The sequence below is a fragment of the Cohnella pontilimi genome, from assembly GCF_005049045.1.
Classification (GTDB): Bacteria; Bacillota; Bacilli; order Paenibacillales; family Paenibacillaceae; genus Cohnella; species Cohnella pontilimi.
The window spans coordinates 115,343-173,013 of record NZ_SUPK01000002.1 but is presented as its reverse complement, the minus strand read 5'-3'; the positions used below and the strand labels follow the sequence as shown (position 1 = coordinate 173,013).

Sequence of the window (57,671 nt, the reverse complement as noted above, 5' to 3'; positions counted from 1 at the left end):
GCCGCATCCGTAATGTCCGATTGCGCATAACCGGATTTCTCCCGCCGGATCGTGAAAGGAGCGATGCGGCTTCCGAGCTGCCGGAGCGCGATCAAATAATGGAGGCCGAGCGTATGGTTGGGCTGCTCCAGCGCGAAAGCCAGCTCCGCGCGTCCCCGCGCGGCCAGCAATTGTTGGGCTGCCGCCGTATAGGCCGCCGGATACGGCCGCCCTTCCTTCAGCAGCGCGGACAATCGTTCCGCGAGCTCGCCGGGCTCGTCCGTCAGCGCCTCCGCCGCGGAGTCGAGCGCCTGCAAATCGCCGCTTTCGCTGCCGAAGCAGAGGGTGTCTACCACACCTGTGGCGTCCAGTACGGCAACCGCGCCGTAGGCGAACCATTGCGCGGCCTGTGCGCTATAGGCCACCGGCAGCTCCAGCACGAGGTCGCAGCCGGCACGGAGCGCCATTTCGGCGCGGGCCCATTTGTCGGCGAGCGCCGGCTCGCCGCGCTGGAGAAAATGGCCGCTCATCACCGCGACCGCCGCGTCTGCGCCCGTTATTTTTTTGGATTGCTGTAAATGATAGAGATGACCGTTGTGGAGCGGGTTATATTCGACAATGACGCCGACCGTGCGCATGGCCAGTCCCCTTTGCATTTGTTGGGCAAAAGTATATCATGACCATGGAACGTCGGAAAATGTTTCAACCACCGGACAACTTGAAACCTATCGAACGTTGACAAATGCGGCGCCGCACCGATATAATAATCTTTGTTTGTTTGGAGTGATCCCTTTGATTCTTCATGTCCAAGAGCTTTTATCCCGGCAGCAGCCGGTGGAGTTCCAAGGTTCCATCGATTTGACGGAGCGTTTCCGCGATGTGCGGGATGTCATACCGCTCACTCCGTTGGAATACCGGTTAACCGCTCAAGCTTCACAGAAAAGAATCAGCATCACCGGCGAGCTGTCCTGCAGACTTCGTCTGCTGTGCTCCCGTTGCCTGGCTCCGATCGATGAAGCTTTCGAGATACCGTTCGAGGAACTGTTCCAAGTGATGAAAGATTCGGATCCCGAGCCGGACGAAGACACGGATTTCGTTCCGGTGACCGGAGAGCGCATTGACTTGCGCCCTTTTTTGGAAGAAGAGCTGTTGGTTCATCTGCCTCTCGCGCCGCTTTGCAGCCAAGACTGCAAAGGATTGTGCCCGGAGTGCGGAACGAACCGGAACGAACAGGCCTGCAACTGCAAGACGGATCGGATCGACCCCCGGTTTGCAGCGCTCCAGGACTTGTTCAAGCCCGAGTGATCCGCAGCCGGCCTCAAGCCTCGGCGGCATTCGTATTTTGATAAGGAGGTGGGAACATGGCAGTTCCTTTTGGAAAAACATCGAAAGCCCGCAAAAACAAGCGTCGGACGCATTTCAAATTGGTCGTTCCGGGCATGGTGAAATGCGATCAATGCGGCGAGCTGAAGCTGGCGCACCGCGTTTGCACCGTATGCGGCACATACAAATCGAAAGAAATCATCAAGCAATAAGATAACAGACGCGCTCTGCGTGAGCGACGGCTTTCCGTCGATTGCATGCGGGCGCGTTTTTCTTTATACTCATTTTGGCACCTGGTATTAATACATGCCCAAAAAGTGACTATATTTATAAAAGAAAGCGCGGTTGCGAACATGGAACGCATTCCGAAACGCCAACGGCACCAGGAGCTCAGCCGGCTGTTGGAAGAAAATCCGTTTCTCACCGACCGCGAGCTTACCCGCCTGCTGAAGGTCAGCATCCAGACGATCCGGCTGGACCGTCTCGAGCTGGCCATTCCCGAGCTGAGGGAACGGCTCAAAATGATGGCGGAACGTTCGTACGATCCGGTAAAATCTTTGCCTCTGCATGAGGTCATCGGTGACATTGTGGATTTGCAGCTCGACAAAAGCGGCATCTCCATGTTCGAAATACGGGAGGAGCACGTCTTTTCCCGCAGCGGCATCGCCCGCGGCCACCATGTTTTCGCTCAGGCGAATTCGCTGGCGGTTGCGGTTATTAATGATGAAATCGCCTTGACGGCTTCCGCGGATATCCGGTTTATCCGGCCGGCGCGTCTCGGTGAGAAATGCATCGCGAAGGCATATGTGCGATCCAGCGGAGCCTCCAAGGGTAAAGCGAAAGTTGAAGTCTTCACGTATGTCGGCGAAGAAATGGTGTTTCAAGGGAATTTCGTGATTTACCGCTCAGCAGGAGAATCCGAACACGAAGGAGGCGGAGCTCGTGAAAATCGCCATTGACGCCATGGGGGGCGATCACGCCCCGCGCGCCCAGACGCAGGCCGTGTTGCAAGCCGCCGCGGAATGGCCGGATACGCAATTCATTCTGGTCGGGCGCACCGACGCGATCCAACCGCATTTGCAAGGGAACCTGCCTTCCAATGTGACGATAGAAGAAGCGCCGGAGGTGATCGAGGCCGACGACGAGCCGGTTCGCGCTGTCCGCCGCAAAACATCCTCTTCTATGGTCACGGCGGGACGGATGGTTAAAGAGGGCACAGCGGACGCCATGATCTCGGCAGGCAACACCGGCGCTTTGATGGCAACGGGCCTGCTGGTAGTAGGCCGGCTGCCCGGCATCGAGCGTCCGGGCCTTGCGCCGATGCTGCCAACGATCGACAACGCAGGGGTACTCGCGCTTGATCTGGGCGCCAATATGGATGCAAAACCGGAGCATCTATTGCAATATGCGTTGATGGGCTCCTTGTACCGGCAAAAAACACACGGCATCGAGAAGCCTCGCGTGGGGTTGCTGAATGTGGGAACGGAAGCCGCCAAGGGCAACGAGTTGACGAAACAGACTTTCGAGCTGCTCGAAAACGCGCCGATTCATTTTGTCGGCAATGTGGAGTCGCGCGATGTGCTCGACGGCGTTTGCGACGTGCTCGTGTGCGACGGTTTCTCGGGCAACGTCATGCTCAAAGCGATCGAAGGCGCCGCCGGCGTATTGTTCAAAGTATTGAAGCAGGAACTTACGGCCGACTGGAAATCGAAGCTGGCGGCGGCGATGCTGAAGCCGAGCTTCCGCCGGGTCAAACAGAAACTGGACTACAACGAATACAACGGGGCGCCACTGCTCGGTCTCAACGGCCTCGTGGTGAAGGGTCACGGCTCGTCGGACGTGAAAGCGATGGTCACAGCGATTCGTCAGACGCGGACGTCTCTGTCGGGCGGACTGATCGAGGCGATCAAGGGCGAATTCAGCGGAAAGTGAGAGATAACGAATGCGAGACATCACCGCAGGCATTCTCGGAACCGGCAAGTATGTTCCGGAACGGCGCTTAACGAATCAAGACTTGGAACAAATGGTGGACACGAACGACGAATGGATCGTGACCCGGACGGGGATCCGGGAGCGGAGAATCGCCGATCCGGCCCAAGCGACGTCGGACCTGGCGTATGAAGCGTCCTTGAAGGCGCTGAACGCGGCGGGTATCACGGCGGATCAGCTGGACCTGATTATCGTGGCCACCATTACGCCGGATATGTTTTTTCCTTCCACCGCCTGCCTGCTGCAAGAGCGGCTGGGCGCGAAAAGGGCGGCCGCGTTCGATCTATCCGCGGCATGCTCCGGATTCATTTATGGATTATCTACCGCAGCGAATTTCGTTAAAACCGGTACGTACCGTCATGTGCTGGTCGTAGGCGCGGAATGTTTGTCGCGCATTACGGATTACACCGACCGCAACACCTGCATCCTGTTCGGCGACGGTGCCGGAGCGGTCGTCGTCGGCGAAGTGCCGGAAGGCCGCGGCTTCCGTTCGTTCGAGCTGGGAGCGGACGGATCGGGAGGCGAGCTGCTGCGCATCCGCGGCGGGGGCTCCCGAATTCCTTCGAGCCAAGAGTCGGTGGCGGCTAAACATCATTTCCTGGAAATGAACGGCCGCGACGTGTTCAAATTCGCCGTCCGCGTGATGGGCAGCTCTGCGGAAGAGGCGTTGTCCAAAGCGGGCATGAGCAAAAGCGATATCGATTTGCTCGTCCCTCATCAAGCGAACGTGCGGATTATCCAATCCGCCATGGAGCGGCTCGATTTGCCGGAGGATAAGTGTGTCGTCAACCTGGACCGGTACGGCAATGTGTCGGCCGCTTCCATTCCGCTCGCTTTGGCGGATGCGGTGGAAGACGGCCGCGCCAAGGAAGGCGACTGCCTGCTGCTGGTCGGCTTCGGCGGCGGTCTGACATGGGGCGCCACCGTCTTGATCTTGTAAGGCTGACTGTAACGGGAGGGAACTTCGTTGGGGAAAATCGCATTTGTTTTTCCGGGACAGGGCGCGCAAGCGGTCGGCATGGGCAAAGACGCCTACGAACAGTTTGAGGACGCGCGAAGCGTATTCGACCGTGCGGATGCGGTGCTCGGATTCCCGCTGACCAAGCTTGTTTTCGAAGGGCCCGAGGAGGAACTGCGGCTAACGGCTAACACGCAGCCGGCTTTGCTGGCCGCGAGCGTCGCGCTGCTCGAAGTCTATAAGAAGCAAGGCGTGAAGCCGGACTTCGTTGCAGGACACAGCTTGGGCGAGTATAGCGCGCTCGTCGCGGCGGGTGTGCTGGATTTTGAAGATGCCGTCCGGCTCGTCCGGGCCCGGGGCCAGTTCATGGAACAGGCCGTGCCCGCCGGCCAAGGCGGGATGGCGGCCGTTCTCGGCGCGGAACGCGAACCGTTGGAAGCGCTCTGCCGCGACGTTTCTTCGGCAGTGGGTCTGGTCGAATTGGCCAATGTCAACTGCCCGGGGCAAATCGTCGTGTCAGGCTCGGCCGAAGGTGTAGCAGCCGTTGTCGAGCGGGGCAAGGAAGCGGGCGCCAAGCGGGTCATTCCGCTGGAAGTGAGCGGGCCGTTCCATTCGTCCCTCATGCAGCCGGCAGCGGACCGGCTGGCCGGAGAGCTCGCGAAGGCCGAGTTCCGCAACACCTCAGTACCGGTTGTGGCCAACGTGACCGCGCAGCCTGTCACCTCCGGAGAGGAAATCCGCGGGCTGCTGGTGAAGCAGGTGGTGTCGCCCGTGCTCTGGGAAGACACCGTTCGCCGCCTGCTCGCGGAAGGAGTGGACACGTTCGTCGAGATCGGCTCCGGAACGGTGCTGGCCGGCCTGATCCGCAAGGTCGAGAAGTCGGCGAAGGTCATATCGATGAATACGGCTGCCGCCGCGCTTGAGACGGCGGTCGAGTAACATCCGGAAAGGAGGCCGTTCAACATGGCCATGTGGGATTTAACGGGTAAAACCGCGCTGGTCACCGGCGCATCCCGGGGAATCGGCCGGGCGATCGCCGTAGCGCTTGCGGAAGCGGGCGCGGACGTGGCGGTGAACTACGCGGGCAGCGAAGCCGCCGCCGCGGAGACGGTGAAGGCAATCGAAGCGCTGGGCCGCAAGGCGGTCATGATCAAGGCGAACGTCGGCAAAGCGGCGGAGTTCGAAAATATGGTCGCCGCCGTGCTGGAGACGTTCGGCAAGCTGGATATTTTGGTGAATAACGCCGGGATTACGCGAGACAATCTTATCATGCGCATGAAAGAGGAAGAATTCGACGAAGTGATCGAAACGAACCTCAAAGGCGTTTTCAACGGCATCAAAGCCGTGACGCGATCCATGATGAAGCAGCGTTCCGGCCGCATCATCAACATTTCCTCCGTTGTCGGCGCGCTCGGCAATCCCGGCCAGGCGAACTATGTCGCCGCCAAAGCCGGCGTCATCGGCTTGACGAAGTCCGCCGCACGCGAGCTGGCGTCCCGCAATATCACCGTAAACGCGGTCGCTCCCGGATTTATCGGGACGGATATGACGGACAAGCTGCCTGCGGACGTCAAGGAGAAGCTGGAGAAGGACATCCCGCTCGGCCGGATCGGCCGTCCGGAAGAAATCGCGGCTGCCGTTCTGTATTTGGCGTCGGACGCCTCGTCTTACATGACCGGCCAGACGCTCCATGTGGACGGCGGCATGTACATGTAAGCAGAGCCGCTTGCATTTCCGCGCTTCTCCGATTACGCTTACTTGTATGGCTTTTTGTCCATGATTCACGTATAATACGTTAAGGGAGGTGAACCGGATGTCCGATGTATATGATCGCGTGAAACGCATCGTCGTCGAACGCCTGGGAGTGGAAGAGGCGGAGGTAACCGCCGAAGCATCCTTCAAAGACGACTTGGGCGCTGACTCTCTCGATGTGGTGGAACTCGTCATGGAGCTTGAAGACGAATTCGACTTGGAAATTTCCGACGAAGATGCAGAGAAGATCACCACGGTGGGAGAAGTCGTAAATTACATACAATCTCATGCCTGATGATCTGCCAAGGTCCCGTTCGTAAGACGGGACTTCTCCACATTCATGCGTCTTTTACCCCCTGAAGAGGTGAACTGGTTTTGAAACACCGAGTGGTAGTTACCGGTATGGGAGTCGTTACTTCCCTCGGTTCCGATATACCGGCATTTTGGAATAACCTGCTCGCGGGCAAATCCGGCATCAGCCGAATCGAAGCGTTCGATACGTCCGATTACACGACGAAGATTGCCGCCGAGATCAAAAACTTCAACCCGGAACAATTCGGATTGGACAAGAAGATCTCGCGCAAAATGGACCGTTTCGTCCAGTTCGGTGCTGCCGCCAGCTTGATGGCCCTCCAAGATTCCGGCCTTAAGCTCGGCGAGAATGCGGATCCCGAGCGCGTCGGCGTCATCGTCGGCTCCGGCATCGGCGGCCTCGGCACTTGGGAAGAGCAGCATACGATTTTGATGGAAAAAGGTCCTCGCCGTGTCAGCCCGTTCTTCATTCCGATGATGATCGCGAACATGGCCAGCGGCCAGGTTTCCATGCTGACGGGCGCCAAGGGTCCGAACACGACCGCGGTTACCGCCTGCGCGACGGGTACGCATTCCATCGGCGATTCTTTCAAAATGATTCAGCGCGGGGACGCAGACGCAATGATTTGCGGCGGCGCGGAAGCGACGATCCGGCCGATCGGTCTGGCGGGTTTCTGTTCGATGCGGGCGATGAGCACGCGCAACGACGAGCCGGAAAAAGCGAGCCGTCCTTTCGACATCGACCGTGACGGATTCGTTATGGGCGAAGGTTCGGGCGTGTTGATCCTCGAATCGTTGGAGCATGCACAGAAGCGGGGCGCGCACATTTACGCCGAAGTGATCGGCTACGGAATGAGCGGCGACGCTTACGATATGGTGGAACCCGATCCGGACGGCGCGGCGCGCTCGATGGCACGGGCAATCAAGGATGCCGGCATTGCGCCGGAAGAAATCGAATATATTAACGCTCACGGCACTTCCACACCGGTAGGCGACAAATCCGAGACGATGGCCATCAAGACAACGTTCGGAGGCCACGCTTACAAGCTGGCGGTCAGTTCGACGAAGTCGATGACCGGACACCTGCTCGGCGCAGCCGGAGGGATCGAATCGGTCATCTTGGCGCTGTCTCTCCAGAACGGCGAAATTCCGCCGACGATCAACTTGGACAACCAGGACCCGGAGCTGGATCTGGATTACGTACCGAACAAAGCGCGCAAAGCCGGCATTCGTACCGCGTTGTCGAACTCGTTCGGCTTCGGCGGGCATAATGCCACCATCATCATGCGTAAATACGAAGCCTAATCGGCGCGGAACAGGGCGACGCAGGCGGCCGATGCCGTCTGCGTCGTTTCCGTTTCGCCGCGGCACTCGGTGAGGACGGGAGGTCAAATTCCATGAAAGATTCATTTCGCAAGCTGCAGGAACGGACAGGCGTCGAATTTCGGAACGCCGGCTTGCTTCGCCAAGCATTCACGCACACCTCTTTTGTGAATGAACAAAGAGGTGCGCGCACGTCGGATAACGAGCGATTGGAGTTTCTCGGAGACGCCGTGCTGCAGTTGACCGTATCGGAATATTTGTATCGGCGGTATCCGGAACGTCCCGAAGGCGAATTGACGCGGCTGCGCGCGAGCATCGTATGCGAGCCATCGCTTGTCCGCTTTGCCGAGGCGCTCGAATTCGGGCAAGTCGTGCTGCTCGGCAAAGGGGAGGAGCAGACGGGCGGCCGCATGCGGCCGTCCCTGCTGGCCGACGCCTTCGAGGCGTTCGTCGGCGCGCTCTATCTCGATCAAGGGCTGGAGACGGTCCGGGGCTTTTTGGAACGCCACATGTTCCCGCTCATCCCCGGAGACGGACAGGCTTCGCTCAAAGACTACAAAACCGAACTTCAGGAAAAAGTTCAGCACTTGGGTCATGGGCCGCTTGATTACCGAATTGTGGAAGAACGCGGTCCCGCCCATGACCGGGAATTCGTCGCCGTCGTCCATGTCGGTCAGCGGCCGCTCGGACGCGGCGCGGGACGCTCGAAGAAAGAGGCGGAACAGCAGGCCGCTTCGGAAGCGCTTCGTTCGCTGGTACAAGGCTTGCAGTTGTAACCCCCACGACACTGCATAAGAGGTGATTTCAGCCGATGAACTTAAAGAGGATCGAACTTGCCGGCTTCAAATCGTTCGCGGACCGTACCGAGCTGGAATTCGGAAGCGGGATCACCGCCGTCGTCGGTCCGAACGGCAGCGGCAAAAGCAACATTTCCGACGGCATTCGCTGGGTGCTTGGCGAACAAAGCGCCAAATCCTTGCGCGGCGGAAATATGCAGGACGTTATTTTCGCGGGAAGCGATACGCGTAAACCGGTCAATTTCGGCGAGGTTTCGCTCACCTTCGATAATACCGACCGAACGCTCCCGCTAGAGTTCAGCGAAGTGACCGTCACCCGTCGTGTGCACCGGAGCGGCGAGAGCGAATATTTGATCAACAAGCAGGCGTGCCGCCTGAAAGATATTACGGAACTGTTCATGGACACCGGGATCGGCCGGGAAGCCTACTCGATTATCGGACAAGGCCGAATCGAGGAAATTCTCAGCACGCGTTCCGAGGATCGCCGCGGTATTTTCGAAGAAGCTTCGGGCATTGTGAAATATAAGAGCCGGAAGAAAGAAGCGCAAAAGAAGCTTGAGGATACGGAAAACAACCTTTTGCGGATTCACGATCTAGTCAGCGAGCTGGAGAGCCAGGTCGGCCCGCTCAAGCAGCAGTCGGAAAAAGCCGAGCTGTACAAGAACCTCAAGGAACAGCTGAAACAGAAAGAAATTGCCTTATACGTTCAACAAATCGAAGGCGTTCATGCCTCCTGGAAAGAGCTGAACGAACGGCTGGCTTCCTTGCGCGAAGAAGAGAACGCGCTGTCGGTGTTTGTCAGCACGCACGACGCGGGGCTGGAGGAGGACCGTCAGACGCTTGTCCGGCTGGAAGAACAATTGGCCAAGCTGCAGGATGAACTGCTCCGTTGCAGTGAGGAGACGGAAAAAACCGAAGGCCACGGGGATCTGCTGAACGAGCGGCGGACGAACCTGGAACGCAACCGGGAAGGCCTGCTCGAGTCGCTGGCTTCCGCGGAAGCGAGATTCGCCCAGGCTGCCGCGGACATCGAGGAGCTGCAGGACAAACGTGTCCGCGCCGAAGCGGAACGCGCCGCGCTCGTCGCAAAGCTCACCGGAGAAGAAGAGAAGCTGGCTCTCGCCGACGGCAGCGAGGATGCCGAGAACAAGCTGAAGGCTGAGCTATTCGAAGTCATGAATGCGATGGCTCAGGCGCGCAACGAGATTCGATATGGCGAGGGACAGCGCGAAATGCTCGATCGCCGGATGGCACGGATCGCCGAAGAGGAAGCCAAATGGCGCCGGCAGCAGGACGAGCTGGAAGCCCGGCGCGCCAATGTCGACGAGCGGATCGCCGCTGCGGCCAAGACGCTGACGGAAGTTCGCGACCGTTATGTCGCCGAAGGGGCAAGGTCGTCGGAGCTTCAGCGCAAGCTGGAGGAAGCCCAGGCGGCTTCCCGGCGCTGGGAACAGAAACGCGAGGCGCTCGTCTCCCGCCGCGATACGATCAAAGAATTGCAAAACGACTACGACGGGTTTCAACACGGCGTCCGGGAAGTGCTGAAAGCGTCCAAACGCGGCACGATGCATGGCGTTCACGGTGCCGTGGCGGAGCTCGTCAGCGTGCCCGGCCATTTGGAAACCGCGATTGAGACCGCGCTCGGCGGCGCCTTGCAGCACATCGTCATGGAAGACGAAAAGTCGGCGCGGACGGCCATCGCGTTCCTGAAACAGCGGCAGTCCGGCCGGGCGACCTTCCTCCCGCTGGACGTCATTCGTCCGCGCACCATAGGAGACGGCGACCGCAAGGCGGTAGAACAAGCCGAAGGCTTCATCGGCGTCGCTTCCGACTTGGTCGGATCCGATCCGAAATATGCGGGCATCGTCGGCAGCCTGCTCGGCAACGTACTGATTGCCGAGACGCTGGAGAACGCAAACCGTATCGCATCCCGTTTGCAATACCGTTACCGTATCGTCACCCGGGACGGCGATGTCGTCAATGCCGGCGGCTCGATGACGGGCGGAAGCCTGCAAAAAAAATCCGCGAGCCTGCTCGGCCGTCAGCGGCAGCTGGAGGAGCTCGAGAAGGAAATCGCGGAAGCGGAAAAGGCGCGCGAAACTTGCCGTGCCGAAGTGGACGATTTGAAAAAGGAACTCGCGCAGGCCGCGCAAAATATCGAACAGCTTCGGGAATCGGGCGAGAAGGAGCGGCTCGGCGAGCAGCAGGCTGCCGACGACCGCAAGCGGCTGGAGGATGAATTCAAGCAGCTCGAGGAGCAGCGTGCCGGCTTGGACGCCGAGAAGTCGGCATTTGCCGCCGAAACCGGCGGTCTGACGACGCAGCGCGAAGAGGCGGAAGCCCGGCTTGCCGCGTTGACGGAAGAAGAGCGGCGCATCCAGCAGCGCATTGCAGAAGCGGAGGAATTGCGCCGCCGCAGCCAATCCGAGAAGGAAGAGCTGCAATCGGCGCTCACCGAACTGAAAATTGCGATCGCACGGCTGGAACAGGACCTTGCGGCCATGGAAGATCAAGGCGCACGCCAGCGGGCGGAGCTGTCCAGACTGACCGCGGAGCGCAAAGGTCTTGCCGAGGCGATCGAACAAAATGCCGCGGAAACATCCCGTACGTCCGAGGAACAAGTGTCTCAGAGGGAACGACTGAACGAGCTCAGGCTGCAAAAACAAAAGCTGACCGAGACGATCGAGTTCCAGCGCGCGGAACGCGCGGAGCGGCTGCGGGATCTGGAGCGCCGGGAAGGCGAGACCAAGGAGCAGCGCGCGAAGCTCAAAGGCGTCGAAGAGGGCTTGCGCCAGGCGGAAATCGCCGAAGGCCGTCTCGACGTCGAGCTCGAAAATCTGCTGCGCAAGCTGACCGAAGAATACGAGATCGGCTTCGAGCTGGCGAAGGAGCGTTATCCGGTGCCGGAGGATGTCGCCGGCGCGCAGAATGAAGTCCGCGAACTGAAGCGGCGCATCACGATGCTTGGTGAGGTCAATCTCGGCGCTATCGAAGAATACAAACGCGTCAGCGAGCGCTTCGAATTCCTGTCTGGCCAGAAAGCAGATCTCATCGAAGCCAAAACGAAGCTTCACGGCATTATCAAAGAGATGGACGAAGAAATGTCCAAGCGTTTCGTGACCACGTTCGCGGAAATCCGCAAACATTTCGTCGTCGTGTTTTCCCGGTTGTTCGGCGGAGGCCGGGCGGATCTCATTTTGAGCGAGCCGGATCGTCCGCTCGAAACCGGGATCGACGTCGTGGCGCAGCCTCCGGGCAAAAAGCTGCAGAACCTGCAGCTGCTGTCCGGCGGCGAACGGGCGTTAACGGCACTCGCGCTGCTGTTTGCGATTCTCAACGTCAAGCCCGTGCCTTTCTGCGTGCTCGACGAGGTCGAAGCGGCGCTGGACGAAGCCAACGTTGCGCGATACGCACAGTACATGCGGGAGTTTTCGGAGATGACGCAGTTCATCGTGGTCACGCACCGCAAAGGCACGATGGAGGAAGCGGACCGGCTGTACGGCGTTACAATGGAGGAAGGCGGCGTGTCCAAGCTCGTCTCCGTCCGGCTGGATGAAAGCGAAATGATGACGGCAACAGCTTAACCCGGTTTGGAGGTACCCGAATGAGCTTTTTTAAACGATTGAAGGAAAGCATTGCGAGCAAGACCGAGGCGGTCACGAGCAAGTTCAAGGATGGGCTTGCCAAGACTCGATCGGTATTCACGGATCGTGTGGCCGAGCTGTTCACGCGGCGTCAAAAAATCGACGAAGCCTTCTATGAAGAGTTGGAAGAGATTTTGATCGGCGCGGATGTCGGCGTGAACACGGTCATGGAATTGATGGACGACCTTCGCGCGGAAGTCAAGAAACGGAAAATCGAGCAGCCTTCGCAATTGCAGCCGATTTTGTCCGAAAAGCTGATGAACATGCTGAGAGGCGGCGGGGAAGATGCCGGATTGCGCACCAATTCGAGCGGCATCACGGTCATTTTGTTCGTGGGCGTGAACGGCGTCGGCAAAACGACGACGATCGGCAAATTGGCTTGGCGCTTTAAGCAGCAAGGAAAATCGGTGTTGTTGGCCGCCGGCGACACGTTCCGCGCAGGTGCGATCGAACAGCTGCAGGTATGGGGAGAACGGGTTGGGGTTGACGTGATCCGACAGGAAGCCGGGTCCGATCCAGCGGCGGTCATGTACGACGCGGCACAGGAAGCCAAACGCCGGAACGTCGACGTACTGCTATGCGATACCGCGGGTCGGCTGCAAAATAAAGTGAATCTAATGGAGGAGCTGGCCAAAATCCATCGGGTAATCCAGCGCGAAATCCCCGGCGCGCCGCATGAGACACTGCTCGTCCTCGACGCCGCGACCGGCCAGAACGCGCTGCAGCAAGCGAAGCTGTTCGGCGAGAAGACCGGCGTTACGGGCCTCGTGCTCACGAAGCTCGACGGCACGGCGAAGGGCGGAATCGTCATCGCGATCCGCAACGAAATGGCGCTGCCCGTCAAATTCGTCGGACTGGGCGAGCAAATGGACGATCTTCAGGAATTCGACGCCGAGCAATTCGTTCATGCGCTGTTTGCCGGCTTGGCAGGCACGGTGGAGGAAAACGAAGCAAACTAAAGTAAATGTACCGCATGTTTCCCATGTAAACGGAAACATGCGGTTTTTTTTGCTTCTGAGAGGTTTAATCATTTGTTGACTCGCATTCGGGCGGATTGTATTATATTTCGTATGCGAAATATTCGGGTACGAAGGATGGGAGGAAATGGAGGAACAAAATCCGATAGTCCGGATTTCGAATTCGCTTAGGGAGCTCAACCAGACGTTTTTCCAAACGACTCGCAGGGAAGCGGAAGCCTGCGGTACCACGCAAATCCAGCATTTGGTGCTCCGTTTGCTCAAGCAGTATCCGATGATCGGGCTGAACGAGCTCAGCGAGCTGATGCATACGGGGGCCAGTACGGCCAGCGGGGTGGTCGATCGTCTCGTCCACGCGGGCTTGATCGAGCGAGACCGGCTCGAAACAGACCGGCGTGCCGTGGTGCTGAAACTGAGTCCGGAGGGAGAACGGTTGGTGGAGGTCACAAGCGAGAGGCTGTTGGATCGACTGTCGCCGCTGCTGTCACTGCCGGAAGAGGATGTCGATCAGTTGCTCCGCATCCATGGCCAGATCGTACAAATTTTGCAAAAAGCTAGAGAGGAATCGTGATATGGAAGCTGTAAAACAACAACTCAGAAAGGGCCCGATCGTGGCGTCCTTGCTTATCGCGGCGTTTGTGGCCATTTTGAGTCAAACGCTGTTGAACGTGGCTTTGCCCAAAATGATGGAATCTCTGAACGTGAGCTCTACCACGATTCAGTGGCTTATTACAGGTTATATGCTCGTGAACGGAATTCTCGTGCCGATCAGCGCTTATTTGATCGACAAGTTTTCCACCCGGCACTTGTTTATCGCAGCTACAGGACTATTCACGGTGGGCACGTTGATCTGCGCGGTAGCGCCCGGTTTTGAAGTGCTGCTCGCCGGTCGTCTGATCCAGGCTGCCGGTGCAGGTATCTTGATGCCGCTTATGTCGATTGTGTTTCTGACGATTTTTCCGATCGAACAACGCGGGAAAGCGATGGGCATGATGGGGCTGGCGATGATTTTCGCTCCGGCCGTGGGTCCGACTTTGTCCGGTTGGGTCGTGGAACATCATTCTTGGCGCGTCCTGTTTTATATTGTGCTGCCGCTGACGGTATTCGGTCTGATCTACGGAAGCTTTGCTATGAAAAATGTCACGAAGCTTTCCTCTCCGAAACTGGATTTGCCGGGGATTATCTTCTCTACCCTTGGATTCGGGGGGCTGCTTTACGGATTCAGCGACGCGGCCAATCCTACAGAAGGATGGAACAGCGCCCGCGTCATCCTCAGTCTCTCCGCCGGCGTATTGTTTTTGCTGCTTTTCTTGTGGCGTGAGTTGAAGGTGGAAAAACCGATTCTCGAATTGCGCGTGTTTAAATACGACATGTTCTCGCTGACGACGGTCATCAACATGATCATCACGATGGCGATGTTCTCGGGTATGATTCTTCTTCCGATTTTCCTTCAAACGATACTGGGCTTTACGCCGCTCAAGTCCGGCCTTCTGCTGCTTCCGGGGGCGCTGCTCATGGGCGTCATGTCGCCAGTGGCCGGCATGCTGTTCGATAAAATCGGCGCCCGCTGGCTGGCTGTCTTCGGCTTGGCCATCACCACGTACACGACTTATGAGCTGAGTCATCTGACGGTCGATACGAGCTACAACCACATGCTTCTGCTGTATACCGTGCGGATGTTCGGGATGTCGTTCCTGATGATGCCGATTCAAACCGCCGGCATGAACCAACTGCCGCAGCGCCTCAACGCGCACGGATCCGCAATGTCCCAGACGCTGCGTAACGTGGCGGGTGCGCTCGGTACGGCATTTTTGGTCACGATGTTCTCCAGCTCCGCCACCGCCAACGGAACGGATCAAATTGCCGCGGCTCATATCCCGCAAGCAGAAGTGGTCGCCTTTGACAAGTTGTTGGCATCGGGACAATTGCATGCCGACGACAAGGCGAAATTCGTGGAGACGCTCGCTGCTGCCAACATCGATCCGCAGCATGCGATGCAGATGATCGAGTTTAAACGCGAAGCTACCGTGTACGGTATCAATTTCGCTTTCGAAATCGCTACTTGGATGACCGTGGCCGCGCTGCTTCTAGCGTTCTTTGTCCGCAGAACCAAGCCGCATACGGAAAATGTGACGGTCAAAGAAGGTACTGCAGTCCAAGCATAATAAAAGTTCTTTATACTCCAGTCGGCGTCCCGCCGGCTGGTTTTTTCTTTATATGCAGCTGTTAAGGAGTTCTCCTTGACATAGGCTTCCGTTTCTCGTAACATAGAAAAAGTGACTTACGTGTAAAGCAGTTTTCCTTGTCAGAGAACGAAGGCGAAAGGGTGAACCTTTGTGCACGGGGAGAACGCACTCGAACGAACGAATCGAATCAACGTGCTGTTCGACTTCTACGGCCCGTTGTTGACGGAGAAGCAGCAGACGTTTTTAAAATGTTACTATCACGACGATTATTCGCTGGGTGAAATTGCCGCGGATTTTGATATTAGCCGTCAGGCTGTCTATGAGCATTTGAAGCGCGCCGAGCAGGTGCTGGAAAGCTACGAAGAAAAGCTGGGTTTGGCCGCCCGTCATGAGAAGCTTCAAGCGGGGCTGGATTTGCTGGAAACGCAGATCGGCCGGCTTCCGGAGAACCACCGGGAACCGCTTCTCCAGACAGCGAAGAGGCTGCGCGACTGAGTTTACGAAAAGGGGGGAACGGATCATGGCATTCGAAGGATTGACCGCCCGGCTGCAGAACGTGTTCGGCAAGCTGAGAGGCCGCGGCAAATTGACCGAAGAGGACGTCAATGAAGCGATGCGCGAAGTGCGGCTCGCTTTGCTGGAGGCGGACGTCAACTTCAAAGTAGTCAAAGATTTTATTGCCAAAGTGAAAGAGAAGGCCGTCGGGCAGGAAGTGCTCAAGAGCTTCACGCCGGGCATGGTCGTTGTCGATATCGTGAACAAAGAGCTGACTGAGCTCATGGGCGGCACGCAGGCGAAGCTCGCCCAGGCGGGCAAGCCGCCGACGGTCGTGCTGATGGCCGGTCTGCAGGGCGCCGGTAAAACGACGCTCACCGGCAAATTGGCCAACTTGCTTCAAAAGCAAAACCACAAGCCGCTGCTGGTTGCCGGAGACATCTACCGTCCTGCGGCGATCAAACAGCTGCAAGTGCTGGGCGAGCAGATCGGAACGCCGGTGTTCACGCTGGGCAACCAGGTGAGCCCGGTCGAAATCGCTAAGCAAGGCGTGCAGCATGCGAAAGATAACGGCAACGATTATGTGCTGATCGATACCGCCGGCCGCCTGCAAATCGACGAAGCGCTGATGGAAGAGATTCAAAATATCCACGCAGCGGTGAAGCCCGACGAGGTGCTGCTCGTCGTCGACGCCATGACCGGTCAAGAAGCGGTCAACGTCGCCCAGAGCTTCCACGAGAAGCTGGCGCTCACCGGCGTCGTGCTGACGAAGCTGGACGGAGACACCCGCGGCGGCGCCGCGCTGTCCGTCAAAGCGGTCACCGGCTGCCCGATCAAATTCGCCTCCACGGGCGAGAAGATCGACCAGCTCGAGCCGTTCCATCCGGATCGGATGGCGTCGCGGATTTTGGGCATGGGCGATATGCTGTCGCTGATTGAGAAAGCGCAGGCCAACATCGACGCGGACAAGGCGGCGGAGATGGAGCGCAAAATGCGCACGGCGGATTTTACGCTCGAAGATTTCCTGGAGCAGATGGAGCAGGTCCGGAAGATGGGGCCGCTCGATCAACTGCTGGACATGATGCCGGGCATGGGCAAGATCAAGAACATGCCGAACTTCAAGGTGGACGAGAAACAAATTGCCCGAACCGAAGCGATCGTCAAATCGATGACGAGGAATGAGAAGCTGAAGCCGGACATCATCAACTTCAGCCGGCGCAAGCGGATCGCGGCGGGCAGCGGCACGACGGTCGCCGATGTGAACCGGCTGCTGCGGCAGTTCGAGGACATGAAGAAGATGATGAAGCAGTTTTCCAGCATGATGGGTCCGGGAGGCAAAGGGCCCAAGGGCGGCATGAAAGCCCTGAAGAACATGTTCGGCAAGGGCGGCATGAAGTTTCCTTTCTAAAACTATCCCCCAAAAGTGACGCTGAGCTTCGATGTTTATTCCGATTACTTTTGGGGGGGCCCCCGAAAAACATTGCTTTTTAGTCCTTATAAGGAGGTGAAAGTATAATGGCAACTCGCATTCGTCTTAAGCGTATGGGCGCTCACAAAGCCCCTTTCTACCGCGTCGTGGTGTCCGATTCCCGTTCGCCGCGCGACGGCCGCTTCATCGAGGAGATCGGCATCTATAACCCGGTCGCTCAACCGGCTCAAGTGCAAATCGACGAGGAAAAAGCTCTGAAATGGCTGCAAAACGGCGCGCAAGCTTCTGATACGGTTCGCAACCTGCTCAGCAAAGCGGGCGTTATGAAGAAATTCCACGAATCCAAGCTCCAGAAGTAATCTGCCTAAGCGTTCACCGATTCCTCCGGTTCCGGCGGAATCCGGTCACGCGGGGTACGAAACCGGAGGAATGGCCATGGAACAACTGATTCGGGTTATCGCCCGGGCGTTGGTGGATCATCCGGAAGACGTGCAGATTCAGGTCAAGGAAGACGCGCGCGGCCTGGTGTACGAGCTTTCCGTTCATCCCGACGATGTCGGCAAAGTTATCGGCAAGCAGGGGCGCATCGCCAAGGCGCTGCGCACGGTTGTGTCTTCCGCTGCGGTTAAGGAGCGGAAACGCGTCAACGTGGACATCATTTCGGAATAACAGCACGGAAGAGGGGCGAGGGATGCAGCCATGCATGTCTGGCCCCTTTTTCGTGGAACCTTCGAATAAGTGGGCGGTTTCCGGATGAGACCGGCTCTTACGATAAAGGAGGCTGCCGCTGTGGCGGAAGATCGTTTGCTGAATGTCGGGAAAATCGTGAACACGCACGGGGTGCGCGGTGAAGTGCGGGTATGGCCGCAGACGGATTTTCCCGAGGTCCGGTTCAAATCCGGCAACAAGCTGCTGCTGATCCCGCCGGAATCCGGCGAATCGGTGACCGTGGAAATTCAAACCGCACGGGAGCAGAAAAATGTGTACATTTTGAAGCTCAAAGGTTTCGACGAAATCAACGAGGTTGAGAAATTTAAAGGCTGGGATTTGAAGGTCGGCGAATCGGACCGGGTGCCGTTGTCCGAAGGGGAGTATTACGTCCGGGATATTGTCGGCTGCAGCGTCGTCACCGAAGAAGGCGAGCCGCTTGGGACCATTACTGATGTGTTGACGCCGGGCGCCAACGACGTCTGGGTCGTCAAACGTCCGGGCGGCAAAGAGCTGCTGCTTCCCGTCATCGACGACGTGGTGCTTGACGTCGATGTGGCGGCCAAAACGGTCAAGGTGCATTTGATGGAAGGACTGCTGTGACGATGCGAATCGATGTGCTCACCTTGTTTCCGGAAATGTTCGAAGGCGTGTTTGGCAGCAGTATTCTCGGGAAGGCCAAGGAGCGCGGCATTGTGTCGCTGAACACGGTCAATTTCCGGGATTTTGCCTTGAACAAGCATAACACCGTTGACGATACGCCTTACGGCGGAGGCGGCGGCATGGTTCTGAAGCCGGAGCCCATCTTCGGCGCCGTGGAGCATGTCACAGGCGCGACGACGAACGAAGGCGAGCGGAAAGCCGCCGGTGAAAAATCGCCCCGCGTCATTCTGATGTGTCCGCAGGGAACGCCGTTCACACAGTCCAAAGCGCTGGAGCTGGCGGAGGAATCGCATCTCATTTTCATCTGCGGACACTACGAAGGCTACGACGAGCGAATCCGCGAGTTTCTCGTCACGGACGAACTGTCGATCGGAGATTATGTGCTGACGGGCGGCGAGCTCCCGGCCATGGTGGTCATCGACGCGGTGGTGCGGCTGCTCCCCGGCGTTCTCGGGAACGAGCTCTCGGCTGTTACCGATTCGTTCAGCGAAGGATTGTTGGAATATCCGCATTATACCCGCCCGGCGGAGTTCCGCGGATGGAAGGTGCCGGATGTGCTTTTGTCAGGTCATCACGCGGAAATCGAAAAGTGGCGGAGGATGCAGTCGTTACTGCGCACGTTCGCCCGGAGACCTGACCTGCTGGAAAGCGCGGATTTGACGGCGGCCGAACGCAGGTGGCTGGATGAGGAGCGCCGCGGCCCGAAAGATGGCGGGCCGTAACTTCGTCGGCATTTCCGGCAATTTAGCGTTGTGTTTATGCGCTGGTTATGTTAAAATTTCAACTGTTGTGTATTAGTCGGGCGGTCCTCTGCACGTCATGATCCGGATGGAGCATCCGGGGAGCGGGGTACGAACGTCTATGGTGGAAGGAGGGAATACCCCATGAATTTGATTCAAACGATTACGCAAGAGCAGCTTCGCAAGGATGTGCCGAGCTTCCGTCCGGGCGACACGCTGAAAGTGCACGTGAAGGTCGTCGAGGGTTCCCGCGAACGCGTTCAGCTGTTCGAAGGCGTTGTGATCAAACGCCGCGGCGGCGGCATCAGCGAGACATTCACGGTTCGCAAAATCTCTTACGGCGTAGGCGTTGAGCGTACTTTCCCGGTACACTCGCCGCGTCTGGAGAAAATCGAAGTGGCACGCCGCGGTAAAGTCCGCCGCGCCAAGCTGTACTACCTGCGCGACCTGCGCGGTAAAGCGGCCCGCATCAAAGAAATTCGATAAGAAGCGTCAAGGGGGGCTTGTAACGTTCAAGTCCCCCTTTTTGCATTTCTGATAGACGATATCATCATTTCTTCCAGTTCCCCAGCGGACGGAGCAAGAATAGAGGGATGAAGAATGGATCAACAGCGGAATCTCCATGCCGAGGAAACGGACGCAACCCCGAAGGGAACGGAAACCGAGGAACGTTCCGCAAAAGGCGGACAGGATGCCGGAGATGCCGAGGGCGGCGGCGGATCGTCCATGAATCCGCGGAAGTCCAATGGATCCTCAGGCGAGTTGGTCGAATGGATCAAAGCGCTGGCGATCGCCGGGATACTCGTGTTTATTATCCGCTATTTTCTGGTCAGTCCGTTTATCGTGGACGGTCCGTCCATGCAGCCGAATTTTTGGAACCGGGAGCGGATTATTGTCAACAAGATCATATACGATATCCGCCAGCCCAAACGCGGCGAAGTGATCGTGTTCCATGTTCCCGAAGAAGGCCGGGATTTCATTAAACGAGTCATCGGCGTAGCGGGCGACACGGTGAAAGTGGATGGCGACAAATTATACATTAACGGCAAACAGATTGAAGAACCTTACTTAAAGGAAGCCTATGAAAAGGCTCATGCCGCGGGTCAATTGTATAACGCCCGCAACGACGACCGCAGCGATTTTCCGAACGGCGATTTTCCTGACGGCAAAGTGCCGGAAGGCACGTTGTTCGTCATGGGCGATAACCGGCCGAACAGCGAAGACAGCCGGATGATCGGCTTTGTTCCGCTGAACCGGGTAGTCGGCCGCGCGGATATGGTGTTCTGGCCGCTGCCGGATTTCCATTTCATCTCGCACAACTGAGACTCCCCCAAAGTAGTCACACACTTCGTCGATGGGGTCCCCAAAAAGTAATCGGAATATACTTCGGAGGTTTTCGTCACTTTTTGGGGTGAGAGTTAGGGGGAGCCCCCGATTAAGAGAGGACTTGCTATGACCATACAATGGTTTCCCGGGCATATGACCCGGGCCAAACGGCAAATCGAAGACAAGCTGAAGCTGATCGACGTCGTGCTGGAGCTGATCGATGCGCGTGTTCCGCAATCGAGCCGCAACCCGATGATCGATGAAATCGTGGGAAGCAAGCCGCGCCTCGTGCTGCTGAATAAAGCGGATCTTGCGGACCCGGAGCGAACGGCGGTATGGAGTGCGCATTTTCGGGCGCTTGGCCACGAGGCGCTGGCGATCGACGCCAGCTCCGGTACGGGCGTCAAAGACATTCCCGGGAAAGCCCGCGAGCTGCTGCGTGCCAAGATCGAACGCCAATTGGCCAAAGGCATGAAGCCGAGGCCGCTGCGCGCGCTCATCGTCGGCATCCCGAACGTCGGCAAGTCCACGCTGATCAATCGTCTCGCGGGACGGAATGTGGCGGCGACGGGCGACCGGCCCGGCGTTACGAAAGGCCAGCAATGGATCCGTACCGGTTCCGAGCTGGAATTGCTCGATACGCCCGGCATTTTGTGGCCGAAGTTCGAAGACCCGGAGGCCGGTTACCGGCTGGCCGCCACAGGCGCCATCAAGGAAGAAGTGCTCCATATCGACGACGTGGCTTGCTTTATTTTACAGGTGATGGCTCCGGAGTATGGAAATGTGCTGAAGGAGCGGTACGGGCTGACCGATCTGCCGGAGGAATTGCCGGATACGCAATCGGCTGCCGAAGTGCTGGAAGCGATCGGGCGGCGCAGAGGTTGTCTGGCCGGCGGAGGACACGTCGACTACGAGAAAGCGGCCGGCGTTCTGTTGCGCGACCTGCGGTCCGGAAAGCTCGGGAGAATCACATTGGAAATGCCGGATAACTAGGAAGCGCAGGAATAGCGAAAATACAATTCAAGGAGGAGGCTGCATAAGCCTCTTTTTTTCGTATGGAGGGGCTCAGATGAGTGTTGTACAAGAGTTGGCGGAATTTCTTCAAGCACACGGCGATGAAGAGCAGGCGGTTCCGATGGCGGCTTACATGAAGAATCATTTTCCGTTTTTAGGCTTGAAATCTCCGAAGCGGGTCGAACTGACCCGTCAATTTTGGAAACAACAAGGTTTGCCGCCAACGGAAGAGCTGGCGCAGGTCGTTCGCGAACTGTGGGCTCTTCCGGAGAGAGAATTTCAGTATATCGCGGTCGAGCTTCTGCAGAGAACAGCCAAACAGTCGGAGGCGCGCGACATTGTGCTGCTGGAGGAACTCATCGTCACCAAGTCCTGGTGGGACACGGTGGATGCGTTAGCCTCTCATTTGGTGGGCGGATTATTTTTGCGGTATCCGGGCCTCATCCCGATTTATACGAAGAAATGGATTCGCTCCGACAACATGTGGCTGCAGCGAACCGCCTTGTTGTTCCAACTCGGCTATAAAGAAAGGACAGACAACCGGCTGCTGTTTGATCTCATCGAGGTGTGCCGGGGCTCCAAGGAGTTTTTCATCCGAAAAGCAATCGGCTGGGCGCTGAGGGAATATTCGAAAACGGATCCGGAAGCGGTCGTTCGATATGTAACGAACACGGAGTTATCACCGCTAAGCGTCAGAGAGGCGTTGAAAATTGTCAACAGGAAACAAAAATTGACGGAAAGGGGCTTGGCACGCGAACTGGAATCAAGGACAATGAGTACATAACACAGTTGGACGAGAACTGAAATGCAGAAGGGGCGATACCGGCGTGGAACAACCCGTGGATTTGCTGCAATTTGAAGCCGCGCTTTGGGCGCAAGGACTAACCGCCGTGGCGGGTATAGACGAAGTGGGACGAGGCTGCCTATTCGGCGACGTGGTCGCTGCGGCTGTCATCCTGCCTCGCGGATGGGTGCTCGAGGGGATCAACGATTCGAAGCAGTTGAGCGAGAAGAAGCGAAACGAACTATACGAAGAAATTACCCGGGAAGCGGTGGCTTGGTCGGTGTCCAGGATAGACGCCGGGGTCATCGACCGGATCAATATCCGGCAAGCTTCGCGGCTTGCCATGAAACAGGCTGTGCTCGGCCTCGGACTGATGCCCGATCATTTGCTGGTGGACGCGGAAACGGTGGACCTCGATGTCCCGCAAACCGGCATCATCAAGGGAGATGCGCTCAGTCAATCGATCGGAGCGGCTTCAGTCGTCGCCAAGGTCACGAGAGACCGGTTATGTGCCGAAGTGTGGGACGCGCTTTATCCCGGTTACGGGCTTGCCAGCCACAAAGGTTACGCCACCAAGGAGCACCGAGAAGCGTTAACGCGGCTCGGCCCGACGCCGATGCACCGCCAAAGCTTTTTGGGCAATTTCTTCGCGGTGCAGCAGGAATTGTTCTAGCGGATTTACTTGAGGAAACAATCTTTCCGATACATAAAGGAAGAAAGATCGTCCCTGATGAAATGGCGGAGGTAGGAGGGTGCGGGATGAGCATGAACATCGGACCGATGCTTAGAGCGCTCATGGGCGAAGTACAGCTCGATGCAGCCAAAACGTTGGAGCTGCGCGTCGGCCAAATTGTCCGCGGCGTGTTGCTGGAGATGCTCGATAACCATGAGGCGCTGATGAACATAGGCGGTGTTCAGGTTCGGGCCAAGCTCGAGGCGGACCTTCCCGTCGGCGCCGTTACGCTGCTCCAGGTTCAACCCGGTTCGAACGCGACGACGATCTCGCTTAAACCGTTGGCTGATACGGGCGACCTCTCTGCAGATGAAGGCCTGAAGGAAGTGTTGAAATCGTTCGGCCTTCCGGATCAAAAATGGTCGCTGGAGCTGGCGCGCGCGCTGAAGCGGGACGGATATCCGATCGGCAAAGAAACAGCGGATTACTTCCAGACGGCCGCGCGTCTCAAGCCTGCAAGCGCGGATTTGCAGAGCTGGATGTCCGCTGCGGATGTCGCGTTTCGAAGAGGGTTAAGCGCCACGCAAGAGACGCTGGCCTCCTTGCGGCAAGCGCTCTTCGGCCCGCCTTTGCACGAACAGATGACGGATCTGGCCGGCGCGTTGAAAGCTTGGCAGAACGGCGGAACCGGGAAATCTGCCGGCGCCGAAGCCGCGGCAAGCCGGCTGCAAGCTTTGCTCGCGCAGGGAGAGAGTCTGTTGGCGCACGGCGAAGAGCGATTCGCTGTCGGAGCGACGGAGCCGGATTCCGCCGGCAAGCCGGCCGGCGCGGCCATACAGAAGCAGGCAACGCGTCCGATTGATGTACCCCGATTGACGGAAGGCAAGCAGGCCTTTTCGTCTGTTCTTGGACCGAACGCAGCGGTCCCCGCATCCGCTTCGGCTTTAACCGAACAAATCGACGATGCCGGCATGCCTTCCGGCCGGGAAGAACCTCGCAAAACGGCGATGGATGCCAAGACCGCTCCGCAGGCGGCGCAATCGGTGCAAGGGCAGTTGAATCAAGGCGAAGAGCAGGAGCCTTCGGCTGTCGGACGTCAAACGGCCCCGGGCGGCCGCGAAACGGCCGCCCCTTCACACGCGGCGGCGCCGAAAAGCGATGCGGCCTGGATCGGCCGCTTCCTCCAGTGGCTCGGAGTCAGCCACGAGCATGGTTTGGTCCGTCTGGCGTCCGACGCCCGGATGCCCTCAGAGCTTGGCATGCCGAGTATGGAGCCAGCGGCCGATGATGCTCGTCCGAAATCCGCCAGTCAAGCGGCAGATTCGCTCAAGAGCGCGCTGCTGTCCCTTGCCGCATTGGAAGATACGCCGCTTTCGCTGCGGGAGGCCGCACAATCGTTGGTGAGCCAAATCACCGGACAGCAGCTGCTCCTCTCCGATCGGCAGCCGAATGCGCCATACAGCCTCATGACCTTGTTCGTACCGATGAAAGGACAGGACGGGGAGACCACGGCGGCGATTCATGTTCAAACAAGACGCGGCCGCCGCGGCGAGTGGGATTCGGACAACTGCAGGCTTCTGTTCGATCTCCGTATGCGGAATCTGGGCGATACGGTGGTTGACGTTCAAGTCACGGATCGCATTGTTTCGTTGAAACTGATGAGCGATTTTCCCGGCATGGCGGAATTGCTGGAGCGAGCGAAGGAAGAATTGACCTCCGGTCTTCAGTCGGCCGGCTTTCAGCTGCTATCCGTCACCGCTGCGGCTTTGCCTACGAATAAGCAGCCGGCGGAGGGGACGCCCGCACACGCGAAGTCCGCTCCTTATTCGGCCAAAAAGTACAAAGGAGTGGACTACCGCGTATGACAGCTGATCCGAAACGGCGCTCCGGCCGGACGCTGCCCAAGAAAGCTGTCGCTCTCAAGTACGATCCGGAGACCAACAGCGCGCCCGTGGTCAAGGCGAAAGGTCAAGGCGTAATGGCGGAGCAAATTTTGCGGCAGGCCAAGGAGCACGGCGTTCCTGTGCAGGAAGACTCCTCGCTGGTGGAAGTGCTCTCGAAGCTGGATCTTGAGCAGCAAATTCCTCCGGAGCTGTATCAACTGGTCGCGGAAGTGCTGAGTTTTGTCTATCGGACCGATCGTCGGGCCGGCTCCAGCGCATCCCGGCGGCCGAACCGGTCATAAGGAGGTCGGAACGATGGAAAACCGGGACCGTGTTTCCTCAAAACGCACATCACCGTCATTGTCCGGCCGGAAGGCGGTCGGAGCGGCGGCGGAAGAAGCGGCCGCCCGGCATTTGGCCAGTGCGGGATGCGATATTGTCGTTCGGAATTGGCGCTGCCGCAGCGGGGAAATCGATTTGATCGCCAAAGACGGAGAAGTGCTCGTCTTCGTCGAAGTCCGGTCGCGAACCTCTCCGGAGCGTTACGGAACCGCCCTGGAAGCTGTCACGCCGCGCAAACGCCGGCAGGTGCGGGAAACGGCGGAGGTCTATCTGAAGATGACGGGAGCGGCCGGATATTCGCTCCGGTTCGACGTCGTCGCCGTCACGTTCGGCCGGGACGGGTCGGTCGCGGAATTGAAGCATATTCCCGGCGCATTCTAATTCAGGCGATCGAATCCAAGCCTTTGTCGAGACAGCGATATTGAATGGCTTCGGCGACATCTTCCGCTGCAATCCTCTCTCTCCCCGCCAAATCCGCGATCGTTCGCGACATTTTCAAAATCCGGTCATGCGCCCGGAAACTCAGCCCCAGCCGCCCGTACACTTCTCCGATGAGTTCTTCTCCTTCCGGGGTAAGCGCCGCATATTTTTTCAGCAAAGAGCCGTGAAGCTCGCTGTTAAAAGAAATCCCGTGCTTGGCGTAACGGGTTTTTTGCCGTGCGTAAGCTTCGCTCACCGAATGCCGGGCCTCGGAGGAACTCAAACCTGTCCCAGGCGTAAGGCGGGCGGACTGACGGGGAAGCTCGACCTGCAGATCGATCCGGTCCGCGAGAGGTCCGGACATTCGGGAACGATAGCGCATAATCGCGGCGGAAGAGCAAGTGCAAGGACGATCCCCGGCGCCGCCTCCATAAAAACCACAAGGACACGGGTTCATCGAGGCCGCCAGCATGAAACGCGCAGGAAACCGGCAGACGCCACGCGCCCGGCCGATCGTCACTTCATGGTCCTCGAGCGGCTGCCGAAGCGATTCCAGGCAGATGCGCGAAAACTCCGGCATTTCGTCCAAAAACAACACGCCGTGATGAGCGAGCGTCACTTCTCCCGGCTTGGGCACCGAGCCGCCGCCGATCAGACCGGCAGAAGATATCGTATGATGGGGCGAACGGAACGGCCTGCTCCGGATTAATCCGGCCCGTGCATCGTTCAGTTTGCCGGATACGCTGAAGATTTTCGTCACCGCCAGCGCTTCCGCGTCGTCCAGCGGCGGCAGAAGACCCGGGAGACGTCGGCAGAGCATCGTCTTCCCCGTGCCCGGCGGCCCGACGAACAGCAGGTTATGCATGCCGGCAGCGGCGATCGTAAGGGCGCGTTTGGCGTGCGCATGCCCGACAACATCCAGCAGATCGGGTTCCTCGTTCAGCGTATGCCTTTCCTTGGGGAGCGACTGTATCGGCACGCTTGCATGTTCTGTGTCCGAAGAGCGGCCCGTTTGAATTCCGTTCGTCCATTCCCGGATCGAGCCGATGCCTTCCACTTCGATGCCGTCGATCAAACGAGCTTCCGCCACGGCCGCTTGCGGCACAATGACACGCCGGAGACCGGCTTTGCGCGCTTGTTCCGTCATCGGAAGCACGCCCGGGACACTGCGCACATCGCCGTTGAGCGCCAGCTCGCCAATGAGCAGCGCCCCTTCCAAGCGTTCGGCCGCCAGCTGGCCGCTCGCGCACAAGATGCCGGCCGCGATGGCCAGATCGAACGCGCTGCCTTCTTTGCGCATATCCGCCGGCGCCAGATTGACGGTAATCCGGTCCAGCGGGAATTTGAGTCCGCCGTTCTGCACTGCGGCGCGTACCCGTTCCACCGATTCCCGTACCGCCGGATCGGGAAGCCCGACAATATTCACCTGCGGCAAACCCGAGCATATATCCACTTCCACCCCGATTATCCGCCCCTCGATGCCCGACACGCTCGCTCCGATCATTTTTACATACATGAAAAAAACACCCTCCTCGTCCTCGTTTCCGATGGCGGAGAAAGGTGCTTCCTTATCTTCCGTATGCAGCTTGCCTTCAGTCTAAGTTGAAGACGGCATACTGTCAATATAGGAGAATTTCTCCGAACCGAGGCTGATTTACAGCCCGGTTGGCAATGCTGATTAATGGCATTCCAATCTATCGCAAAGTTAGATGAAATCGTTGCCAAACAGAGCTAATAAATCGATGAAAAAAAGAGGAACACGGATACAAAAAGTGATACAATGGATGAGGTTTGTACATAACGCGACCTCATACGACTGTGCGCAGGCATGCGGTGCCGGCCGTCAGTCGCACAGGGAATAGCGTGCAAACGGGAGGATGCAGGAGCCATGAACATTCATGAATATCAAGGCAAAGAAGTCTTGAGGCAGTATGGCGTCGCCGTACCGCGCGGCAAAGTGGCATTCACCGCCGATGAAGCCGTCGCAGCGGCCCAAGAACTGGGCACTGCCGTAACGGTCGTCAAAGCCCAGATTCATGCCGGCGGCCGCGGTAAAGCGGGCGGCGTGAAAATCGCCAAGAGCTTGGACGACGTCCGCAAATATGCGGATGAGCTGCTCGGGAAAGTGCTGGTCACGCACCAGACGGGACCGGAAGGCAAAGAAGTGAAGCGCCTGCTCATCGAAGAAGGCTGCGACATTCGCAAAGAATACTATGTCGGCGTCGTCGTCGACCGCGGCACCGGCCGTGTCGTCATGATGGCTTCGGAAGAAGGCGGAACGGAGATCGAAGAGGTCGCCGCCCGCACGCCGGAGAAAATCATTAAAGAAGTCGTCGACCCGGTAACCGGATTGCTTCCTTTTCAAGCGCGCCGGCTCGCTTACGCGATCAACATTCCGAACGAGCTGGTCAACAAAGCGGCGAACTTCATGTTGAAGCTGTACAAAGCGTTCGAAGAAAAAGACTGCTCGATCGCCGAGATCAACCCGCTTGTCGTCACCGGCGACGGCAACGTCATGGCGCTTGACGCCAAGCTCAACTTCGACTCCAACGCGCTGTTCCGCCACAAGGACATTGTGGAGCTTCGCGACCTGGATGAAGAAGACGAGAAGGAAATCCAAGCTTCCAAATTCGATCTGTCCTACATCGCGTTGGACGGCAACATCGGCTGCATGGTTAACGGCGCCGGTCTTGCGATGGCGACGATGGACATCATCAAATATTACGGCGGCGAGCCGGCCAACTTCCTCGACGTAGGCGGCGGCGCGACGAAAGAGAAAGTGACGGAAGCGTTCAAGATCATTTTGTCGGACGCGAACGTGAAAGGCATTTTCGTCAACATTTTCGGCGGCATCATGAAATGCGACGTTATCGCCGAAGGCGTTGTGGCCGCGGCGCGCGAACTCGGACTGGACAAGCCTCTTGTCGTGCGTCTGGAAGGCACCAACGTGAAATTGGGCAAAGAAATTTTGAACGGATCGGGCCTGAACATCGTGGCTGCCGATTCGATGGCCGACGGCGCGCAAAAAATCGTGTCGCTCGTGAAATGACTAGGGAGAACGAACCGGGGAGTGTGAAGTCATGAGCATTTTGATCGATAAAAACACCAAGGTGATCACCCAAGGCATCACGGGCGCGACCGGACTTTTCCACGCCAAGGGTGCATTGGACTACGGTACGCAGATGGTCGGCGGCACGACGCCGGGTAAAGGCGGCCAAAAAGTTGATATTACGTTGGAGAACGGAACGACCGTCTCTCTGCCGATTTTCAACACGGTGAAAGAAGCGGTAGCGGCTACAGGCGCTACGGCATCTGTCATCTATGTGGCTCCGCCGTTCGCGGCCGACGCGATCATGGAAGCAGTGGATGCTGAGCTGGATCTGGCGATCTGCATCACGGAAGGCATTCCGGTGCTCGACATGATCAAGGTCACGCGCTACATGGAAGGCAAGAAAACCCGCCTGATCGGACCGAACTGCCCGGGTGTCATCACGCCGGGAGAGTGCAAGATCGGCATCATGCCGGGCTACATTCACAAAAAAGGCCACGTAGGCGTCGTATCCCGTTCGGGAACGCTGACTTACGAAGCCGTACATCAATTGACTTCGGAAGGCATCGGCCAGTCGTCCGCGGTAGGCATCGGCGGCGACCCGGTCAAAGGCTCGGAGTTCATCGATATCCTGAAGCTGTTTAATGAAGACCCGGATACTTACGCGGTCATCATGATCGGCGAAATCGGCGGCACCGCGGAAGAAGAAGCGGCCGAATGGATCAAGGCGAACATGAAGAAGCCGGTGGTCGGCTTCATCGGCGGCGCAACCGCGCCTCCAGGGAAGCGCATGGGTCACGCGGGCGCGATCATCTCCGGCGGCAAAGGCACCGCGGCCGAGAAAATTGCCAAACTCGAAGAGTGCGGCATCAAAGTCGCTCCGACACCGTCCGAGATGGGCTCCACGCTGATCAGCGTGCTCGAAGAGCGCGGCATGCTGGAAAAGTGCAGAAGCTAATGTTAAAGTAATGGCATAGACCGCAGGTTCGTGCCCGTAAGGGCCTGAACTTCGCGGACCCGGATGGGCAAGCAGCCTTCCGCCCCCTCACAAGAGGGAGTGGAAGGTTTTTTGTTTTGGCCGGATAGAAGGGGAATGAGCCCGATCGCTAGACGGCTCACTAGCTGACGGAACCCGCGCCCCGGCACGCGGACAACGATACGACCGGCTGCAAAGCAACTTTATTGCTTTGGCAAGCTGGCAACCGCCCGGGGGATCGCGCTGCAAAGCAATTTTATTGCTCTGCAGCCCACCAACCAGACATCGCACAGGCTGTAAAGTAACTTTATTGCTCTACGGCCGGCTAACGAGCCATCGAACTCGCTGTAAAGCAACATTATTGCTTTGCAGCAGGGGACAGCTGGACCGCTCTTTTCGGCGAAGGGTGGAGTTTAAACGAGAATGTTGGCGGTGATCACCGAAAAAGTACAAATCTTCAAGCGGTTTCGAACTTTTATTCAAAGGAGTGACAACAATGGAAAACAACGGAATTTCACGTGAAACATTGGTGGCTCTGCATGAGACGGAGGGGCTTGGCTGGAAAACGATACAGAAGCTGTGGGAGCAGCGAAAAGAGCGCCCGATCCGGGAAGGCATGAGGGAGGGAGATTTGCGGGAATTGGGGCTGTTGCCGAAACAGGCAGCCGCACTTGCGCTCAGCTTGAATCCCGAGAGACAGGAAAGGAGGCGGGAGAGGCGCCGGCGTTGCGGCATAGAGATCGTCACGTTCGCCGATCCGGAGTATCCCGAACTGCTCAGGGAAACCCCGGATCCGCCGTGGGTCATCTACTTTAAGGGCCGATTGGAGCTTGCTTCGCGTCCATCCATTGCGGTGGTCGGCACACGTCTCGCCACGGCATACGGCAGGCATGTGGCGGAGGAGTATTCCGCTATTTTTGCTGAAAGAGGTTTTACAGTCGTGAGCGGAATGGCACGCGGAATCGACACCTGCGCGCACCGGGGAGCGCTGCATCGGCATGGAGGCACAGTGGCCGTGCTGGGAACACCTGTGGACCAAATTTATCCGCCGGAAAACCGGCAACTCTACCGAGACCTCACCGAGCACGGACTGGTGCTTTCCGAGACGCCGCCCGACACTCCCTTTCATCCACATATTTTCCCTTCCCGCAACCGGGTGATCGCCGGTCTGTCGCTGGCCGTTCTAGTCGTGGAAGCCCCGGAAAACAGCGGTGCGCTCATCACCGCCAAAAAGGCAATAGATGCCGATCGCGAGGTATTTATTCTGCCCGGTCCGGTGACCTCTCCGAGAAGCAAGGGAGGGCTCCAATTGCTGCAGGAAGGTACTGGCACCGTCGCGCTGGATGCGGAGGATGTGATGAAGCCGATCCTATCGTTCCTCTCATCCGATTTCGGAAATGCGAGCCGGCTGCCTCAGGATGCTGAACTGACGGAAGAGGAACATTCGCTTTACGAGATACTGCTGGATGAGCCGCGTACGATCGATGAGCTGGCGGCCGACACGGAGCTGGCTTTTGGCGATTTGCATACGGTGCTTTTGTCTTTGCAAATCAAACGGAAGATTCGTCAGCTTCCGGGCGCGATATTTCAGGCGATTTAATACCCTGCAATTCGATTTTGCCTAATTGCAGTTCTATGTAGAAACGAATCGCGGATTTGACCGCGCGGCGTGCGTTGCTGTACGATGATGGCGAAGATGAGAACGGAAAGCGCTCATTTCGCCGCGTTTGCGTTCATTGCCAAGAATGTTTATGCTTACTAATAAAAATGAATCAACAGCAACCGGTTTTGTATATAGCGTCCTCCGACCGCACGCGCTCACCGCGACGGCGGGCCGGGGAAGCCGTCGACCGCAGGAGAGGAGGAAGGAATGTGGCGGATTCGCTCGTCATTGTAGAGTCCCCGGCCAAGGCCAAGACCATCGGCAAATATTTGGGAAGCAAGTTTATCGTCAAGGCTTCCATGGGCCACATTCGCGATTTACCGAAAAGTCAAATAGGGGTGGAGGTCGAGAACGATTTCCAACCGAAATACATCACGATCCGCGGCAAAGGAAATGTCCTGAAGGAATTGAAGGAAGCCAGCAAAAAAGTGAAAAAAATATATCTCGCGGCTGACCCCGACCGGGAAGGCGAAGCGATCGCCTGGCACCTGGCGCATTACCTGGAGGTCGACGAGAAAGATGCATGCCGCGTCGTGTTCAACGAAATTACCAAACAAGCGGTCAAAGATGCTTTCAAGACCCCGCGTCCGATCGATATGGATCTGGTGAACGCCCAGCAGGCGCGCCGCGTGCTTGACCGCTTGGTCGGTTACAAGATCAGTCCGCTGCTTTGGAAAAAGGTCAAAAAAGGCCTGAGCGCGGGCCGCGTGCAATCCGTCGCCGTGAAGCTGATCATCGACCGGGAAAATGAAATTAAAGCGTTCGTACCGGAAGAATATTGGAGCATTACCGCGCATTTGATGAAAGGAACCAGCGCTTTCGAAGCCAAATTTTACTCGCTGGAAGGCGACAAAAAAGAACTCCGCAGCGAAGCGGACGTAAACGAAGTGCTGGCCCTCATCCAAGGCAAGCCGTTTCAAGTGACCGAGGTGAAGGAAAAGGAGCGTCAGCGCAATCCTTCGCCGCCGTTCATCACCAGTTCTCTGCAGCAAGAGGCTGCTCGCAAGCTGAATTTCCGCGCCGCCAAAACGATGCAGGTCGCACAGCAGCTTTATGAGGGCGTCGATCTCGGCAAGGAAGGCACCGTCGGTCTTATCACTTATATGCGTACGGATTCCACTCGAATTTCTCCGATTGCGCAGGAAGAGGCGAAAGAATACATCGGCTCGAAGTACGGCGCAGATTATGTGCCGGAGTCGCCCCGTATTTACACCAAGAAAAATTCGAACGCACAGGACGCTCACGAGGCGGTCCGGCCGACTTCGGTGCTGCGCGAGCCCGATGCTGTCAAGTCGTATTTATCCCGGGATCAGCTGCGCCTTTACAAGCTGATTTGGGAACGGTTCGTCGCCAGTCAGATGTCGTCCGCCGTACTGGATACGATGACGGTGGACTTGGCGAGCGGACAGGTCACCTTTCGTGCGACCGGCTCTAAGCTGAAATTCCCGGGTTTCATGAAGGTTTATGTGGAAGGAAACGACGATGGGTCCACCGATGAAGACCGTCTCCTTCCTCCGCTGCAGTCCGGCGAAACCGTGAAGGCTTCCGGGATCGATCCGAAGCAGCATTTCACGCAGCCGCCTCCGAGATACACAGAAGCCCGCCTGGTGAGAATGCTCGAGGAGTTGGGCATCGGACGTCCGAGCACATACGCGCCGACTTTGGAGACGATCCAAAGGCGCAACTACGTGGCAATCGAAGAAAAAAAATTCGTGCCCACCGAACTCGGAGAGCTCGTGATCCAGTTAATGGAGGAGTTTTTCCCGGAAATCCTCGACGCGGAATTCACCGCGCACATGGAGGAAGATTTGGACCATGTGGAGGAAGGGAAAGAAAACTGGGTCGATATCATCAGCGAATTTTACGAATCGTTCGAGAAGCGGCTGACGTTTGCGGAAGAGGAAATGAAGGAAATCGAAATCCGCGACGAACCGTCCGACGAAGTATGCGAAAAATGCGGCAGTCAAATGGTTTACAAAATGGGCCGGTTCGGCAAATTCCTCGCCTGTTCCGGATTTCCGAACTGCCGCAATACGAAGCCGATCGTAAAAGAAACGGGCGTCACTTGCCCCAACTGCCATGAAGGCCACATCGTCGAGCGGCGCAGCAAGAAGGGCCGGCTGTTCTACGGCTGCGACCGGTATCCCGAGTGTGATTACGTCTCATGGGATAAGCCGGTGGCCAAACCGTGCCCGGATTGCGGCGGCATGATGGTGGAGAAAAGAAGCCGCGGCAATGTGACATGGCATTGCACCGTCTGCGGGCATGACGAAAACGCCCCGGAATCGGAAGAAGCGGCGGAATGAGCAAGCAGGAGGTAAACGGAACCGTGAACGAAGCACAGTCCGTAACGGTCGTCGGCGCCGGCCTCGCGGGGAGCGAAGCGGCATGGCAAATCGCTTCCCAAGGCGTGCCCGTTACGTTATATGAAATGCGGCCTGTACGCCGTACGCCCGCACATCACACCGAGAAGTTCGCCGAGCTCGTATGCAGCAACAGTCTTCGCGCCAATGGCCTTACCAATGCCGTCGGCGTTCTCAAAGAAGAAATGCGGCGGCTGAACTCGCTGATTCTGTCCTCGGCGGATCATAATGCCGTTCCGGCCGGCGGAGCGCTGGCGGTGGACCGTGAAGGCTTCTCCGGCGAAGTAACGAGCAGGCTGCGGGAACACCCGCTCATCACGGTAAAGAACGAAGAACTGACCGATATCCCGGCGGAAGGCATTGTCGTCATTGCGACCGGACCCCTCACCTCTCCGGAGTTGTCGGATAAAATCAAGGCGCTGCTCGGAGAAGAGTATTTTTACTTTTTTGATGCCGCCGCTCCCATCGTCGAGAAAGAATCGATCGACATGGAGAAGGTGTTCCTCGCTTCCCGATACGATAAAGGCGAAGCCGCCTATCTGAATTGTCCGATGAACGAGCAGGAATTCGACGCCTTTTACGAAGCGCTCGTTACGGCGGAGACGGCGGAGGTTAAAGATTTCGAGAAGGACATGTATTTCGAGGGCTGCATGCCGATCGAGGTCATGGCGAAGCGCGGCAAGCAGACCGTGCTGTTCGGGCCGATGAAGCCGGTCGGCTTGACCGATCCGCGGACGGGCAAACAGCCTTACGCCGTCGTCCAGCTCCGGCAGGACAACGCCGCGGGTACGCTGTTTAACCTGGTCGGATTTCAGACTCACCTGAAGTGGGGAGAACAGAAACGGGTATTTTCGCTCATTCCCGGACTGGAGAACGCCGAATTCGTCCGTTTCGGTGTGATGCACCGCAACACGTTCATCAATTCGCCGAGGCTTATGCTGCCGACCTATCAGTTCAAACGGCGGGAGACATTGTTCTTCGCCGGTCAGATGACGGGTGTCGAGGGATATGTCGAATCGGCGGCATCGGGCTTGATTGCCGGGCTGAACGCAGGCCGTATGGCTAAAGGGCTCGAGCCGGTCGCCCTGCCCCCTGAAACGGCATTAGGCAGTATGGCTCAATACATTACGACAGCGGATTTCCGCCATTTTCAGCCGATGAACGCCAATTTCGGCCTGTTCCCGCCGCTAGACCGGCGCGTACGAAGCAAGAAAGAGAAAAACGAAACGATCGCCGAGCGGGCGTTGTCGCAAATCGACACGTTGGCCCGCGATCTGCGGCCGACTTTGTGAAGCAGCGCAGCGGGACATACGCCGCCGCTGCTTCCTCGCATTTCCGCCATAAAGGAGGTTATCCCATGAACGGTCAAAACGCGCAATTTCACGCCACCACCATTTGCGCCGTGCGGCATAACGGCAAAGGCGCCATCGCAGGCGACGGACAAGTGACATTCGGCAACAGCATGGTGATGAAACATACCGCGAAGAAGGTTCGCCGGCTGTACCGGGGGCAAGTGCTGGCCGGTTTCGCCGGCTCGGTGGCGGACGCCATCACGTTGTTCGAGAAATTCGAAGGCAAGCTGGAAGAGCATCACGGCAATTTGCAGCGGGCCGCCGTTGAGCTCGCCAAAGATTGGCGCTCCGACCGCGTGCTTCGCCGGCTGGAAGCGATGATGATCGTGCTGGACGCTTCCGGCATGCTGCTGCTGTCCGGCAACGGGGAAGTCATCGAACCGGATGACGGTATTCTTGCCATCGGCTCAGGGGGCAGCTTCGCCCTGGCCGCAGCCCGCGCGCTGAAACGTCATGCGCCCGACATGGACGCCAAAGAAATGGCCCGCGCTTCCTTGCAGGTAGCTGCAGAGATTTGCGTCTTTACGAACGACAATCTCGTTGTAGAAGAGATTTGAAAGATCAGGTTATTAACGGGGCCCCCGAAAAGTAATCGGAATAACCTTCGAAGCTTCTCGTCACTTTTTGGGGAGTGATTATAGGGAGGAATTGACTTGAGCGAGAATATGACGCCCCGCCAAATCGTGGCGGAGCTGGACAAATACATCGTCGGTCAGAAGCAGGCCAAACGTTCGGTCGCCGTGGCGCTGCGCAACCGCTACAGGAGAAGCCGTCTGCCGGAAGAGCTTCGGGACGAAGTGGTGCCGAAAAACATTTTGATGATCGGCCCGACCGGCGTCGGCAAAACCGAGATTGCCAGAAGGCTTGCGAAGCTCGTGCACGCTCCGTTCATTAAAATCGAAGCGACCAAATTTACCGAGGTGGGCTATGTCGGACGGGATGTGGAATCCATGGTCCGCGACCTGGTGGAAACCGCCATCCGGATGGTGAAGGAAGAACGCACCGAGAAGGTGAAGGACAAAGCGGAAGAAGCCGCCGTCGAACGGCTGGCCTCCCTGCTCGTGCCGTCTCCCGTCAAGCCGAAGGCCCAGCGGAATCCGCTCGAAATGTTGTTCGGCGGAGGCGGCGGTGCGGCGAACGAAGAGCCGGAGCCTGCGGATCCGGCCATTCAAGAGAAGCGGCGGGAAGCGAAGGCCAAATTGACGGCGGGACAGCTCGAAAACGAGATGGTGGAAATCGAAGTGGAAGACGCCGCTCCTTCGATGATGGATATGTTTGCGGGACCCGGGCAGGAGCAAATGGGGCAGAACATGCAGGAGATGCTCGGACAGTTTCTCCCGAAGCGGCGCAAAAAGCGCCGGCTCACGGTGCGTGAGGCGCGGAAGGTGCTGATGCAGGAGGAAGCCAACCGCCTCATCGACATGGATGACGTGATTTCGGAATCCGTGCTGCGTGCGGAGCAGTCCGGCATTATTTTCATCGATGAAATCGACAAGATCGCGGGACAAGGGCGCGGTCAAGGGCCGGACGTTTCCAGGGAAGGCGTTCAACGCGACATATTGCCGATCGTTGAAGGATCGACTGTAATGACGAAATACGGTCCCGTGAAAACGGACTATATTCTCTTTATCGCAGCCGGCGCTTTCCACATCGCGAAACCGTCGGATCTCATTCCGGAGCTGCAAGGGCGGTTTCCGATCCGCGTCGAGCTCAGCAGTCTGAGCGACGAAGATTTCATCCGGATTCTCACCGAACCGCAGAATGCACTGACACGGCAATATGCCGCTCTCCTCGAGACAGAGGGCATCAAAGTGGCCTTCACGGATGCCGCCATCGCCGAAATCGCCCGCATGGCGCAGGAAGTGAACCGCAATACCGAAAATATAGGCGCGCGCCGGCTGCATACGCTGCTGGAGAAATTGCTGGAAGATTTGTCTTTCGAAGCGCCCGAACTTCATCTCGAAGAAATGAGCATCACGCCGGAATATGTGCGGGATAAGCTCGCCACCATTGCAAGCAATCGCGATTTGAGTCAATATATTTTGTAAAAGGATTGCCGCTCTCGGTCGTACTAGGAGGATCATAAAAAAATGACGTTATTGGCAAAGACCCGCACGCTCAACAAGCTGCTTCAACGCGCGGCGGGCAAACCGCTGAACTTCCGCGAAATGGCGGATGTGCTGCGCGAAACGGTATTGGCGGACGTGCTGGTTGTCAGCCGGAGAGGCAAAGTGCTCGGAAGCGCGCTGTCCCCGAATTTTCCGGATCATTGGCTGAAGACGGAGAATGACGGCGAATTAAGATTTCCCGGCGAGACGAACGAACGTTTCCTGCAGATCGCCGAGACGGCGGTCGACATCTCCAAAAGGGAGACGCTTGGCTCCTTGGAAGCGGCGTTCGAGGGACGCAACGTGACCATCGTCCCGGTCATCGGCGGCGGAGACCGGCTCGGTACCGTTGTCCTCTCCAGCGAAAATCCGTCGCTGGGGGATGACGATTTGATTTTGGCGGAGTATGGATCGACCTTGATCGGAATGGAAATTATGCGGGAACGGGCGGAAGAGCGGGAATTGGAGGCGAGGAGCAAAGCGGCCGTGTCGGTTGCCGTACATTCTCTGTCCTACAGCGAGCTTGAAGCCGCCGATCAAATTTTCGAACAGCTCGAAGGAAAAGAAGGGCTTTTGGTCGCATCCAAAATTGCCGACCGCGCCGGAATCACGCGCTCGGTCATCGTCAATGCTTTAAGAAAGCTCGAAGGCGCAGGGGTTGTGGAAACCCGGTCGCTCGGCATGAAAGGCACGTACATCCGTATTCTGAATCCACAGCTTTTGTATGAATTGGAACAACGGAAAAATTGAACCTCTGACCTACCACCAAGCAAGCTTACTAGGCCCGATCTTCCTGGAAGATTAGGGCTTTTTTCTTATTGTCTTGAAAAGGGGTGTAGTAGATGATGAATAATGTGTTTTTCTTTGGCAATTACTGCGAATTTTTTCGCGAAAAATGCCGAAGCTTTTGTCGAATCCGGCAGGAATTTGACTAAATACGTGGAAAGTAAAGGAATGAGGATTTTTTCATTTTTCGCATGGAAAAGGAGGTGCGCCGTTCGATGGACGTTTTAGCCGGTACTTCGTTTCAACGGCTGGAAGGTGCGATACACGCCGCTTCCATGCGGCAGAAAGTATTGGCCAATAATATCGCGAATGTCGATGTGCCCAATTACAAAAGATCCGACGTGGCATTCGAAGAAATGCTGTCGCAAGCCATCGGATCAAACGGAGTGCGCTCCTTGCCGGGCCGCGTAACAGACAGCCGTCATATTCCGATCGGGGCTTCTTATCCGAGTCCGGCGCCGGAGGTCGTGACCGACAGCTCAAGCGTGATCAATAACAACCGCAATAACGTAGACATTGACAAAGAAATGTCGCTGATGGCGGAAAACCAGCTTCGGTACAACCTTTTCATTCAGCAGGTGAATCACGAAGTGAAAATGATGCGCACCGGCATAGAAGGGAGAGGGTAACGGATGAAGCTCGGCGGATTCGATATCAGCGCTTCGGCACTCACCGCCCAGCGTTTGCGCATGGACGTGATTTCCTCCAATATCGCCAATGCGGAAACGACCCGTGCCGCTTACGTCAACGGCCAGTTCGTGCCTTATCGCCGCAAAGAAGTGGTGATGGCGCCTGTGCAGCCTCATTTTCGCAACATGTTGAACGAGAAACTTGACGCCTCGGCCTCCCAAGGTGTACAAGTCACCGGAATAAGGGAAGACACCACGCCGTTCAAGCAAGTGTATAATCCGAGCCATCCCGATGCAGATGCGAACGGCATGGTATCCATGCCGAATGTCGACATTTTGAAAGAGATGGTGGACATGATTTCCGCTTCCCGCTCCTATGAAGCGAACGTGACGGCATTGAACGCCAGCAAGGCGATGTTCATGAAGTCGCTGGAAATCGGGCGTTGACGCCTTGAATGCGAATCTATTCCAACCGATGAAAGCGGGGGAATCTCATGATTAACAGTACGATGCTTGCGCCGTTGCAGCTTGTGAAGCAGACGCTTCCGGCTGAACTGAAAGCTACGCCCGCGCAAGCGACGGAGAGCTTCGCCTCCTTCTTGAAACACGCCCTTGACGGCGTGAACGCAGCCGAACAGAACGTACATAAGGTCAACGATCAATTCATTATCGGGGAAGCCGATGTGAACGATGTCCTGATTGCCTCGTCCAAGGCCGAGCTCAGCCTTTCCCTTACCTCGCAGGTACGCAACAAGGTGATCGAGGCTTACCAGGAAATCATGCGGATGCAGATCTAATCGCAGTTTATTCGCAGCAATCATACTGCCGGCGTCCGCTTCTCCAGCGGGCCCGGCCGTTAACCGCAGATGAGGTGAAATTGTGAACGAGAAGTGGGCACAGGTTCTGGAGAGGTTGAAATCATTCTGGAACCAATTCAGCAAAACGCAAAAATGGGTGCTCGCGTCGACGGCCGCATTTTTACTGCTCGCCGTCATTCTGCTGACTTCATGGCTGACCCGTACGCAATACGAGATTGCTTTCCAGAGTTTAGACAGCACCGATGCCGCGGCCATCATTCAATATTTGGACGGTCAAGGCATCTCTTATCGTCTGAGCGGGGACGGGACCAGCATTTCGGTACCCAGCGCTTCGGTTTCCCGCGTGAAGGTGGACATCGGTTCCCAAGGTCTCGTTCAGAACGGGTCCATCGGGTTTAAGGAATTAGGCGACTCTTCTTCTTCTATCGGCTCAACGCGGGAAGAATTTAACGTCAAATTTCGAAATGCCCTCAACGGGGAAGTCCAGCAGCTTCTGCAAGGCATGCAGGGCGTGCAGAGGGCGAAAGTGCTCGTCAACCTGCCGCAGGAAACGGTATTCCTCAACGAGGCGGATAAGGAGCGGGCGACGGCTTCGGTCGTAATGACCTTCAAGCCCGGCTACCGTCCGAAGCAGCAGGAGATTGACAGCTATTTCAACCTCGTGAAAACCGCCGTGCCGAATCTGCAAGTCGAAGACATCACGATTACGAGCACGACGGCAGGCGAGTTGACCCCGTCCGGTAAAAGCAGCGGAGGAGCGGGGGGGCTCGCGGAAACCCAATTCGACATCAAGCATCAATTTGAGTCCGATCTTAAACGGACGATACAGCAGTTCCTTACCCCAATTGTCGGACCAGAAAACATGGTAATTTCTGTCGTCTCGACTTTGAACTTCGACAAGAAATCGACCCAGTCCGACAGTGTGGTGCCGCTGCCGAACAATGACAACAAAGGGATTATCATCAGCGAGCAGCACACCAGCGAAAATTCGACCGGCACTGACGCTCAGGCCGGAGGGACGGCGGGCGTCGGCCAAACCGCGGTGCCCAACTATCCCGGCTCGTCCGGCACCTCGACTTCCACATCGGAAAAACAATCCGATATTGTGAATTACGACGTGACCCGGGTGAAGGACCTGATCGACTATGCGCCGTACAAAGTCAAAGACGTATCGATCAGCGTCGGTGTGGACTCCAAATTCATGACGCCGGAGCGTCAGGCGCAAATTCAGCAAATGCTCGTGACGAATGTTCGTACACTCTTGGCTGAATCGGGCGAGACGTTCACGGATCAGCAGCTGGGACAGAGGGTTTCGGTGCTGTCGCAAACGTTCGACGGTGCGGGCAACAAGTCTTCCGGCTTGACGCTTTCCACTTATTTGCTGGCCGGTCTCGGCATTTTGGCCGCGGCGCTTTTGGGAGGCGGAGGCTATTACATCTACCGCCGGCGCAAGGCCGCACAAGAGGCAGAAGCCGCGGATATGGAACTGCCGCGGGTCGAGCTGCCGACGATCGACATGGACAACGTGAGCAACGAAAGCCAAATCCGCAAACAGCTTGAAAGTCTGGCCAAACGCAAACCGGATGAATTCGTTAATCTTCTCCGGACTTGGCTGGTAGATGAATAAGGGGGGCAGTTATGGCTAAAGGCGGTTTACCTACGCAGCTGTCCGGCCGTCAGAAGGCGGCTATCCTGCTCATCACGCTCGGTCCGGAAGTGTCTTCCCAAGTATTCAAGCAGTTACGGGACGAGGAGATCGAGCAGCTGACGTTGGAGATTGCCAACGTCCGAAAGGTCGACAGCGCGGAGAAAGAAAGCATCTTGTCGGAATTTCATCAAATATGCGTGGCGCAGGAATTCATCTCGCAAGGCGGCATCAACTACGCCAAAGAGATTTTGGAAAAGGCGCTCGGTTCGCAGAAGGCATTCGACATCTTAAACCGGCTGACCGCAACACTGCAGGTCCGGCCGTTCGACTTTGCCCGCAAGGCGGAGCCGCAGCAGATTCTCAACTTCATTCAGAACGAGAATCCGCAAACAATCGCACTCGTGCTGTCTTATCTTCAGCCGGAACAGTCGTCCACGGTTCTATCGTCTCTCCCGCAGGAGAAACAGGCGGACGTCGCACGCCGTATCGCGCTCATGGACAGCACGTCTCCGGAAGTGATCGCCCAAGTGGAGAGAGTGCTGGAACAGAAACTCTCGGCGACCGTCACCCAAGATTACACGAACGCCGGAGGCATCGAGGCGATCGTGCAAATTTTGAACGGCGTCGACCGGGGTACGGAACGCACGATTCTGGATTCGCTGGAGATTCAAGATCCGGAGCTGGCCGAAGAAATCAAAAAACGGATGTTCGTATTCGAGGATATCGTCAATCTCGACAACCGTTCGATTCAAAGAATCATCCGCGATATCGAAAACGCCGACCTTCAGCTTTCTCTCAAGGTCGCAAGCGAAGAAGTACGGGAAGCCATTTTCCGGAACATGTCCAAACGGATGGCGGATACATTCAAGGAAGAAATGGAATACATGGGACCCGTCAGACTGCGCGACGTGGAAGAAGCGCAGACCCGCATCGTAGCGACGATCCGCAGACTGGAAGAGTCCGGAGAAATCATCATCGCCCGCGGCGGAGGAGACGATATCATTGTCTAGTTTGATCAAATCCGATAGAGTCGTCCCTTTGGAAGATTTCAAAAAGCTGGAGCTCATCCGCAAATACGTGCCTGCGCCGCAAAAGATTTCCGGTTCAGACGGCGATTCCGAAGGAAATACGGCGGATGATGTCGAAATTCAATCGTTAAAGGAACGCATTCTGTCGGATGCGGAGCGAACGGCGCAGGAAATATTGCGCCAGGCCCGTGAAGCGGCGGCTGAAATCAAAGCCGCTGCGGAGGCGGAGGCCGAAGCTTGGTGGCAAACGAAGCGCGGTCAAGACGCCTCTCTGGAAGAAGAAGCGCGCCGGAGAGGTTACGAAGATGGCTACCACGCCGGTGTTCGGCAAGCGGAGGAAGATGTTCGGCAGGAATGGAGCGAACAGATGCGGGAAGCCCGCGTCACGGTCGAACAAGCTTACGCAGCGAAAGAAAGAGTCATTGCGGAAGCCGAGACTTTCTTGGTCGAGCTGAGCTGCTCGATCGCCGAGAAGCTCATTTCCCGCGAACTTACGGAGCAATCGCCGGAACTAGCCGTCTCCCTGTTTGCCAAAGCGCTGTCCCGACGCAAGGAACAAGGAGTCATCACGTTATGCGTGTCGCCTTCGCAATTCGCATTCGTGCAAGCCGCGAAGGATGAATTATCCCTTGCGCTGGATTCCCAAGCCGACTTGCAAATCGTGCCGGATGCCGGCATAGGGGAAGGCGGATGCATCGTCCGTTCGGCGTTCGGAAGCATCGATGCCCGCATCGATACGCAGTTGGCCGCCGTCCGTGCGGAGCTGCTCAGAGTGGCGGCCCACGCGGCCGAGGAGGTTGACCCGGATGGCACTGCTTGACCTGATCCGTTACGAAGAGGCGTTAAAGCATCTGGATCCGGTACGGGTCAACGGCAAGGTTACGCAGGTCATCGGTCTCACCGTCGAGTCCGAAGGGCCGGACGCAAGCGTCGGCGAGGTGTGCGCCATTCACCCGATGAAAGGCGGTTCGCCGATTTTGGCGGAGGTCGTAGGATTCCGAAGCAACCGGTTGCTGCTCATGCCGCTTGGCGAACTCGAATCCGTGAGCCCCGGTTGCGAAGTAGTCGCAACGGGCCGGCCGCTTACGGTGCAAGTCGGCTCAGAACTGCTCGGCAAAGTGCTGGACGGTCTCGGCAGACCGCTTGACGGCTCCAGGCTGCCGGTCCGCATGTCCCATTATTCAACGAACCGTGCGCCGGGAAATCCGCTCGACCGTCCGCGGGTTACCGAACCGCTGGGCATCGGCATCCGCGCGATCGACGGTTTGCTAACGGTCGGTCAGGGGCAGCGGGTGGGCATTTTCGCCGGTTCCGGTGTCGGAAAGAGCACTTTGCTCGGCATGGTGGCCCGGAACACGTCGGCGGATGTCAATGTCATCGCCCTGATCGGCGAACGGGGACGCGAAGTATTGGAATTTATCGAGAAGGATTTAGGTCCCGAAGGCTTGGCTCGGTCGGTCGTCATTGTGGCAACTTCGGATCAGCCGGCGCTCATCCGGATCAAAGGAGCGCTGATCGCCACGACGATCGCGGAGTACTTCCGGGACCGCGGCCTGAACGTGATGCTGATGATGGATTCCGTCACCCGTTACGCGATGGCGCTGCGCGAAGTCGGTCTCGCGATCGGGGAGCCGCCTGCGACCCGGGGGTATACCCCTTCGGTGTTCGCTGCGCTTCCTAAACTGCTCGAGAGGGCGGGGACGGGACCGTCCGGATCGATTACGGCCTTCTATACGGTATTGGTAGACGGAGACGACATGAACGAACCGATTGCAGACGCGGTGAGGGGCATTTTGGACGGTCATATCGTGCTGCAGCGAAGCTTGGCGAACAAAGGACACTTTCCCGCCATCGACGTGCTGGCCAGTGTAAGCCGGGTCATGAACGATATCGCGGGAGCGGAGCAGCGGGAAGCGGCAGAGCAGCTCAAACGCCTTCTCTCGGTGTACCGGGAGTCCGAAGATCTCATCAACATCGGCGCTTACCAAAGAGGATCCAATCCGGACATCGACAAGGCGATCCAATACATCGATCTGATCAACGCCTACACCAGGCAGAAGACGGACGAAAAAGTGTCGCTTAACGATGCCCGCGAGCGGTTGATCATCGATTTTTACCGGAGATGAGGTTGATCGATCATGCGATTCCGATATCCACTTCAGAAAATCGTCGATTTGAAGGGCAGCGAGAAATCGCTCGCGGAGTGGGAATACGCCGCCTCGCTCGGCCTATTGAGAGAACAAGAAGAGCGGCTGGACCATCTTTTCCGGGAACGCCGGGAAACGGAAGAAAGGCTTTCCCGAACCGCGGCCGCTCCGGTTGCGCTGGCCGAACTGACCGCCCTGCAGCAATACCTGGATATGCTGGACGGCCAAATTCGCCGGCAGCTGGAAGAAGTCCGGAATGCCGAGGGACAGGTGCGGTTAAAGCAAAGCCGTCTGGCCGAGAAATCGGTGGATGAGAAAGTATGGCTGAAAGCGCGGGATAAAGCTTATCAACGCTACCGGCACGAATGGCTGGCGAGAGAACAGAACGAGCTCGATGAGATGGCGATCGTCCGATCCGCAGCATCCCGCGGTTAAACCTACAACATTTCGCAGAGAAAGGAGGGAACATCGTGGCCAAGACGGATGAAGAAAAAAACAGCTACAGCGGCTTCGAGCGCTTTCTCTTTTTTCTGACTCCGATTCTGTTTACCGCCGTGCTGCTCGGTATGCTGCTGCTTTTGTTCAACACGGATTTGCGGAATAAAGCGCTCGAAATCGGCGCGAAGATACCGGTGCTGAATGCGGTGCTTCCCGAACCGGCAATGTCGGTCGATCCCGGCGCCACCGACGAACAGATCACGGTAAACAACGCGAAGCAAAAAATCGATGAGTTGAAAGCCCTGCTGGCAGACCGTGAAGCTGCGCTCAAAAAAGCGACCCAGCAAACTGCGGAACAGACGAAGATGATCGAAGATTTGAACGCGCAGATCGGTCTGCTAAACCAGGACAAACAACAGCGTACCCTGACGGCAGACGAGTACCAAGCCCGCATTAAGTCTCTCGCTTCCATGTACGGCCGCATGACCCCAGGTAAAGCGGCTCCCATCCTGGAGAGCATGACCGTCGAAGAAACGGCGCTTGTCCTAGGGGCGATGACCGACACGGAACGCGGCAGACTGCTTGAGAAGATGTCTCCCAAAAGGGCGGCGGACGTCACCATTATGTTGAAGGATTCGGATACGGCAGAGAACAAGCAAATCGCCGCTTTGCAATCGAGGGTCAAGGAATTGGAGAAAGCGGCGGGAGTCGGAAACAACGCACTGGATACGTCGGAGTTGAAACAAACGTTTTCGGTGATGAAGCCCGTGAACGCAGCCGCGCTGCTGCTGGATATGGCCGGCGGCGCGCAGCAAGGCAAGGCGCTGCAAATTCTCGGCTCGCTGGATGACAATGCGAGGTCGCAAATTTTGTCCGCCATGTCGGACAAAGACAACAAAACGACCGCGGCATTGATCAGCAAACTGATGACCGTCAAACCTTGACGATGGCATTTCCATTGAAAGGAGGTGAAAACAATGACAAACGGCACGATATCCACAACCGTTACCGCCGGTACCGCCGGAATGGCCAACATGACGGCCGCACCAGGCAAAACTTCCTCTTCGAACGGATTTTCAGGTGTCCTGGTGCAAGCGATGGGAGGAACGGACGGCAACGGCGCGACGGCTGCCGGGAATACGACGACTGCCGGACTGCTCGGATGGATGGGTCTGCTTGGCGCACAGCCGGCGGAACAAGCTCCGGAGTTGCTGCAATTGCTTGCGGGGCTGTCCGAACAGCTGGAAGGATTGGATCCGAATGCGGAGCTGCCTGCGGACGTGCAAGATCAACTGGCGGGTCTGCTGGGGATGCTGCAAAACCTGCTTATGCAGATGGGAATTCAACCGAATGCCGATTCGCAGCCGGCAGGGGCCGCGGGAACCGATGCATCGCAATCTCCCCTTGAGCTGACTTCCGGATCGCTTGCCGCTAACGGCAAACCGGTCTCCTCTCCGCTTCAGCAAACGCTGAAACAGTTGTCCGCCTTGCTGTCGAGCGGCGCAGCGGTCGTCTCTGACCCAAGCGGCCTTACGGAGCAAATTCGGCAAGCGATCCAAGCTTTAACGCCGCACTCGGCTTCTGTACAGACGTCCCAAGCACAGCCGGTTGAAGCCCAGGCTGCATCGAACGCTTCTCAAAATGCGTCGAAGCTGATGGGACAAGGAAATTCGGCTGCAGAGAGCGGTACGGAAATAGCGGCCGCATCGGCTCCGGAAATCCGTCGCAGCACCGGCACAAGTTTCCGAAACCCTGTATGGACATTCCAGACCGCTCAAGAGTCGGATTCGTCTTCTAACGCGGGGATCGTAACACCGTCCGCGGTTCAACCCGGCGAAGCCGCCGGAGAGAACGGATCCGCACCGGCCTGGACGTTTCTGAAAGGGGACAACGCCGGCATGACGCCATCGGTTCCGGCGAATGCGACGGCTGCGTCGACGAATGTACCGGTACAGCAGTTCGCGGAGCACATGAGCAAATACCTGGTCAAGCAGTTCGTTCTAACCCAGGCGGGAGGCGCTCATGAGGCGAAAATCCTTCTTCATCCCGAGCATCTGGGCCAGGTCGACATCAAGATCATGATTCAAAACGGACAACTGACTGCCCAGTTCGTGACGGAGAACGGAGCGGCGCGCGATTTGCTGGAGAATCAATTGTCGCAGCTTCGTACGGCACTGCAAGGACAAGGTTTGCAGGTCGACCGAATGGAAGTTGTGCAGCAATCGTCCACTGCAGCGTCCGACACCGCATCGATGTTCCAACAGAACCAGCGTCAGCCGGGTTCCGGACATCACGGCGGCGCCAACGGCCGAGGGCTGCGCGGAACGTACGATGATCAGGCAGGCTTTGAAGCCGAACTGGACCGTACGGCATCTCTTCGCGAAATCGGCTATGGAAGTGCGCTTAATGTAAAAGCATAATCCGGCATGACGGAGGTGATTCAAATGTCGGAAACGCGAGGAACCACCAGTGTGTGGCCCAATTACTCCGCGCAGAACGTGCAGATGGCTGCACGTAAGCCGGTCAAGCAGATGGGCAAGGACGAATTTCTTCAAATCCTCGTCACGCAGCTGCGCAATCAAGATCCGATGCAGCCGATGCAGGACAAAGAATTCATTGCACAGATGGCTCAGTTCTCCTCTTTGGAGCAAATGATGAACGTCGCCACGCAGATGTCCGGACTTCGTCAATCCGCCGGTTTGGTGGCCGGTCTGATCGGCAAACAGGTCGGATGGATGGAAACGACGGAAACCGGTGTTGTCGACCAATCCGGAATCGTCGATTCCATCGTTCGAAGAGACGGCTTGCAGTATGTGAAGGTCGGGGCCAAGGAAATCAAGGTTGACGATTTAACGTGGATCTCCGAAGCTGCAACGAAGCCTGCGAATTCCGGTGATGCGGGAGGGACGGGCGCATGAGTGACCGGATGCTGATCGGACATTTGACGACGGGCCGAACCGGACCGCTGCAAGGCAGCCGGAACATTCCCCGCCAACCGGAGCAGCCCGATAACGGCGTAACCTTCGAGGAAATGCTCGCCCGCCAGCAGCTGAAATTCAGCCACCACGCGGAGATGAGGCTGCAGCAAAGAGGAATCGTGCTGAAGCCCGAGCAGCTGGACAAAATCGCGAGCGCAGTAGAGCAAGCAGCGGCTAAAGGCGCCAAAGATTCGCTCGTTTTATTCCGGGATATCGCCATGATCGTCAACGTACCGAACCGAACCGTCGTAACCGCGATGGACGAGTCGTCGATGAAGGAGCATGTGTTCACCCAAATCGACAGCGCCGTAGTGGTCAGGTAAGCAACATTCCGAATTGAAGTATAAGGGCCGGCCCTTCCTTAGGAGGCCCGAAGCCGCGGACCGATTGAAGCGGACTTAATTCACCTTATTTGGGAGGTAGGCAACGCCATGTTACGTTCGATGTATTCCGGAGTATCCGGCATGCGAGGTTTTCAAACGAAGCTTGATGTCATCGGCAACAACATTGCCAATGTCAATACCGTAGGATTTAAAGCGGGCCGGGTCATGTTCAAAGACATCCTGAGCCAATCCATGTCCGGCGTCACAGCGCCTCAAGCCGGCACCAACGGCGGCGTGAACGCCAAGCAAGTGGGTCTGGGGGTGGCGGTATCCGCCATCGACACGATCCATACGCCGGGCAGCGCGATGACGACGAACGTTCCGCTGGACCTGCGGATCGACGGCGACGGGTTTTTCATCGTCACGCCGACCGACGGCGGTCCCCAGTATTTGACCCGCGCCGGCAACTTCAGCCTTGATGCCGAGCGTCAACTCGTCAATGCCGATGGCATGCTGGTGACCAGCGTGGACGGAGCTCCGATTCAATTGGATGACACCGTGAAGTCCTTCTCCATCGGACAAGACGGCCAAATCGTAACCATCGATGAAACCGGCAACGCCGTACCGAGTGGAATTTTCCTCGGCATTGCCAAAGTGGTCAATCCGGGCGGCCTCGAGAAAGTCGGCGGCAACCTGTACCGGGTAACGCCGAACGCGAATCCGGGCGGCACCATTGAGCCCATGCAGGCGAACGACCCTGCGGCCGGTACCGGCGCTATCATCGCAGGTCAGCTGGAAATGTCCAACGTCGACCTGACGAACGAATTTACCGAGATGATCGTCGCACAGCGCGGCTTCCAAGCGAACTCGCGGATTATCACCACCTCGGACGATATTTTGCAAGAAGTCGTGAACCTGAAACGGTAATTGACGTAACCGTCGGGAGAGGGCAGGGCCCTCTCCTTGACGGAACGGGAGGCACTCCATGATCTCCGTAACAAGATTGAACGGCACGCGGTTTCACGTCAACGCCCTGTTGATCGAGACGGTGGAAGAAACGCCGGATACGCTTATCACGCTTACGACAGGGAAGAAATTCATCGTTACCGAAAATTCATCGGATGTGATCAGGTCCATCCGGCACTATTTGCGAAGTATCGGTCTGATGTCGGCCATGAACGGACCGGCCGGTACGCAATCGGAGGGAGCTTCGTCATGAAAAAAATGTTGCCATGGCTCGTTTCGCTGCTTTTGGCCATCACGCTGATCGTCACGGTCGGTGTCTACGTCTGGAACCATTTCATCAACGGATCGGGAGTGAAAGATCCCGCCCAGCAGGCGAAAGAAGCCGTCAGTAACGTCGAAGCGAAGCCGCTGTCCGCGGATGACATCGTGAAGGTCACATCCGAATTAACCGATATCAAGACGAACATTGCCGACAGCAACTATGTCGTCATGGTCAGCTTTACGTTCCAGCTGGACAAAGCCAAAACGAAAGCTGAGTTCGACAAAATCAAAGAGATCCAGATCAAGCCGATCATCAACCGCGCGCTGTGGAACATGCAGCCAAGCGATTTCCAAGGCACCAAAGGCAAAGACCAGCTTTGCGCGAATCTGATCAACTCGATCAATTCCGTTCTGTCCGAAGGCAAGCTGACCAAAGTCGAAATCAAAGATTTTCTCATTTCGGCCATCTGATCCGCCGCAACTCATGAATGAAGACTCGGGGCCCCCGCAAAGTAATCGGAATTCGCTTCGAAGCATACGCGTCACTTTGTGGGGATTTATAGGGGGGTGAGGGAATTGGTTGACGTCTTGTCGCAAAACGAGATTGACGCGCTGCTCGCGGCGCTCTCGTCAGGCGAAATGGATGCGGAAGAACTCAAAAAAGAGGAAACCCAGAAAAAAGTACGCTCCTATGATTTTAAGAGAGCCGTACGATTTTCCAAGGATCATATCCGCAGCTTGACCCGTATTCACGAAAACTTCGCGCGTTACTTAACCACTTATTTTTCCGCCCAGCTTCGAACGTTTGTGCAGATCAACGTCGTGCAGGTGGAACAGCTGCCGTATGACGAGTTCATCCGGTCGATTCCGAAAATGACCATTCTCAACATCTTTGAAGCGGAGCCTCTCGAAGGCCGCATGGTGCTGGAGGTACATCCCAACGTCGCGTTCGCGATGCTGGACCGGGTGCTCGGAGGCGCGGGAGCCGCTCCGACCAAGATCGGCAGCTTAACCGAAATTGAAACGATCATCATGGAGCGGATTTTCAGCCGTGCGTTCGACAGTCTGCAGGAGGCTTGGAGAACAGTCATCGATCTGCAGCCTCGTCTGGAGGCGCTGGAGACGAATCCGCAATTCATGCAAATCGTGTCACCGAACGAGACGATCGCGCTGATTTCACTGAGTACCAAAATCGGCGACACGACAGGGATGATCAACCTTTGTATCCCGCACGTCGTCATCGAACCGATCATGCCTAAGCTTTCCGTTCACCAATGGTTCGCCGCCCAGAAAAAAACGAGGGCGCCGGAGGAGCAGGCCGCGCTGGAGAAAAGGGTCAGCAAAGCGAGGCTGCCGGTGGTGGCCGAGCTTGGCTCCTCTCATATCTCGGTGATGGAGTTCCTCAACTTGTCGGTCGGAGACGTCATCGCGCTGCATAAGCCGACGGCCGAGGGCTTGGAAGTGAAGGTCGGAGACAAAGTGAAGTATATCGCCAGTCCCGGTACGGTAAGGGACAAGATGGCGGTGCAAATTCTCGATATCGTCGAGGAAGAGGTGGATGACAATCATGACGAGTAAAGATTATTTGTCTCAAGAGGAAATCGATGCGCTCCTCCGGCAGACGTCCGGAGATGAGGAAGCGGCGCCCGATAGCGCAAGCTTCGGTGAACCGACGCTGGACGACTTGCTTACGCCGATCGAACAAGACGCACTGGGCGAAATCGGCAATATTACTTTCGGCAGCGCGGCGACCGCGTTATCCACCTTGTTGGGCAAAAAGGTCGATATCACGACGCCTCAAGTGACGGCGATTTCCCGGGAACGGTTAAACGAGGAATTTCCTCAGCCTCATGTGGCGGTTCACGTGAAGTATGTAGAAGGTTTCGAGGGGATTAACTCCCTCGTGATCAAAGCGTACGACGCCCAGGTGATTGCGGATTTGATGCTTGGCGGCGAAGGTCATCCGCAAACGGAAGAGCTGAACGAGATTCATATCAGCGCCGTTCAGGAAGCGATGAACCAGATGATGGGTTCCTCCGCGACTTCGATGTCGACGATCTTTAACCGGATGGTCAACATTTCGCCTCCCGGAATTGACATTATGGATGCACCGCAAGGCGAAGGTGTCGGCGGCTTGCCGCAGGAAGACTATTTCCTCAAAGTTTCGTTCCGTCTCAAAATCGAGGATTTGATCGACTCCACCATCATGCAGCTGCTGACGGTGCCGTTCGCCAAAGAATTGGTCAGATCGTTGATGGGAGAAAGCGAGCCCGAGCCTGCCAAGCCTGTCTCCGCACCGGCACCGCAGGCGCCGCCCGCAGCTTCCGCACCGGCTCCGGCCCCGGCTGCACAGCAGACGCCGACGCCGCAGCAAATGCCGCCGGCAGCGCATATGCCGCCCACGGCCGCCGTACCGCCTATGCCGAATTATCCGCAAACGCTTGGCGCTCCGGTGAACCGGAATATCAACGTCAATCCCGTACAGTTTGCGAACCTCCAAGGCGCGGGACTGTCGCAGGCGGACGAGACGAACTTGAATCTTTTGCTGGACATTCCGCTTAAGGTCACGGTTGAGTTAGGCCGAACCCAGAAGCAAATCAAGGAAATTTTGGAATTGTCCCAAGGCTCCATCATCGAATTGGACAAGCTGGCCGGTGAGCCTGTCGACATCCTGGTGAACAACAAGCTGATCGCTAAAGGCGAAGTCGTGGTCATCGACGAAAACTTCGGCGTCCGCGTAACCGATATTGTCAGCCAGTGGGACCGCGTCCAAAAAATCCAATAATTCATCGGGGGAATCAGAAATGGCTAACCGCATTCTCATTGTTGACGACGCAGCATTCATGCGCATGATGATCCGTGACATTCTTACAAAAAACGGCTATGAAGTGGTCGGAGAAGCTCAAGACGGCGCCCAGGCAATCGAGAAGTTCAAGGAGCTCCACCCGGATTTGGTCACGATGGACATTACAATGCCCGAAATGGACGGCATTTCCGCGTTGAAAGAGATTCGCAAGCTGGATACGAATGCACGCGTGATCATGTGCTCGGCAATGGGCCAGCAAGCGATGGTTATCGACGCCATTCAAGCGGGCGCCAAAGACTTCATCGTGAAACCTTTCCAAGCCGACCGCGTCATTGAAGCGATCAAGAAAACTTTGGGTTAAGGCAGGAGCGATACACGTTCATGAATGTATTGCTTTTCGCGGAAAACAACGCGATTCCGGGCACCAATGCCTGGGATTTGCTGAGGGTACTATTCGTGCTTGCATTGGTCGTCGGCCTGATCATCGTGTTGCTGCGCTATTTTGCCAAACGCAACCGCGGCTGGTGGATGAACCGCTCCCTTCGTTCTCTTGGAGGCCTTCCGCTCGGAACCAACAAGTCTCTGCAGGTGGTCGAGTGGAACGGCCGGATTTACGTGCTGGGCGTTGGAGAGAATGTCACGCTTCTGGACTCGATCACCGATGCGGATTTGGCCGCTTCGCTGTTGGCCGACTATGAAACCGCCCCTTCGTCTGCGGTTCCCGCTCTTCCCGAGTGGCTTCGCAAATGGAGCCGGCGCGCAAGCGGACAGGGGAACGATGGCCAAGTACCCGACTCGGAATCCCGTCCGAATTTCGAACAAGCGCTGGAGAACCGGCTTCGCGAGCTGGCGGAGAGAAGGCAGCGGGTCGAAAAACTGCTGGAGGAGAGACCGTCCGGCGACCGGTCGGACAACCCATGAAAAACAAATTCATCTATAGTTTCATCGCTCTCTTCACACTTGGATTCACTGCAGCTGCAACGGCTTTCGCAGAACCGCTCATCGGTGTGAATCTGGGGGACGGCAAGGAACCGGTCGGGGCGTCGGCGCTTTCACTGCTGCTCCTGATCACGATACTGAGTCTCGCTCCCGCCATTCTCGTTTTGATGACGAGCTTTACCCGAATCGTGATCGTGCTCGGTTTCGTCCGCACGTCGCTGGGCACCCAACAGATGCCTCCCAATCAGGTGCTTATCGGACTGGCGTTGTTTCTAACCTTTTTCATCATGTCTCCGACCTTGTCGGAAGTGAACAAGGATGCTTTGCAGCCGTATCTGAAAGGTACAATCTCGCAAACCGAAGCTCTCCAGAAAGCATCGGTGCCGATGAAAGAGTTCATGTACAAGCACACGAGGGAGAAAGACCTGCTGCTGTTCATGAACTATACGAAAACCGAGAAGCCGAAAACGTACCAGGACATTCCGATTACGGTGCTCGTACCGTCTTATGCGCTAAGCGAATTGAAAACGGCGTTTCAGATGGGCTTTATGATCTTTATCCCGTTTCTGATCATCGACATGGTCGTGGCCAGCACACTCATGGCGATGGGGATGATGATGCTTCCGCCCGTCATGATTTCGCTGCCGTTCAAAATATTACTCTTCGTGTTGGTTGACGGTTGGTATCTTGTCGTCAAGTCGCTGCTCGCGAGCTTCCAGACTTGACCGACGCAGCCTTAGACAAACTGGAGGGAAACGATGAGTTCCGAATTCGTGATCGGCCTGGCCGGCCAGGCACTTTATGTCGTGCTGAAAGCAAGCGCACCGATGCTGGGGATCGGCCTGATCGTCGGTCTGATCGTCAGTATTTTTCAAGCGACGACCCAAATCCAGGAGCAGACGCTTGCCTTTGTTCCCAAAATCGTCGCCGTATTCGTCGCGGTGCTCGTGTTCGGGCCTTGGATCCTGAACGTGCTGGTTGACTTTACTTCCAGGCTGCTTGGCAATCTGGCAAGCTATATCGGATAAAGCCTATGTTGACTACGGATATGATCATGCGGGTTTTTCCCGCTTTTCTGCTTGTCTTTTGTCGAATATCATCCTTTTTTGTTGTGGCTCCGGTGTTTTCAAGCCGGAACATTCCAAGAACTTTTAAAATCGGCTTGTCCTTGTTCATCTCGATCATTGTGTTCCTGACCGTCGGCTTCGACACCACGGTGACGGCGGACGCCGCTTTCGTGCTCGCCTTGTTTCGGGAAGTGCTCGCGGGCTTGCTCATCGGGTTCGTATGTTACCTGTTTTTCGCGGCCGTCCAGACGTCAGGGGCATTCATGGATATGTCGATGGGTTTTGGCATTGCCAACATCATCGATCCGCTCACCGGAGTTTCGGCGCCGATGCTCGGAAATTTGAAGTATATGCTGATGACGCTCGTTTTTTTGTCCCTGAACGGTCATCATTACCTGCTTGCCGGCATCATGGACAGCTATAAATGGATCCCGCTCGACAACAACATGTTCCAATCGATTTATGGAGGAAGCTTGAGCGAGTTCATGGTGCGGACTTTCGCGGACACCTTTTTGCTGGCGCTGCAAATCTCCGCTCCCATCGTCGTGGCCATGTTTTTGACCGATGTCGGGTTGGCGCTGCTGGCGCGTACGGCTCCGCAGTACAACGTGTTCGTCATTGGCGTACCGCTCAAAATTTTGATCGGGCTCGCTATGCTGATTGTTCTCCTTCCCGGCTTCAGCGCCTTGTTTCAAATGCTGTTCGACCATATGTTCCACGCTTTGAGCAAGCTGTTTGTCGTCCTAAAGGGCACTCCGCAGCAGCCGGGCTGATGATTCTTCTAATGATCTGCGCTCACAAGGGAGGTGGCAAAGTGTCCCGTTTTCGTCTCCGGATGGACTTGCAGCTGTTTGCCGGCGAAAAAACGGAGAAGGCGACGCCCAAGAAGAGACAGGAATCCCGAAAAAAAGGCCAGGTGGCCAAAAGCGCGGAAATTCCAGGTTCGCTCATCTTGCTCGGGACGCTGTGCTGCTTTTTAGCGCTCGGTCCGTTTTTCACGGGGCGGGTGAAGGCGCTGTTCGGCGATGTTTTCCAGCACCGGTTGAACATGCAAGTGACCGATCAGAACGTGTCCAGCCTGTTTTTTCATTATATCGTCGAGCTTTTGATCGTGGTTTCACCGATTTTGGTCATCGCGCTTCTGGTCGCTTTTGCCTCGTATTATGTGCAAATCGGCTGGCTGTTCACGACGGAGCCACTGAAATTGAAACTGAACAAGCTGAATCCTTTAAACGGCTTGAAACAGATGTTTTCCATGAGGTCGGCCGTCGAGTTTCTCAAAAGTGCCACTAAGCTCATCGTTATCGGCGTCATCGTGTACTCCGTGCTGATGTCCGAGAAGAAGCGGCTGCTGGAATTGGCGAACATGCCGGTGCAAGGAATATTCGCCTTTACGGCGGACGTGACTTTGCGGCTCGGCTTGCTGGCTTCGGGCGCTTTGTTCTTGCTCGCGCTGGCGGATTACATGTACCAAAAATATGAATATGAAAAAAGCTTGAAAATGAGCAAGCAGGACATCAAAGACGAGTACAAAAACACGGAAGGCGACCCGTTGATCAAAGGAAAGATCAAAGAACGCCAACGCCGGATGGCCATGATGCGCATGATGCAGGAAGTGCCCAAGGCGGATGTGGTCATTACCAACCCGACTCACTTCGCCGTCGCTTTGCAATATGACGGCTCGAAGATGGACGCTCCCACCATTGTCGCCAAAGGGCAGGATTATATGGCGCTCCGCATTCGGGAGATTGCAAGAAAGAATGATGTCGTGATTATGGAAAATAAGCCCCTCGCGCGCGCGCTTTACGAACGGACGGAAATCGGGGACACCGTGCCCGGCGATCTGTTCCAGGCCGTCGCCGAGGTTTTGGCATATGTATATCGCCTCAAAGGCCGCCGCAGGGCGTAAGAATTAAAATGCAGCCGGCTCAACATTAACAGACCGGCTGAGTTGGTGGTTGGAGATTGGCCGGCTCCCGAGAGGGGGCGGAGAGAACGAAATGGTCACGGAAAGTTTACGGCCGCTTTTAAAACCGAGTTGTATCCATCAATAGAATCAAAACAACTTGGTTTTAACGGCGGTGGAGTGACCATTCGTTCTCGGAGTACCCCGATTAACGGGAGAGGACAATTCGGATAGGAGGGATCGCAGCGTGAAAATCAGGGACATCAGCATTTTGCTCGGCATCATCGGCATCGTTCTCATGATGGTCGTGCCGATCCCGACCGGGCTGTTGGACGTGCTTCTTGTCCTCAATATTTCAATAGCGCTCATGATTTTGCTGATTTCGATGAATACCCAAGACGCGCTGCATTTTTCAATTTTTCCTTCTCTGCTGCTGATTACGACGATTTTCCGGCTGGCGCTGAACATCTCCACGACGCGTCTGATCTTACGGGATGCCTACGCCGGCCACGTGGTGGAAACTTTCGGCAACTTCGTTGCCGGAGGTCAGCTCGCCATCGGTTTCGTCGTCTTTCTTATTCTGGTCGTCGTGCAGTTTATCGTCATCACCAAAGGCTCGGAGCGAGTCGCGGAGGTGGCGGCACGATTCACGCTCGACGCGATGCCGGGGAAACAGATGAGCATCGACGCCGACTTGAACGCGGGTTTGATCAATGAAACCCAAGCGCGGGAACGGCGGGAAAAGATCGAGAAGGAAGCCGACTTTTACGGCGCCATGGACGGTGCGAGCAAGTTCGTCAAAGGGGACGCCATCGCGAGCATCATTATCGTGCTGATCAACCTTATCGGCGGATTTATTATCGGAATGGCCATTCACGGAATGAGCATCACCGAATCGCTCAGCAAATTTTCCGTTCTGTCGATCGGTGACGGTCTGGTGAGCCAAATGCCCGCCCTGCTGATCAGCACGGCGACCGGCATTATCGTGACCCGGGCGGCCTCCGAAGGAAACATGGCACAAGACTTGAGCAGCCAAATGTTTCGTTATCCCCGTCTTCTCTATATTGTGGCCGGTACGGTCGCCTTGCTGGGCATCGCAACGCCGATCCCTTTCATGACCACAATGCCTTATGCCCTCATTTTGGTTATCGCCGGTTACCGGCTCCAGAAAAATCTGGACCGCCGTAAACAGGAAGAGGAGCTTCTGGTCGAAGAGAAGGAGATCGAAGAGGTTCGCAGCCCGGAGAGCGTCATCAGTTTGCTTCAGGTTGATCCGATCGAATTCGAATTCGGGTACGGGCTTATTCCTCTTGCGGATACCCAGCAGGGCGGCGACTTGCTCGACCGAATCATCATGATCAGGCGCCAATGCGCATTGGAAATGGGCCTTATTGTGCCGGTTATCCGAATTCGCGACAATATTCAACTAAAACCGAACGAATATGTCATCAAAATGAAAGGAAATTTGGTGGCTCGTGGCGAATTATTGTTAAATCACTACTTGGCTATGAGTCCCGGGTTCGAAGACGACTCGATCACGGGGATCGAAACGCAGGAACCGGCTTTCGGCCTGCCGGCGCTCTGGATCGACGAGAGCACCAAGGAACGGGCTGAGCTTGCCGGTTACACGGTGGTGGATCCGCCTTCCGTCGTGGCGACGCATTTGACCGAAGTCATTAAGAAATACGCTCACGAATTGATCG

At 56.7% G+C, this 57,671-nt stretch carries 62 protein-coding genes (2 of these 62 running past the window's edge); 60 read left to right on the top strand and 2 right to left on the bottom strand.

Features of this window, described 5'->3' with window-relative positions; genetic code table 11:
• Positions 1-617 carry the beginning of a nucleotidyltransferase gene (locus E5161_RS04860; RefSeq protein WP_136776595.1) on the bottom strand. The gene continues 619 nt to the left of window position 1, outside the view, so only the first 617 of its 1,236 coding nucleotides appear in the window; its start codon is at positions 615-617; its stop codon lies off the left edge, out of view.
• Positions 618-771: 154 nt separating this feature from the next.
• Here E5161_RS04860 and E5161_RS04855 point away from each other — a divergent pair, with 154 nt between their 5' ends.
• From E5161_RS04855 to E5161_RS04720, 28 genes are all read left to right on the top strand, one after another.
• Positions 772-1,284, top strand: coding sequence for a YceD family protein (locus E5161_RS04855; protein WP_169306574.1), 513 nt, complete (start codon positions 772-774; stop codon positions 1,282-1,284).
• Between the two features lie 56 nt (positions 1,285-1,340).
• The gene (gene rpmF / locus E5161_RS04850) at positions 1,341-1,514 is read left to right on the top strand and encodes a 50S ribosomal protein L32 (RefSeq protein WP_136776593.1); all 174 of its coding nucleotides are present in this window, start codon (positions 1,341-1,343) and stop codon (positions 1,512-1,514) included.
• A 150-nt stretch (positions 1,515-1,664) separates the two neighbouring features.
• Positions 1,665-2,261, top strand: a complete 597-nt coding sequence (gene fapR, locus E5161_RS04845) for a transcription factor FapR (RefSeq protein WP_211246699.1) — start codon at positions 1,665-1,667, stop codon at positions 2,259-2,261.
• Positions 2,245-3,234: a phosphate acyltransferase PlsX gene (gene plsX / locus E5161_RS04840; protein ID WP_136776591.1), complete on the top strand. Its 990-nt coding sequence runs from the start codon at positions 2,245-2,247 to the stop codon at positions 3,232-3,234. The genes fapR and plsX overlap by 17 nt, the downstream gene beginning before the upstream one ends.
• A 10-nt stretch (positions 3,235-3,244) precedes the next feature.
• Complete coding sequence (locus E5161_RS04835; protein WP_136776590.1) at positions 3,245-4,231, top strand: beta-ketoacyl-ACP synthase III; 987 nt, start codon at positions 3,245-3,247, stop codon at positions 4,229-4,231.
• Positions 4,232-4,258: 27 nt separating this feature from the next.
• Entirely contained in the window at positions 4,259-5,188 is a 930-nt protein-coding gene (fabD, locus tag E5161_RS04830) for an ACP S-malonyltransferase (protein ID WP_136776589.1), read from the top strand.
• Between the two features lie 30 nt (positions 5,189-5,218).
• Positions 5,219-5,965: a 3-oxoacyl-[acyl-carrier-protein] reductase gene (fabG, locus tag E5161_RS04825; RefSeq protein ID WP_136776947.1), complete on the top strand. Its 747-nt coding sequence runs from the start codon at positions 5,219-5,221 to the stop codon at positions 5,963-5,965.
• 97 nt (positions 5,966-6,062) lie between these two features.
• Complete coding sequence (acpP, locus tag E5161_RS04820; protein ID WP_136776588.1) at positions 6,063-6,296, top strand: acyl carrier protein; 234 nt, start codon at positions 6,063-6,065, stop codon at positions 6,294-6,296.
• A gap of 80 nt (positions 6,297-6,376) precedes the next feature.
• Positions 6,377-7,618: a beta-ketoacyl-ACP synthase II gene (fabF, locus tag E5161_RS04815; protein ID WP_136776587.1), complete on the top strand. Its 1,242-nt coding sequence runs from the start codon at positions 6,377-6,379 to the stop codon at positions 7,616-7,618.
• Between the two features lie 92 nt (positions 7,619-7,710).
• Positions 7,711-8,412, top strand: a complete 702-nt coding sequence (gene rnc / locus E5161_RS04810; protein ID WP_136776586.1) for a ribonuclease III — start codon at positions 7,711-7,713, stop codon at positions 8,410-8,412.
• Positions 8,413-8,447: 35 nt separating this feature from the next.
• Complete coding sequence (gene smc, locus E5161_RS04805) at positions 8,448-12,017, top strand: chromosome segregation protein SMC (protein WP_136776585.1); 3,570 nt, start codon at positions 8,448-8,450, stop codon at positions 12,015-12,017.
• Between the two features lie 20 nt (positions 12,018-12,037).
• Positions 12,038-13,036, top strand: a complete 999-nt coding sequence (gene ftsY, locus E5161_RS04800) for a signal recognition particle-docking protein FtsY (RefSeq protein ID WP_136776584.1) — start codon at positions 12,038-12,040, stop codon at positions 13,034-13,036.
• A 145-nt stretch (positions 13,037-13,181) separates the two neighbouring features.
• Positions 13,182-13,625, top strand: a complete 444-nt coding sequence (locus tag E5161_RS04795) for a MarR family winged helix-turn-helix transcriptional regulator (protein WP_136776583.1) — start codon at positions 13,182-13,184, stop codon at positions 13,623-13,625.
• Position 13,626: 1 nt separating this feature from the next.
• Positions 13,627-15,219 (top strand): DHA2 family efflux MFS transporter permease subunit, encoded by a 1,593-nt coding sequence (locus E5161_RS04790; RefSeq protein ID WP_136776582.1) that lies wholly within the window; start codon positions 13,627-13,629, stop codon positions 15,217-15,219.
• A 171-nt stretch (positions 15,220-15,390) separates the two neighbouring features.
• On the top strand, positions 15,391-15,735 hold the full coding sequence (ylxM, locus tag E5161_RS04785; protein WP_136776581.1) for a YlxM family DNA-binding protein: 345 nt from the start codon (positions 15,391-15,393) through the stop codon (positions 15,733-15,735).
• Between the two features lie 25 nt (positions 15,736-15,760).
• A complete protein-coding gene (gene ffh / locus E5161_RS04780) occupies positions 15,761-17,143 on the top strand; it encodes a signal recognition particle protein (RefSeq protein WP_136776580.1) in 1,383 nt (460 codons plus the stop codon).
• Positions 17,144-17,250: 107 nt separating this feature from the next.
• On the top strand, positions 17,251-17,523 hold the full coding sequence (gene rpsP, locus E5161_RS04775) for a 30S ribosomal protein S16 (RefSeq protein ID WP_136776579.1): 273 nt from the start codon (positions 17,251-17,253) through the stop codon (positions 17,521-17,523).
• A gap of 76 nt (positions 17,524-17,599) precedes the next feature.
• Positions 17,600-17,833 carry a KH domain-containing protein gene (locus E5161_RS04770; RefSeq protein ID WP_136776578.1) on the top strand — a complete coding sequence of 78 codons (234 nt, stop codon included), beginning with the start codon at positions 17,600-17,602 and terminating at the stop codon, positions 17,831-17,833.
• Between the two features lie 120 nt (positions 17,834-17,953).
• On the top strand, positions 17,954-18,475 hold the full coding sequence (rimM, locus tag E5161_RS04765; RefSeq protein ID WP_246042101.1) for a ribosome maturation factor RimM: 522 nt from the start codon (positions 17,954-17,956) through the stop codon (positions 18,473-18,475).
• A gap of 2 nt (positions 18,476-18,477) precedes the next feature.
• Positions 18,478-19,257 carry a tRNA (guanosine(37)-N1)-methyltransferase TrmD gene (gene trmD, locus E5161_RS04760; protein ID WP_136776946.1) on the top strand — a complete coding sequence of 260 codons (780 nt, stop codon included), beginning with the start codon at positions 18,478-18,480 and terminating at the stop codon, positions 19,255-19,257.
• A 162-nt stretch (positions 19,258-19,419) separates the two neighbouring features.
• Positions 19,420-19,761, top strand: coding sequence for a 50S ribosomal protein L19 (rplS, locus tag E5161_RS04755; protein ID WP_136776576.1), 342 nt, complete (start codon positions 19,420-19,422; stop codon positions 19,759-19,761).
• Between the two features lie 240 nt (positions 19,762-20,001).
• Positions 20,002-20,598 (top strand): signal peptidase I, encoded by a 597-nt coding sequence (lepB, locus tag E5161_RS04750; RefSeq protein WP_246042127.1) that lies wholly within the window; start codon positions 20,002-20,004, stop codon positions 20,596-20,598.
• A 129-nt stretch (positions 20,599-20,727) separates the two neighbouring features.
• Positions 20,728-21,594, top strand: a complete 867-nt coding sequence (gene ylqF, locus E5161_RS04745; protein WP_136776574.1) for a ribosome biogenesis GTPase YlqF — start codon at positions 20,728-20,730, stop codon at positions 21,592-21,594.
• A 76-nt stretch (positions 21,595-21,670) separates the two neighbouring features.
• Positions 21,671-22,399 (top strand): DNA alkylation repair protein, encoded by a 729-nt coding sequence (locus E5161_RS04740; RefSeq protein WP_136776573.1) that lies wholly within the window; start codon positions 21,671-21,673, stop codon positions 22,397-22,399.
• 43 nt (positions 22,400-22,442) lie between these two features.
• Entirely contained in the window at positions 22,443-23,072 is a 630-nt protein-coding gene (locus tag E5161_RS04735) for a ribonuclease HII (RefSeq protein WP_246042100.1), read from the top strand.
• An 86-nt stretch (positions 23,073-23,158) separates the two neighbouring features.
• Entirely contained in the window at positions 23,159-24,937 is a 1,779-nt protein-coding gene (locus E5161_RS04730) for a hypothetical protein (RefSeq protein ID WP_136776572.1), read from the top strand.
• Entirely contained in the window at positions 24,934-25,257 is a 324-nt protein-coding gene (locus E5161_RS04725; protein ID WP_136776571.1) for an EscU/YscU/HrcU family type III secretion system export apparatus switch protein, read from the top strand. The genes E5161_RS04730 and E5161_RS04725 overlap by 4 nt, the downstream gene beginning before the upstream one ends.
• 13 nt (positions 25,258-25,270) lie before the next feature.
• A complete protein-coding gene (locus E5161_RS04720; RefSeq protein WP_136776570.1) occupies positions 25,271-25,678 on the top strand; it encodes a YraN family protein in 408 nt (135 codons plus the stop codon).
• 1 nt (position 25,679) lies between these two features.
• Here E5161_RS04720 and E5161_RS04715 read toward each other — a convergent pair whose 3' ends face one another.
• A complete protein-coding gene (locus E5161_RS04715) occupies positions 25,680-27,233 on the bottom strand; it encodes a YifB family Mg chelatase-like AAA ATPase (RefSeq protein ID WP_136776569.1) in 1,554 nt (517 codons plus the stop codon).
• Positions 27,234-27,605: 372 nt separating this feature from the next.
• Between E5161_RS04715 and sucC the strand changes: the two genes are divergently transcribed.
• The 32 genes from sucC to flhA form a co-directional block, all read left to right on the top strand.
• A complete protein-coding gene (gene sucC / locus E5161_RS04710; RefSeq protein WP_136776568.1) occupies positions 27,606-28,766 on the top strand; it encodes an ADP-forming succinate--CoA ligase subunit beta in 1,161 nt (386 codons plus the stop codon).
• A 31-nt stretch (positions 28,767-28,797) separates the two neighbouring features.
• Entirely contained in the window at positions 28,798-29,724 is a 927-nt protein-coding gene (sucD, locus tag E5161_RS04705) for a succinate--CoA ligase subunit alpha (RefSeq protein WP_136776567.1), read from the top strand.
• A gap of 514 nt (positions 29,725-30,238) precedes the next feature.
• A complete protein-coding gene (gene dprA / locus E5161_RS04700; protein ID WP_136776566.1) occupies positions 30,239-31,342 on the top strand; it encodes a DNA-processing protein DprA in 1,104 nt (367 codons plus the stop codon).
• 272 nt (positions 31,343-31,614) lie between these two features.
• Positions 31,615-33,711, top strand: coding sequence for a type I DNA topoisomerase (gene topA / locus E5161_RS04695; RefSeq protein WP_136776565.1), 2,097 nt, complete (start codon positions 31,615-31,617; stop codon positions 33,709-33,711).
• Positions 33,708-35,060: an FADH(2)-oxidizing methylenetetrahydrofolate--tRNA-(uracil(54)-C(5))-methyltransferase TrmFO gene (trmFO, locus tag E5161_RS04690; protein WP_136776564.1), complete on the top strand. Its 1,353-nt coding sequence runs from the start codon at positions 33,708-33,710 to the stop codon at positions 35,058-35,060. The genes topA and trmFO overlap by 4 nt, the downstream gene beginning before the upstream one ends.
• A gap of 65 nt (positions 35,061-35,125) precedes the next feature.
• A complete protein-coding gene (gene hslV / locus E5161_RS04685; RefSeq protein ID WP_136776563.1) occupies positions 35,126-35,677 on the top strand; it encodes an ATP-dependent protease subunit HslV in 552 nt (183 codons plus the stop codon).
• A 108-nt stretch (positions 35,678-35,785) separates the two neighbouring features.
• Positions 35,786-37,168 (top strand): ATP-dependent protease ATPase subunit HslU, encoded by a 1,383-nt coding sequence (gene hslU, locus E5161_RS04680; RefSeq protein ID WP_281279855.1) that lies wholly within the window; start codon positions 35,786-35,788, stop codon positions 37,166-37,168.
• Positions 37,169-37,210: 42 nt separating this feature from the next.
• Positions 37,211-37,978, top strand: a complete 768-nt coding sequence (gene codY / locus E5161_RS04675; protein ID WP_136776561.1) for a GTP-sensing pleiotropic transcriptional regulator CodY — start codon at positions 37,211-37,213, stop codon at positions 37,976-37,978.
• Between the two features lie 251 nt (positions 37,979-38,229).
• Positions 38,230-38,643, top strand: coding sequence for a flagellar basal body rod protein FlgB (flgB, locus tag E5161_RS04670; RefSeq protein WP_136776560.1), 414 nt, complete (start codon positions 38,230-38,232; stop codon positions 38,641-38,643).
• Positions 38,644-38,646: 3 nt separating this feature from the next.
• Positions 38,647-39,090: a flagellar basal body rod protein FlgC gene (gene flgC, locus E5161_RS04665; RefSeq protein WP_136776559.1), complete on the top strand. Its 444-nt coding sequence runs from the start codon at positions 38,647-38,649 to the stop codon at positions 39,088-39,090.
• Between the two features lie 47 nt (positions 39,091-39,137).
• On the top strand, positions 39,138-39,440 hold the full coding sequence (gene fliE, locus E5161_RS04660) for a flagellar hook-basal body complex protein FliE (protein WP_136776558.1): 303 nt from the start codon (positions 39,138-39,140) through the stop codon (positions 39,438-39,440).
• 82 nt (positions 39,441-39,522) lie between these two features.
• A complete protein-coding gene (gene fliF / locus E5161_RS04655) occupies positions 39,523-41,088 on the top strand; it encodes a flagellar basal-body MS-ring/collar protein FliF (protein ID WP_136776557.1) in 1,566 nt (521 codons plus the stop codon).
• An 11-nt stretch (positions 41,089-41,099) separates the two neighbouring features.
• Positions 41,100-42,119 (top strand): flagellar motor switch protein FliG, encoded by a 1,020-nt coding sequence (fliG, locus tag E5161_RS04650; protein ID WP_136776556.1) that lies wholly within the window; start codon positions 41,100-41,102, stop codon positions 42,117-42,119.
• Complete coding sequence (locus tag E5161_RS04645; RefSeq protein ID WP_136776555.1) at positions 42,112-42,957, top strand: FliH/SctL family protein; 846 nt, start codon at positions 42,112-42,114, stop codon at positions 42,955-42,957. The genes fliG and E5161_RS04645 overlap by 8 nt, the downstream gene beginning before the upstream one ends.
• Positions 42,944-44,263: a flagellar protein export ATPase FliI gene (gene fliI, locus E5161_RS04640; protein WP_136776554.1), complete on the top strand. Its 1,320-nt coding sequence runs from the start codon at positions 42,944-42,946 to the stop codon at positions 44,261-44,263. Before E5161_RS04645 ends, fliI begins: the two co-directional genes overlap by 14 nt.
• A 12-nt stretch (positions 44,264-44,275) precedes the next feature.
• Complete coding sequence (gene fliJ / locus E5161_RS04635; RefSeq protein ID WP_136776553.1) at positions 44,276-44,719, top strand: flagellar export protein FliJ; 444 nt, start codon at positions 44,276-44,278, stop codon at positions 44,717-44,719.
• A 35-nt stretch (positions 44,720-44,754) separates the two neighbouring features.
• The gene (locus E5161_RS04630) at positions 44,755-45,666 is read left to right on the top strand and encodes a MotE family protein (RefSeq protein WP_136776552.1); all 912 of its coding nucleotides are present in this window, start codon (positions 44,755-44,757) and stop codon (positions 45,664-45,666) included.
• Positions 45,667-45,699: 33 nt separating this feature from the next.
• On the top strand, positions 45,700-47,142 hold the full coding sequence (locus tag E5161_RS04625; RefSeq protein WP_136776551.1) for a flagellar hook-length control protein FliK: 1,443 nt from the start codon (positions 45,700-45,702) through the stop codon (positions 47,140-47,142).
• A gap of 24 nt (positions 47,143-47,166) precedes the next feature.
• On the top strand, positions 47,167-47,640 hold the full coding sequence (locus E5161_RS04620) for a flagellar hook capping FlgD N-terminal domain-containing protein (RefSeq protein WP_136776550.1): 474 nt from the start codon (positions 47,167-47,169) through the stop codon (positions 47,638-47,640).
• Positions 47,637-48,023: a TIGR02530 family flagellar biosynthesis protein gene (locus E5161_RS04615; RefSeq protein ID WP_136776549.1), complete on the top strand. Its 387-nt coding sequence runs from the start codon at positions 47,637-47,639 to the stop codon at positions 48,021-48,023. Before E5161_RS04620 ends, E5161_RS04615 begins: the two co-directional genes overlap by 4 nt.
• Positions 48,024-48,131: 108 nt before the next feature.
• The gene (flgG, locus tag E5161_RS04610; RefSeq protein ID WP_136776548.1) at positions 48,132-48,950 is read left to right on the top strand and encodes a flagellar basal body rod protein FlgG; all 819 of its coding nucleotides are present in this window, start codon (positions 48,132-48,134) and stop codon (positions 48,948-48,950) included.
• Between the two features lie 58 nt (positions 48,951-49,008).
• Positions 49,009-49,242, top strand: coding sequence for a flagellar FlbD family protein (locus E5161_RS04605; protein ID WP_136776547.1), 234 nt, complete (start codon positions 49,009-49,011; stop codon positions 49,240-49,242).
• Positions 49,239-49,721 carry a flagellar basal body-associated FliL family protein gene (locus tag E5161_RS04600; protein ID WP_136776546.1) on the top strand — a complete coding sequence of 161 codons (483 nt, stop codon included), beginning with the start codon at positions 49,239-49,241 and terminating at the stop codon, positions 49,719-49,721. Before E5161_RS04605 ends, E5161_RS04600 begins: the two co-directional genes overlap by 4 nt.
• Before the next feature lie 105 nt (positions 49,722-49,826).
• Positions 49,827-50,828, top strand: coding sequence for a flagellar motor switch protein FliM (fliM, locus tag E5161_RS04595; protein ID WP_136776545.1), 1,002 nt, complete (start codon positions 49,827-49,829; stop codon positions 50,826-50,828).
• Positions 50,818-52,035, top strand: coding sequence for a flagellar motor switch phosphatase FliY (gene fliY / locus E5161_RS04590; RefSeq protein WP_136776544.1), 1,218 nt, complete (start codon positions 50,818-50,820; stop codon positions 52,033-52,035). Before fliM ends, fliY begins: the two co-directional genes overlap by 11 nt.
• A gap of 19 nt (positions 52,036-52,054) precedes the next feature.
• Entirely contained in the window at positions 52,055-52,417 is a 363-nt protein-coding gene (locus E5161_RS04585; RefSeq protein ID WP_136776543.1) for a response regulator, read from the top strand.
• 20 nt (positions 52,418-52,437) lie between these two features.
• Positions 52,438-52,977 carry a flagellar biosynthetic protein FliO gene (locus E5161_RS04580; RefSeq protein ID WP_136776542.1) on the top strand — a complete coding sequence of 180 codons (540 nt, stop codon included), beginning with the start codon at positions 52,438-52,440 and terminating at the stop codon, positions 52,975-52,977.
• Entirely contained in the window at positions 52,974-53,720 is a 747-nt protein-coding gene (gene fliP, locus E5161_RS04575; RefSeq protein ID WP_136776541.1) for a flagellar type III secretion system pore protein FliP, read from the top strand. Before E5161_RS04580 ends, fliP begins: the two co-directional genes overlap by 4 nt.
• Before the next feature lie 33 nt (positions 53,721-53,753).
• Entirely contained in the window at positions 53,754-54,023 is a 270-nt protein-coding gene (gene fliQ / locus E5161_RS04570) for a flagellar biosynthesis protein FliQ (RefSeq protein WP_136776540.1), read from the top strand.
• Positions 54,024-54,043: 20 nt separating this feature from the next.
• Positions 54,044-54,835 carry a flagellar biosynthetic protein FliR gene (gene fliR / locus E5161_RS04565; protein WP_136776944.1) on the top strand — a complete coding sequence of 264 codons (792 nt, stop codon included), beginning with the start codon at positions 54,044-54,046 and terminating at the stop codon, positions 54,833-54,835.
• Positions 54,836-54,876: 41 nt separating this feature from the next.
• Entirely contained in the window at positions 54,877-55,971 is a 1,095-nt protein-coding gene (flhB, locus tag E5161_RS04560; protein ID WP_246042099.1) for a flagellar biosynthesis protein FlhB, read from the top strand.
• Positions 55,972-56,215: 244 nt separating this feature from the next.
• Positions 56,216-57,671: the 5' portion of a flagellar biosynthesis protein FlhA gene (flhA, locus tag E5161_RS04555; protein ID WP_136776539.1), read on the top strand. 578 nt of this gene lie beyond the right edge of the window; only the first 1,456 of its 2,034 coding nucleotides appear in the window; it begins with the start codon at positions 56,216-56,218; the stop codon falls past the right edge of the window.

Coding starts and splice junctions, on each gene's coding strand:
- sucC (WP_136776568.1), top strand. CDS start 27,606: ATGAACATTCATGAATATCAAGGCAAAGAAGTCTTGAGGCAGTATGGC.
- dprA (WP_136776566.1), top strand. CDS start 30,239: ATGGAAAACAACGGAATTTCACGTGAAACATTGGTGGCTCTGCATGAG.
- codY (WP_136776561.1), top strand. CDS start 37,211: ATGACGTTATTGGCAAAGACCCGCACGCTCAACAAGCTGCTTCAACGC.
- lepB (WP_246042127.1), top strand. CDS start 20,002: ATGAATCCGCGGAAGTCCAATGGATCCTCAGGCGAGTTGGTCGAATGG.
- fliE (WP_136776558.1), top strand. CDS start 39,138: ATGATTAACAGTACGATGCTTGCGCCGTTGCAGCTTGTGAAGCAGACG.
- E5161_RS04740 (WP_136776573.1), top strand. CDS start 21,671: ATGAGTGTTGTACAAGAGTTGGCGGAATTTCTTCAAGCACACGGCGAT.
- ffh (WP_136776580.1), top strand. CDS start 15,761: ATGGCATTCGAAGGATTGACCGCCCGGCTGCAGAACGTGTTCGGCAAG.
- fliR (WP_136776944.1), top strand. CDS start 54,044: ATGATCATGCGGGTTTTTCCCGCTTTTCTGCTTGTCTTTTGTCGAATA.
- acpP (WP_136776588.1), top strand. CDS start 6,063: ATGTCCGATGTATATGATCGCGTGAAACGCATCGTCGTCGAACGCCTG.
- E5161_RS04620 (WP_136776550.1), top strand. CDS start 47,167: ATGTCGGAAACGCGAGGAACCACCAGTGTGTGGCCCAATTACTCCGCG.
- E5161_RS04715 (WP_136776569.1), bottom strand. CDS start 27,233: ATGTATGTAAAAATGATCGGAGCGAGCGTGTCGGGCATCGAGGGGCGG.
- E5161_RS04605 (WP_136776547.1), top strand. CDS start 49,009: ATGATCTCCGTAACAAGATTGAACGGCACGCGGTTTCACGTCAACGCC.
- E5161_RS04725 (WP_136776571.1), top strand. CDS start 24,934: ATGACAGCTGATCCGAAACGGCGCTCCGGCCGGACGCTGCCCAAGAAA.
- E5161_RS04580 (WP_136776542.1), top strand. CDS start 52,438: ATGAATGTATTGCTTTTCGCGGAAAACAACGCGATTCCGGGCACCAAT.
- E5161_RS04615 (WP_136776549.1), top strand. CDS start 47,637: ATGAGTGACCGGATGCTGATCGGACATTTGACGACGGGCCGAACCGGA.
- smc (WP_136776585.1), top strand. CDS start 8,448: ATGAACTTAAAGAGGATCGAACTTGCCGGCTTCAAATCGTTCGCGGAC.
- flgB (WP_136776560.1), top strand. CDS start 38,230: ATGGACGTTTTAGCCGGTACTTCGTTTCAACGGCTGGAAGGTGCGATA.
- fliI (WP_136776554.1), top strand. CDS start 42,944: ATGGCACTGCTTGACCTGATCCGTTACGAAGAGGCGTTAAAGCATCTG.
- fliY (WP_136776544.1), top strand. CDS start 50,818: ATGACGAGTAAAGATTATTTGTCTCAAGAGGAAATCGATGCGCTCCTC.
- trmD (WP_136776946.1), top strand. CDS start 18,478: ATGCGAATCGATGTGCTCACCTTGTTTCCGGAAATGTTCGAAGGCGTG.
- trmFO (WP_136776564.1), top strand. CDS start 33,708: ATGAGCAAGCAGGAGGTAAACGGAACCGTGAACGAAGCACAGTCCGTA.
- flgC (WP_136776559.1), top strand. CDS start 38,647: ATGAAGCTCGGCGGATTCGATATCAGCGCTTCGGCACTCACCGCCCAG.
- fliP (WP_136776541.1), top strand. CDS start 52,974: ATGAAAAACAAATTCATCTATAGTTTCATCGCTCTCTTCACACTTGGA.
- flgG (WP_136776548.1), top strand. CDS start 48,132: ATGTTACGTTCGATGTATTCCGGAGTATCCGGCATGCGAGGTTTTCAA.
- rpmF (WP_136776593.1), top strand. CDS start 1,341: ATGGCAGTTCCTTTTGGAAAAACATCGAAAGCCCGCAAAAACAAGCGT.
- hslU (WP_281279855.1), top strand. CDS start 35,786: ATGACGCCCCGCCAAATCGTGGCGGAGCTGGACAAATACATCGTCGGT.
- fliG (WP_136776556.1), top strand. CDS start 41,100: ATGGCTAAAGGCGGTTTACCTACGCAGCTGTCCGGCCGTCAGAAGGCG.
- E5161_RS04730 (WP_136776572.1), top strand. CDS start 23,159: ATGAGCATGAACATCGGACCGATGCTTAGAGCGCTCATGGGCGAAGTA.
- hslV (WP_136776563.1), top strand. CDS start 35,126: ATGAACGGTCAAAACGCGCAATTTCACGCCACCACCATTTGCGCCGTG.
- rnc (WP_136776586.1), top strand. CDS start 7,711: ATGAAAGATTCATTTCGCAAGCTGCAGGAACGGACAGGCGTCGAATTT.
- ylqF (WP_136776574.1), top strand. CDS start 20,728: ATGACCATACAATGGTTTCCCGGGCATATGACCCGGGCCAAACGGCAA.
- E5161_RS04770 (WP_136776578.1), top strand. CDS start 17,600: ATGGAACAACTGATTCGGGTTATCGCCCGGGCGTTGGTGGATCATCCG.
- E5161_RS04585 (WP_136776543.1), top strand. CDS start 52,055: ATGGCTAACCGCATTCTCATTGTTGACGACGCAGCATTCATGCGCATG.
- E5161_RS04720 (WP_136776570.1), top strand. CDS start 25,271: ATGGAAAACCGGGACCGTGTTTCCTCAAAACGCACATCACCGTCATTG.
- E5161_RS04625 (WP_136776551.1), top strand. CDS start 45,700: ATGACAAACGGCACGATATCCACAACCGTTACCGCCGGTACCGCCGGA.
- fabG (WP_136776947.1), top strand. CDS start 5,219: ATGTGGGATTTAACGGGTAAAACCGCGCTGGTCACCGGCGCATCCCGG.
- E5161_RS04835 (WP_136776590.1), top strand. CDS start 3,245: ATGCGAGACATCACCGCAGGCATTCTCGGAACCGGCAAGTATGTTCCG.
- fliQ (WP_136776540.1), top strand. CDS start 53,754: ATGAGTTCCGAATTCGTGATCGGCCTGGCCGGCCAGGCACTTTATGTC.
- E5161_RS04790 (WP_136776582.1), top strand. CDS start 13,627: ATGGAAGCTGTAAAACAACAACTCAGAAAGGGCCCGATCGTGGCGTCC.
- fliJ (WP_136776553.1), top strand. CDS start 44,276: ATGCGATTCCGATATCCACTTCAGAAAATCGTCGATTTGAAGGGCAGC.
- E5161_RS04795 (WP_136776583.1), top strand. CDS start 13,182: ATGGAGGAACAAAATCCGATAGTCCGGATTTCGAATTCGCTTAGGGAG.
- rplS (WP_136776576.1), top strand. CDS start 19,420: ATGAATTTGATTCAAACGATTACGCAAGAGCAGCTTCGCAAGGATGTG.
- sucD (WP_136776567.1), top strand. CDS start 28,798: ATGAGCATTTTGATCGATAAAAACACCAAGGTGATCACCCAAGGCATC.
- E5161_RS04600 (WP_136776546.1), top strand. CDS start 49,239: ATGAAAAAAATGTTGCCATGGCTCGTTTCGCTGCTTTTGGCCATCACG.
- rpsP (WP_136776579.1), top strand. CDS start 17,251: ATGGCAACTCGCATTCGTCTTAAGCGTATGGGCGCTCACAAAGCCCCT.
- ftsY (WP_136776584.1), top strand. CDS start 12,038: ATGAGCTTTTTTAAACGATTGAAGGAAAGCATTGCGAGCAAGACCGAG.